Here is a 57,428-nt window from a genome sequence, read left to right as displayed (position 1 = left end):
CTTCTAATAATGGTGAATTTATCTCAAAATATACTCACCACTGATGAACAGTGTTCAATAAGATGCGTTCCCCCTGGCCATCTGTGCCGTTCTTAACCCCATTTTTGATATCTTTCTTTTGACAATCAAACCCGGAGAATCTTTTTCTACTAAAAAACAGGTAATTCCCCTTTTCCCTCGTTCTGGGTTTAGGGTGGCAAAGACTAGAATTAGGTTGGCGATATTGCTCCGCAACGGTGACGCGATATTGCTCCGCAAGGCTGACACGATCGCACCGTTAGTTACAAACATTTTACTACCATTTAAAATATATTTATCTCCCTCCCTTTGGGCAGTAGTTTGCAGGCTGTAAACATCCGAACCCGCTTCTGGTTCTGTTACTGCATGAGCGCCAATTAATTCGCCTTTTACAAGTTTGGGAAGATACTTGAGTTTTTGTTCGGGAGTACCAAATGTCAACAAAGGAATTTCGCAAGCCCATGTATGAGCGGCAATTGAGAAAAGCAAGCCGTTATCTTTACAACCGTATCCTAGACCTTCTAAAGCATAAATAGTTGTGAGGGGATCTAATTCTTTTCCCCCATATTCCTGGGGGATTGGCAATCCCATAATTCCCCATTTTCCACATTTTTTCCAGCCCTCTAGGTTAAATTCTTCCTGCTGGTCTAGTTCGACAAGATTTTCTATCAATAAATTTTTGGCAAACTGAATTACGCTTTCCTTAATTTCAACCTGTTCTTTAGCCCATGAAAAATCCACTGACTACCTTCCTCTGTTAGATGACTTGTTTCTTCCACATTCAGCAGGTTTGCCGATCGAGTCTAACGTATTTTGTCTGACCGATCGCACCGACAAATTAACCAGCGCGATCCTCTGATGGGTTAACGATCGTCGGCAACACCTACGCGATGCTCTTGTCTTTACCCCTGTCCCATAAATTAATATTGAGGCCTCAGACTTAATCGCAGCCTGCCTCCGATTGACCGTCGCCTCCTTCAGATCCTTTTTCACCAGAGCTTGCTTGTACTGGATGACGAGAGCGATCGCACGCTTGTCTGTCCAACTGAAGAAACTAAGAAACTAAAGTTGGTGGGGGTGGCTGTCCCATTACCACTACAAAGAATTATTTTAAGCTCTTCTCAGAAGCTAACCAGGTATTGGTACTCGTGCGATCGCGCATTCATCAAGCGCCCTGATATCTTGGTTGAAGCCTAAGTCAAAAGTAGCATTAGATGGTATGGTCGCATCTATGCGAGCGGCAGCGGCAGGCTGGAGGTTTACAACCTGAACAATAGGTTTTACCAGCAGTGGGTTCCGAACTTGCGCGGCCCTGCATGCGATCGCGCCAATCGGCGTAGAGTTAGGACTATGGCAGGGCAGCTATCAAAACCAAACGATGCTGTGGCTGAGGTGGTGGGACACAGAGGGCAATTTGCTGCTGACAGGTGCACAACGAGCCTCTAAAACCCAACAAGCACTTTTTGATGCAATTCCTCGGCTGTTGGGAATGGGATTGAATGCAGAGGAAGTGGCAGAAGCCGTTGTCAAGCTCGATCAAACAATAACAGTTTAGCCGATTGCAAAGCGCGGGCCCGACAATAATATTTCACTCCACTGTTAAGGCTGACATAACGGCTACTGCTACTGCGCTGCCAATTTCCTCACACTTGTGAAATTTGATTTTTAATTCAACTTACCATACTGTAACTTGACTATTAAGTCAATTCACTTGTTGTTAAAAAGGCTAAAAAATAGCTAATTGTTGTGGAGCGCTAAAGTCAGGCAAGTGCCGTATAAAGTCAGGTATTTGCAGTATAAAATCAGTGAGATTACAGGCATTTGCAGGGGCTGCACTCTACCTGTATTTACCCAAAAATATCCTGCAAATGCCTGAATTTATCGGTCAAATTGCTGCTTTTTTGTGCTGTTCATTCCTTTGCTTGTTGAGGCTGGTTATGGCTGTTTAGTTTTGGTAGCAAGCAATGGTTTTGTCCGTACAAAACCTGACTTTTACGTGCAGATAAAAAATAATGCACCCTTATGAATGGGGCATTCTAGGTGTCAAGGGGCTTAATTTTTACCCGATATTCGACTGTACCGATTACTCACATTGCTCCTGTTGTTGTGACAACTTCGTAGCAGCACTGGCATTAATTGCCCCGTCACACCTGGGTAGCGAGCGATCGGCTTGAGCGACAGCTCGATCGCCCACAACGGAGCTCATAGAATCAAACAGGTGAGCGGCTACCAATCTCGCGCCGTAGCTTAAGCTATTGAGGAGGATTTTGCGGAGGCAATCGACGCGGGCCTTTCTTGCATCGGTCGATATTGTGGCGATAGTTGGCGAGATGCAATTTGAAGAGTTTAAGCAGCTAAAAGGTGATGGGCGCTCTCATAAAAACTCATAAAAACGTATATTGCTGAAAGTTTTCCTAGGTCTGCCGCTCTTTGATTTTCCCTTGCTGACCACGGAAAAACCAGGAGCGATCGGCTTGTTGGGCAGCCCGATCGCTCCTGGTTGATTCCCCGGTAAATCGATAGGGAATAAGAAATTACTATTTCTATAAATGGATAGGCGGGGAAATTTGATTTCCTTGACCGGCGTTGCAACGATCAGGGGTACAGCCGAGATACGCGCAAAATAGGACAAGACGTAAAGTTTTGTAAATATAAGACAAAATGACTTGAAGTAGCAAAGCCTGAAATACTTGGCAGTAAAAGATTTCCGTTTTTGGGGTCTGTACGAAGGCAGAGTATAACTAATACTCTGCCCTCTCAAACTTGGTTGAACAGTCAGCTAATTTAGGATGCTTTTGTACTTGCAAGCTTCCTCGAAAGCTACGTAGGGGCTTATTTGTTACGTTTCTTAATATCATGTCCTATTTTACAGGTATCTCGGCTGTACCCCGATCACAGACGCTCTCACCCTTAAGACACCGTATTAGGGTCTGCTCTTAACCTGCCTTCATAGCAACAGTTTAGCCGATTGCAAAGCGCGGGCTCGACAACAGCAATTTACGCGACTGTCAAGGCTGACATAACGACTACTTTGTTGCCACTTTTCTCACACTTGCTCAACTTGATTCTTAATTCAACTTAAATACTGTAACTTGACTATTAAATCAATTCGGATTTTGTTAAAAAGGCTAAAAAATTAGCTAATTGTTGCGTCAGCTAAAATCAGGGATTTGCAGTATAAAGTCAGGCGTTTGCAGTATAAAGTCAGGCAAGTGCAGGTATTTGCAGGGGCTGCACTTTACCTGCAAATACCTGAAAATATCCTGCAAACGCCTGAATTTTTCGGTCAAATTGCTGCTTTTTTGTGCTGTTCGTGCTTTTGCTTGTTGAGGCTGCTTTTGGCTGTTCTCTCTCAGTAGCAAGCAATGTTTTTGTGATCACAAACCAGACTTTTACGCGCAGAAATAAAAACACTGCACCCTTATGAATGGGGAATCTTAGGTATCAAGGCGCTTGATTTTTACCCGATATTCGACTGTGCCGATTGCTCACATTGCTCCTGTTGTTGTGGCGGTTTTTGTGGAGGCGATCGACGCCGACAACTGTCACAACAGCCGATGTTGTGGCAGTTGTTGGCGAGGCAGAACTTGCCCGGTTCAAGCGGAGTGCCGCTCGTTGCCCCATTTTTTGATTTCTCCGTGCTGACACGGAATGAACCAGGCGATCGGCTGGATGCGGTAACTCGATCGCCCGCCAGCAGACTTATCTGTTCGCGACTCGCACCGTCGATCGAAGCCGCCACCAAAAAAATTAGCTAATTGTTGCGTCAGCTAAAGTCAGGCATTTGCAGTATAAAATCAGGCGTTTGCAGTACAAAATCAGTGAAATACAGGTTTTTGCACGGGCTGCATTTTACCTGCAAATGCCTGTAAATATCCTGCAAATGCCTGACTTTTTCGGTCAAATTACTGCTTTTTTGTGTCGAGCGTACATTTGCCTGTTGAGGCAGGTTATGGCGGTTCTCTCTCGGTAGCAAGCAATGGTTTTGTGATCGCAAACCTGACTTTTACGTACACAAATAAAAACAATGCACCCCCCGTGAATAGAGATTACTGCCTGTACGAATAAGGTAGAGAACTATAACGACCATTGATAACTGAAAGTCGATCGACTGCTGTAAACCAAGCGGTCGTTCCCTCACGACTGTTGTAAATCAAGCCTCCGTTCCCTCACGACTGTTGTAAACCAAGCCCGTCGTTTCCTCACGACTGTTGTAAACCAAGCCCGCCGTTTCCTCACGACTGCTGTAAACCGAGTGCGTAGGAGGTGACGGAGATTCGAGCACAAGATTGAATTAAACCGGAGGAAGCGAATAATTCGCAATCCTCCATCCGACCTTCGTAATTATTCGGTCATTCGGCCTCTCACGACCGAGAATAATTTGCGGTTGAAGAAAAGAAACAACTTTTCTTTATTTCAAACATCGGACGATCGAGGAAATGTTAATGACGAAGGTCGAGCGCTCGAAGGGCGGAGTATGCGTTGACTTTTACAGTTGCCAACACGATAGCCATCGACTGTAAATAGCGATCGCTCGCAACACAGGCAAGTGCAGTATAAAGTCAGGCATTTGCAGTACAAAATCAGTAAGGAGACAGGCATTTGCAGGAACTGCACTCTACCTGTATTTACCCGAAAATATCCGGCAAACACCTGAATTTTTCCATCAACTTGCTGCTTTTTTGTGTCGAGCGTGCAGTGGTTTGTTGAGGCAGGTTAAGGCTGTTCTTTCTCGGTAGCAAGCAATGTTTTTGCGATCGCAAACCCTGACTAATTCGTGCTGACAAAAAATAATGCACCCTTATGAATGGGGAATCCTAGATGTCAAGGCGCTTAATTTTTACCCGCTCTTCGACTGTGCCGATTGCTCACATTGCTCCTGCTGTTGTGGCGGCTTTTGTGGCAGCACCGGCATCAATTGCCACAACTTTCCCATCGCACTTGGGTAGCGATCGCTCACATTGCTCGCTCTCTTGTTAACCAGCCATCGCTCTCTTGTTAACCAGCCATCACCGTCAGACGTTTAATCGTCCTTCCACTGCGATCGCCTCACTCGCTATAATTTATACACAAAAATTAAATAAACTGAGAGTTGGGTAGGCATCAGTCTCTACTTTGATAAACCCTCTAATAGCCCTCTCCAATTGGAGGGGATAAAATCACCTGACTAGCGGTTTTTAATTACAGCGGTTAACTTGTATCTTGGCAAGAGGTTTTTACTGATTAAAAACTATGAAAACTTTACCGTCCGTCAAACCTAGAGAGCTGCTATCCAACCATATTCACATTCGCCTCACTGACTCTGACTACAATCAAATTAAAGCCAGAGCAGAGCAAGTAAATTTGAGCATGAGCGACTTCATGCGTCGTGCAGCTTTGAGGAGAACCATGCCACGCCCTCTAGCTGCATTTGACTTAAAAGCCTATCAAGTTTTATGCAAGATTGATGCCCAATTGAGAATTGCAGGAAACAACCTCAATCAACTTACTAAAACTTGCAATAGTGCTGTGCCATTGGGAGAACCAGTTGTTGTCAATCTAGGACTCTTAAAAAGCGTACAGCAGCTTATTCAACAAAACCAAACTGCAATTAAAACAATAGTTGCAAACCTGACAAAATCTACAGTCCGCTAATTCTTAACAAGCCTGAGCAATCGATGCAATAAACCTACTGCGAAACGGTTATGATTGGCAAACAAATCAAAGGTACAGGCTTTCGAGGCTGTCTGAACTACGTGCTGGGCAAAAAAGACGCTGCTCTAATTGGCGGTACTATGTGCGGACAGACTCCTGAAGAACTGGCTGCGGAATTTGCGATCGCCCGACAACTAAGACCTAACCTGAAAGTAGCTGTTTTTCACGCCACTTTATCTGTCGCAAGCACCGAAAAACTCGAAGATTCTGAAGAAAATGACCAACGCTGGCTGGCGATTGCAGCCAACTACATGAAAGCGATGGAATTTGACAACAACCAGTACGCAGTTGTCAAGCACAGCGATACAGAACACGACCACATCCACATCGTCGCCAGTCGCATTTGCCTAGATGGAGGTGTTGTTGACGATAGCTGGGATTATTACAAAAGCCAAGAAACTATTCGCCAGCTCGAACGGAACTACAACCTGGAAGCTGTTACACCCAGTTGGGAAACAGACAAGCGGGCTCAGACTACAGGAGAACACAGGCAATTAAAAAGCAAGGGAAACAAGAGTGTCAGGGTGCAATTGCAAGACCTAATTGATGAAGTTACCCAAGACAACCCAAGTATGCCAGAATTCGTTGAGCGGTTGCAGCAACAAGGCGTAAAGGTGCAAGTCGGATTGACTCAAACTGGAATCGGCTTCAGTCAAGGCATTTCTTACAATTTAGATGGAGTCGCTTTAAGTGGCACTCAGTTGGGTAAAGCCTACAGTTTTGCTGGATTGCAGAAGTATCGAGGCGTTAGCTATGACAAAGGGCGAGATAACGCCCTAATTGAAGCTTTAATGCAGCCACAAAACTTAGCGAACGGCCCTGGCGAGGCAGAGGAAAATGAGTTAGAATCGTCACAATCCGAGTTAGTAGCAAGCGCACCTGCTACTCCTGCAACAGCAAATGAGTTAGAGTTGCCACAATCCGAGTTAGTAGCAAGCGCGCCTGCAACTCTTGCAAGAGCAAATGAGTTAGAGTTACAGCTGTCAATCCTGCCTGAAAGGAATGAAACTCAGTGGCAAAAAGTGCGCTCGCATCTAGCAGTCGAGTACAGTTTACCTTTAGAATTGCTCGATTTATTGCACTCTCATTCTTGGCTGTATGCCGGCTCAGAAAAGGCTGTCTTTACAGCACGGACGCTTGACGGGGAAGCCCGGTTCGCTTTTGTTATCGATGAAAGAGGCAACTTTACTACAACCCATTCCCTGTCATCTGAAGCTGCTTTTTGGGTAGCCACTACTGGAGAAATTGAGCGAGCTGTGATTGCCTGTAACCCAATCGAAACCCTTTCAATTTTGCTTATTGAACAGGAAAATAACCAGGATAACTCTGCAACACCACCACCCACAATTTACCTAGGAATTGAACGAGCTTCACAACTGCCTATAGAATTCTTACAAGAACTCGATAGCGTTATTATAGCGATTGCAGAAAATTCTCAGCTCGCTCGAAATGCGCGATCGTTGCTACCGGATGCAGAACTTGTCAATCCACCGTCAAGTTGGAATGATATCTGGATACAATTAATTGAGCAAGAACAGCCAACTCCTAAACAAAATAACCAACAGTATAAACGGCACACCCAAGACCTCGAACTGGATTAGTTATGATTCTCGAAAAAAGTGAGTATTGTTTAATAAAAACGCTATTTAAAAAATTTCTAACTTGCGAGCTAAATTACTGATAGTGCTACCACTAAGTATTACAAATTGGTGAATAGATTTATTAACTATTTTTCCTTAATTTGCTAAGGAAATTGAGACGGCGGTTGCTCATTTTTTTTGTGAGCCGACCTTGACAAAAAAAATATTTATACGTTTTTTCCTAAAAGTTAGTACAAAAAAAATGAGCGCTGTCGCGCTAAAAAATAAAGTATCGGAGATAAAAAATGGAACTATCACAGACCAACATCTATTACTTCAATAATTTAACCTGCGTCCACCAAACAGAAAACCAACTCTACATCATGGGTAGGGAAACAACTCTTGTACTGAATTTTCAACAAACAAGCTATCAAACGCTCGACAAAATAATCCACGCTCTGCGACTTTTGAGAGACAAAAAAGTCCAAGACCGAAAGTCAATTATTGAGCAAGAGCTGCTGGCCTTAAACTTCCAATTCCCTCTCGAAAGCAGCAACCGTAGCAACAACGACACCAACAATGGTAGCAGGAATGGTAGCAGCAACGACAGCAACAAAAACTGCGAACTAAAAATCGACTGGTAATTAAATGATGCCGGAGAGATAAGTTTGTTTCTCCGGCAGCCAATAGGCAACATTTTTCGCCACATCCAAAAATGGCTTCCTCTCATAGCACCATAGGTGTATCTCCTGCACTAAGAGCAAGCCGATATGTTCGAGTCGTCGGGCGCAACACTATGTCGGCTGCACAATTATATTTGGACGAAAGGCTTCTTCTGATCTAAAAAAAGCCGAGGGGCAAAGTTTTGTGGCGCTGCCCGAGAACATCGCTTTCAAATGAATAGCGTATATACTTGAAATAAAACTCTCGAAGATATTAGACACAACGAATCAGTACAGCTATGTCTGCTAAAGATGTCTTTCACGAAGTCGTTAAAATCGCTCTCCAGAAAGATGGATGGCAGATTACTCACGATCCATACACTTTACAAGCAGGAAGTTTAGAACTTTACATCGACTTGGGTGCCGAAAGGGTGGTTGCGGCCCAAAAAGACGGACAGAAAATTGCCGTTGAAATCAAAAGTTTTATTGGCCCCTCCAAAATCTCCCAGTTTTACACAGCTTTAGGACAATTCATTAGTTATCGAGCCGCTTTGCAACAACAAGAAACTGACCGCATTTTATACCTAGCAGTACCCAGCCATGTCTACGATAGTTTTTTCACAATGGGGTTTATTCAGTCTTTAATTCAACAAAATCAAATTCATTTAATTGTTTACGATATAGAGCAGGAGGCGATCGCACAATGGCAAATGTAGACCTTTATAGGCAGCACATCCAAAATCTGCTCTCCCAACACGCTAGTCTTGTGTGGGATGAGCGAATTCAGGCTCAAACTATCTTTGATACCGAGCGCGATCATTATCAATTAGTATATGTGGGCTGGCGCAATCAGCGGCGAATTTATGGCCCGGTTTTGCACCTAGATATTATGGACAATAAAATTTGGATTCAGCAGGATGGAACCGAGGTGGGTATTGCTAACGAGCTCGTAGAATTAGGAGTTCCTAAACAAGACATTATACTTGGTTTTGACCCTCCTAATATGCGACAATTAAGTGACTTTGCTATTGGATAAATTACGCTTAATGGTTAAAAAACTTAGCTTTTTTGAAGGCTACTTTTTTATTTCCTTTGTATTAATTATCAACATTTATTGCAGTCAATAAGTCGGATATTGCGTGCGCTCGCATCAAAACTTTGAAACCCGATTGCAAGCAGAACCGACGCCAAACCCAGATAAATAAGTAAGGCGATAGTTACTTTTAGCCATAGCCCTTGCCTCTCTAGTTGTCCAAGGTTTGACGCTTAGCAAATCGGGCTCAGTTTCCAGTTGCTTTAAATAAGAGCGATCGCCCGTTACAAAGGCGATCGCAATCGCCAAGAACTTGCAACAGCTCAAAGGAGCCTGAACCACCTGCTTTTCAGTAAACCTAACCACAATCCAATTCCACTCTAAGAATAATTGATTGCGGCGCATATCGCTGTCAGCATCGCAGCAGTGAGTGGGCTTCTTAGATTTGCCAGCATAAGGTTCATCAATCTCGACATCAATTCCGAGTCCAGATGCAGTGTGAATTACAATAAAATCTGCTGAATAGCTCCTCTGAGATGACGGAATTTTAAACTCTGCTGCTTGGACAACTTCCTCGAAATATTGCTGTAAGTATTGCAAAAAGCGTTGTTCACTCACTCCTTGCCGAGCTTGAGATGTGCCATTAGGACTAACGCGAAGTGACATCAAATCCTTGAGCGCTCGATTTCTGGAATCTAACTCAAATTTTGCGCTTTTTAAACCTGTCTGCAACCCTTCTTTTTCCACCTTAAAACTAGAAAATTTTTGCTGTTTATTCGATGATAAATCTTGATGGGATAATATATTTTGTTGATTGTACTCAAGAATTTGCTGCTTATACCTGGATAGCAGTTTTTGACGGCAACCAAACACATAACTATAAGCAGCCGCAATTAAACATGAATAAGCAGCTACTACCAACAGCATTTCCCACCACAGCCAACCCCAAGAAATAGCTAATAGCGGAAGTGCGATCGCACCATAGAGCCAAAATACCCAAATTAACCACAGCAACTTGACAGGTAACACCACAGGTGGTTGAGGCGGAGTCAGCAAAACAACAGGTTGCTCGAATTGTTGAGTTTCTTGAAGTTGGGATGAGGTGGCACAACTAGAAGTTGCCTCTGGCAAAGGATATTGATGGCAGAACTGCATTACCACTTTGGGGTAAAAAACTATAGGATAATTCATAACTTTAAATACTCCTTTTTTTAAGAGCGCGGTCGCGCTATTTTTAAGAAAGTTTTTTGAATTGTATGCAAAAAATTACCCAGTCAAACTCACAAAATTTAACTCATTCTCAACCAGTTAGCAAAATTCAAAAGGACAAACAAATCTCTCTTAAATCCGACCCGGAAACAATGGCTGCGCTTACTCAACTCGAAGAACGCCGCGATTATTATCACACCTGCATCAACGGAGGATACTAAGCATGAATTTAGCCACAGCGACGCTTGCTCAAAGTTCAATAACTGCGGCTCAAGTTTGGCATCAACTAGAATCTGCAGAAAGCTCAGAAGAAATCGACCAACTGCTGCAATCCCTTTGGCAAACCCAAGAAACCCAGGAACTCGCTGTTGATGCCCATGCCGACTTAGCCGACCAAATTGATGCCGAAATTGCAGGAATTACAGCGCGAATGCAGTATTTGATAGAACTGCATTCAAAAGCTATCAACAAACTCCAGGGGTGGAGAGAGCGCTTAGACAAAACCGTTCTCTACTTCAACGAGTGCGGCGTGTTAACTTCCGAAATAGTTGGCAAACACCGCCGCATTGCTGTCAAGGAAAATCCGCCTACCTGTGAAGTTTTGATTGACCCATCTCACCTGCCAGAACCCTATCGCCGAGTCGAAACCAAAACCGTAATTTCTGCCGACAAAAAGGCGATTTCAGACGCTTGGAAACAAGGAATGCCTGTAGATGGCACTAGGGTTTTCCGCAAGCGCAAAGTGGTTTACAGCTTGCTTCCCGGTAACAATTTACACTCTCTTCAAGCCAACCAGACGCTTGAGAGTCGTTCTTCGGATAAAACGCAGTCCAAAAAACGGCGTTAGCCATCTTTTTAGGTGTCAGGAATACCTTGGTCTGACACCTAAATTATTAGACATATCCGAATTAGACACCTCCGAATTATACCATTTCTGAAAAGTCATGCAACAGTAGCAACAGTAGGTTGATTTCGTGAAATAAACCCAACGATGCAAATTGTAGCAAGACTTTTTAGAAATGGTATTACAATGTGACACGTTTGTTTTGTAAGAGCGAAGACTTAATTTCGGTCGGTATCTCTTATAAATCAATCCAGTATTGAGGGTTCTCCACTTGTTCTTCGGTGACGTTGAATAAGTTTGACACTCTACCTTTAATAACCCCGTTAGCAGCGAGGTTCAAACCTCCCAATTGCTGACTGTTTTCACCTTCTCCAAAAGCAACGCGGGCAAGTGTATCGCTATCGCTATCAGAGAAATAATCTCGCTGGCTTTCCATAGCCGTAGTTGTGCGAACTACTTTCACTTTTTTTCTCCACATTGGGATTGTCATCCTGATTGTAACACGCTACTTCTTTCTGATAAACCCCTCCAATTGGAGGGGGTGAATATCACTCAGTAGCAGGAATTTGTGAAGGAACAACCTTGTCAAAATCTGGACTATTACTGTGCGTAAGTCCTAAAAATGTAAAAACTAGGATTCAGGAGCTAATCAATGAGCAGAAGAAAACTTACCCCTGAATATCGCTCCACAGAATGGGTAGCTGGGGAAGGACTAAAAATCCCAGTCTTTGATATGTCCTTGGCTGACGGTAGAGCAAAAGGGCGGTACCAAGCTGAATCAGAAGTGCTGCGTAACTCCCTGCTTGAACTGCTTTTTGGACCTGAAGAACTAGCATCCCTAAGCATCGTTAAACCCGACCCAAATGATAGCAGCTTCGACCCTCTGAAAAACATCGATTTCGGAGATGATATTACCAGAAGAGTTGCTTTCAGCTCCGGCAAAAATGTATACTTTGCAGACATTGAACTCTCAACCAAACTGTTGAGCGTATTCAAAACCCAACCAGACCACGCCTGTCGCTACGGCTCACTCCTAGTTAGCAGTTGCAACCAAGGAGCCAAATTGTTAGATAGCTCCCTTGACGGCGAAACCTTGCGACTCAAAATTGTTGATTCTCAAAGCGATGACCAAAGTGAAAAAGCGAAAGCTCATAAGTGGCAAACCGGAGACTGTCACGGTAAAATTTCACCGGCACTAGCCCAACAATTAGGAGGGAATTACAACCGACCTTTTCAATTCAGATTTGCCTGGATGCAGGAATGGGGACAAGAAGACTGCCACACTCCAGAAATTAGCTTTCTTGCCAAAGGAACGCTGTTGCCTGATGCTAATTTAACCTCCGACTTGGGTTATGATATCATTATGGATCGCTCCTCTATCAAAGGAGTTGCTAAAGAGCAATTAGCTGAACTTATCCCCTGTGGCGACTACGAATTTCCCAAAGCTATACTGGGAAACCGAGGCAACGCCAAAGTAACTGAATACGAAAATTCCTGGCAATTTTCGATTTGGTATTCCGAAGCAGCTATTGGGGCTGACATAGCCACACCGACCAAAATTGAAGCCCAAAAGCTAGCTGACTTGCAAAATAACCGGCTACAACTTGCCAAATACTTAGTGGAGCAGCACGACAAAAAAGCTGCTTTTCAATCTAGCCTTCACGAAGACAGCAGCGGATTAGAAGACGAAACAGATGAAAAAGCCCAGCGCAACGAATCCCGGCTAATTTCAATTTTGAGGAACGACAAACTCGGTCAACTCCTCGACTTTCCCAAAGTCGTCGATTTCATGCAAGAACAACTGGCTAAAAAGTGGAAAGACTTAGCAATTAAGGGAGCAATTCATCATGGTTCAGCAATGGCTCAACCTTGTGACAACCTCCAACCCGGTACAATTGTTGCCCCCCACTTGCGACACGGCACAGAAGCTATCGTTACCCGCTACCCGATTGTCAGTAAAGATAACATCCGCCGCTACACAGTAGACAACAAAAGCCATCCTGAATTAACGCAGTACAAAGGGTGCGTTTTCATTCGCTCCGACCAAGCCATGCAGCATCATCAATGCGATTTTGACGGCGATCAATTAGTGATTACGCCTGCTTCCCGAATGCCGAATATCGCCTCTGAAACCAGGCACGCTAATCAAGAGAATGAGTACGATGCAGTTGAAAAGCGAGAGAAAGTTGACTACAATAAAGCTACCGATAGTAATGGCGATCGCAAGTATACCAAATTGCGGCAAATTGCCGTAGCCATCGCCCAAAATAAAATCGGCTGGGTGGCTACCTTAATCGGGAGAGTGCAATCGTCAGCAGCAGAACCAGGACAGCCAGAAAGTTTATTCAATCAACAGAAGCGGAAGCTTCTTGGAAAGCTGTTTGATGCCCTGCAAATTGAAGTCGATAGTCCCAAAAGTGCTACTCGTACCGAAGACCACCACCCCACGTTACTGGAAAAGGCTAAGCAGTGGTCAGAACAGCACCCAAGCTACCTATTTGACTACAAAGACGACCCCAGGCTTTACAAAACCGTGCCATTACCTATAGGAGACGGCACCGCTATCAATTGCATCGCTAAGGAGGCTGTTAATCCAGAGTGGGAACCGACTCGTTTAAAAAGCCGCCACCGCGACGAATTTCGCTACCTGTTTGAGTCTCCTTCTGATTTAGATGAACGAGAAAAATGGGAGAAATATTATGTCAGGTGGGCGCAAGATATTAAGGAACGCTATCGAGAAAGGATGGGCGAAATTCACTTGGAGTGCGGCGGCGATTCTAAGGCAATTAAAGAAGCCGTCAGCAAGTTATACGAGAGCTTAAGAGCCGATGTGACCGAAACTTGGACTGACCCTGAAGAACGGTTTTTAGCTGCTAGTGCGATGTGGCACGTCGAAACCGCAAATCCCAACTTAGAAGTTCCTCGCAAAGCTTGTAAGGAACTTTCTCGCCAACTGCTGATTGAATTCAACCTTGAACCTGAGTACGAGCGACTCCACGAAGCAATGCCAAAAGACACTTACGTTCTGAGCGTCCCTTTCGAGGAATTTGAACTCGACGGCAGCAATAAGACTGTCAGGGATAAGAAGCGACAGCCAGTTGGCAAAGACTTAGCTGGACATTGGAAAGAATTGTTAGACAGCAAAGGCATTAAATATGAAGCAACTTTGCATCCGAGCCTGCCAATGGTCAATTTTGCCTTTATTGAACCCAGCGAAAAACTGGTGGGAATTCTTGAAAAGAAGTTTGGCGGGAATGCCAACGACATCGACAGTTTAGACTTAACTTACCGCGATGGTCTTGGTCGCACCAAAGATGTGAGTTCCCGCATTGTAGCTCCTGCTGATTATACTTGGCTTGAGTCCCAAAACCAAACACCTAAAGCAGCATTGGTTCTCAATTTGTTTACAGATGAAATTTGCCAGCAATTGCAAACCTTTCAGTTTGACAGAGCTGAACTGATTGGGCAGAAGTACAATGACTTGAAAGATGTTGACTTTAGCAGTCCCAAATGGAGGCAGAAAACATTGACTTTTGAGGTGGGTTCTGTTAGCGGTACCGATTCAAGGCGCGACGGCAGCCCTATTGTCCTTCTTGACGGACAAGAGCTAGCCATGTTCTCTGCTAATTCACCTAAATTGCCGATCGGCACTACCTTTGAGGCCACTATTGAACCCTCGCCTAAAGGCAGCGCTCTGATCTTAAACATCAACCCTAGCTCTGTGCAACTAATTGAATCAGTTGAGGAACTTTCAGAAGTCGCGTCAACCCCTTGTCAAAACCGATCGCTATCCGTATCGACAACTCCTTGTCAAGAGCGATCGCTTGTATCGCCAACCCCTACCCAAAACAAACCGCCATCTCAACCCGAAGACATTGCTGCCAGCCCCGCCCACCTCTCAGAATTGCTGAAAGATGCGATTTCTGAAGCATATAACCAAACTGGAGAAACTACAATTCCTGTGGGAAACTGGACAGCTTTTATTAGCAAATCTCGCAACAATCTTAGGTGTTTAGTCAGAGATGAAGCTGATAATCCGGTCTTGGCTGCTGACTTGAAAACAGGTCAAGTTATTAAGAAGCTTTCGGAAAATAGCAGCGCTCACTTTCTCAAATATATCTTAAAAATCGATGCTGAATTAGCTTCGGAATCTTCAAAATTTAGAGTTGCCGACGCACAACTTTAACGTAATTTCGGAAGTCATATTATGTCCGCTAACTAGACCGTAATTGCAATTCTATTACTTTGCTGTGGCGAATTTACAAATACCTGCTCATGCAAATCATAGAAAAAGCGCAAACCTTTTCAATGCGTGTTGCCTAAATGTGTCTTGCTTGTCGGAGGTCAAAGTCGAATGAGGCCAGAAAAGACACATTCGACTTTGACCTCCCTTGAGGACATTTGTACAACACACATTGAAGCCTGCGGTTTTATAGGTATTTTGACGGACATGATATGACACTTCTTTTGCTTCCGCTTAATCAATGCCTTCCCCCTCCGATTGGAGGGGGTCACTTTAACTCCCCAAAACCGCACTTTAGAGTGAAGTCACTAGCCATACTGCTCGAATTTCATGGGAAATATCCACTCACCCCGCCACAAAGATTATGCCCACAAAAACAGCATCCCGAAGCCGAAGCCAGGGAAATTACATCACCCCTAACACAGCGGAGGGCAAGAAAATCCTTAACTACCTAAGAAATCGCTGCGAGAAAGCTTTAGATTACTGCCTGGAAAACGGACTCACCAGCGTAGAAGATTTTGCCGATGCAATTGAAGAACTAACGGAAGCAGACGGCAAACCTGGCATTAGCGTGGAGGTCAAGCACAACGGACTCGTCCTCAGTTTGAGCGATCGACCTGAGTACGGCTCTACCACAGGAAAATACATGATGGAACACTTGGGAGAGCCGGACGACAACCGATTTACTAAAACAGGAATTGAAGCATTACTCGATTCGCCTCAAACTAAAATAAGGTCTAAGAAAGACGATTTACTCGATGAATTGGAGGATGAAGAACCCTCCCCCAAGTCTAAATCAAAAGCGACAACCAAGTCTAAAAAAGACGATTTACTAGATGAATTGGAGGATGATGAACCCTCTTCCACGTCTAAATCAAAAGCGACAAACAAGTCTAAAAAAGACGATTTACTAGATGAATTAGAGGATGATGAACCCTCGCGTCGCTCGAAATTTAAAGCCAATACCAAATCACAAAAAAATGAAAGAGAAAGTTGGGAGGATGACGAGCCATCACCCCACTCTCAAACCAAAACTAGACCTCCCAAAGATGACCTAGAGGAGTTGGATTCGGAGGAACCAGTGGTTAAATCTAAACCCTTAACCCGCTCTCCGAGAAATCAACTAAGTGAACTAGATGAGTTTGAACTCAAAGAACCTCAACCTAAAGCTAAGCCTCAAACTAAAAGCCACCTTCAAAACTCTGAGCGAGAAGATTTGGAAGACGAAGAATTATCAACTAAATCCCAAACCAAAAGAAAACTTCAGACAAATGAAGCGGTAGAAGTTGCTGAATCCTTAGCACGCACACCCTCAAAAACCCGAACTAGCCAACAGCGACCTCAAGGCAAAAAATCAAACGACCAGAACATCGATAGTATCCTCGATGCTGCTGTACAAGTTAGTGGTAGAACAGCCATTTCTGGAAGTGAGGTAGAAGGTACAACTGTCAGTGGCCTGAGCACTCAAGTTGCGGTTCTCGCTACTCTGATGGGGAAAAAAGCAGCTTCTCAAATTATAGAAGCTGCTCTTGGGGCTGGAAAAGAGCGCCAAGTCGCCGGTATTGTCAAAAGGCTCCAAGCTCAAAGCCAGCGAGCTGACTCGCTGTCGCAGCGGGTTACCAGCTTGGTTGAAGCGGATTCAGTTGCAGATGCAATGGTCGAATCCGAAGCTTTACCAATAGCTGAACCGGAGCCAGAACCGCAACAAAACATCTTATCTGAACCGGATGCCGAATTTGTCTCAACACCCGGTATGCTCTTAGCTAAAGCTGTTAGCAAAGTCCACGGAAAAGTTGATAAAATTTCCGGTCGTGTGAGAGACAACAATTCTGAAAAAACGGCTGCTATTAAGATTGACACAGAGGCGAGTTTTGAAGAACAACTCGTACAAATAAATGAAGCACTCAACCGACTTGAAAAGCGACTCGATACCCTAGAACAGCGAATAGAAGCTTTAGAGAACAAACTTTCTCTTCAAAAAAGCGAGACAGGCGTTCAAGCTGGCGATGCAAAATTAGAACCGCCCGACAGCTCGACTCCATCCCTCAGCGACCAATTCGTACAAAACGGAACAGAAATAGGTGAAAAAATTTCATTAGAATCAACAATCCCAGCTAGCAGCGCTAACGCTACTGCTAAAAAAATCACTGTGACCGCCCAAAATCTTACTCAGGACGCCCAACTTGCAGCAACACTGGCAAAAATTTACAGCTTAGCTGAAGAAGAAGCAAATGCGGAAGGCATTGCATTAGAAGACGGGGTTGATTTTGGACAAGCCAAACTTTATGTAACAAATTTTGACTTCTCTACCGCTGTCAGCTTAAAAACTAAGGAAGGCGAGGAACTGTTTTCAGCAGTACAGGATAAAACTGGAGAATGGAAAGTGACAAACGACTTCCTGAAACCTGAAGAAAAAGAAGAACTCGACCGCTTAAAGATTTTTCAACAAGCTCTCAACCAAGAGCGACTAGCTGAAATGGTAAAGAGAAGCAATCAAGATGAAGTCAGCTTTACCGATTCCCAAGGCTCGCGCCTCGACTTTGAAGTCGAATTCAGCGATAAATCCAAGTCGAAGGGTACTGTCAAAGGCTTTAACTCTCACAGCGAAATAGTTTTTGAGGCCAGCCTCCAAAAAGGTAATCTTGAGGTACTTCTGTGCGACATTCCACCAGAAGTAGTTGAAAATCTCCTCTCCCAACAGCAACTTGCTCCAAGCCAGAACTCCAACAAGCAGGAAGCGAGAAAAACTGAGACCGAAATGGAAATTTGAAATAACTTTTTTCACTTGCACCCTCCATTTGGAGGGGGTCACTCTCACTGTATAAAATCACCTTTGTTGGCGATTTTGCAGGGATTAGATGCAACTTAAATTGGCATTAAAGCACTAATTTAATCGAGATAGTGACATGGCTACTTACTTAGACCAAACAAGAAATGAACGAAACCGCAACTCATTATCACGCTGGTTAAAACAACAGAAGATAAAACTGGGCGACCTTCCATTCCTCGGCATTTGCCTAGCCTCGCTCATCTACTTCAGCATTCATGACCCGCTCTTAATTGCGACTTTAGGCTGCTCCAGCATTGTGTTTTTGAGTTTATGGCATCTCACTAGAGCTATTCCCATTGTAGAGCGATACATTGGCTGCAAAATTCGCTTTTGGCACATTGCCACTGCCATTATCACCTCTACTGCGCTTTGCTCCGTACTCGATTCCCCAGCCAACGCCCTCTTCCTCTCCGGCTTAGAAGAATTTATGCAAGAACTCGCAGAAGGAGCCTCTTCAGCAGGAGGCGAAGCTATTGATACCGAAGTCATCGAACTGATTTTCAACTTAATTCGCGGAGCATTTCTTTTGTTAGTAGCAGCCGCTTCTCTTTTCGCCTACAACCAAGCACAACAAGGTAATGACTGGAGACCAATTGTTACCCAAGTTGCCTTAGCCTTTGCCATTGTAATTGCCGTTGACGTAATAACTTTTCTGTTCGTTGGCAATGGCGGAGGTGGAGGAGCTTAGGGAAGAATGGGAAGGGGAATGGGAATGGGGGAGTGGGGGAGATTAGAGGTGTGCAGTAAACAGCAAGCTGTTTAAATTTTCAGGTAGATGGCAGTTACACAATCCCTCATTTCTCTTCAAGTGGGTGAGTATATGTTAGATGTTGAAGCCCTCTAGTTTTTATCGGGTTGTTGCAATGCAAGTTTTCAAACTTCTCCCCCTCTCCCACTCTCCCCCTCTCTCCCTCTTCCCCTCTCCCCCATACCTCAACCTCAAATCTAAACTCGTTTAAATTATGATCAAAGACCCAGATAAAGACTTTATTTCCGTCAATAAAATTCTCGGCAAACAAGCCAGCATCGGCATCATTCCAGCGGAACAGCTAATTCCCTGGATGCTAATCACTGTAATTTCCTACATCCTCACCAACGGCCTATTCAGCTTAGGAATGCCTTGGTTTTTCACCACTACTTTCTGGCTAATTATAAGCTGGTGGCTCCTGACAGGTAACAAACCTCACCTTTTTGTAGACAGGTTTAGACCTCCGCCGGGGAATGAGTGGTACAACGGTAATCTTTTATACCTTTCTCCCGTTCCCCAACACCGACCAAACCCCATTCGCCACCGAATCAGCGATTCACAAGTCCGAGTCAAACTTAAACCCAAAGTTGCTCCCACTCAACAAGGAGGTAACAGCCGACTTATGCCCTTCCAAAACTACCAAAACCTCCTGTGTTTAGTCACTATCAAAAAGGATGGTCGAGAAGTTTCTGGTTACTTACTGAATGAAGGCAGTCAATACCAAATTGTATTCGGATTCGAGACGGCTGGCTTTCACAACATTCTCTACCGCCATGAAGTAAACAATGCAGCCACCGCCTTAGAAGAAGGGCTAAAAGATATTCCCCCAGGCGAAAAAATGACCTTTCACACCGGCTGCTACAGCAGCGATTGCGTTCGCCAGCAACAGTTAACTGAATTGGCTGACAACTGTCACCTCAAACCCATTTCTGTACTCGTTCGTAACGAACAGAAACGCATTCAAGAACTCAACTTAGCAGGCACCAGACAACTGTGGAACCAAACTATTTTCTGCACTTGGACATTCAACGCTCAATCTGGCTCCAAATCCAACGACCCTCTGAGTAAATTCATCAATGGAATTATCAACACAGCCAACAGCATTGCTGCACAATTTACAGGCAACCAGCGCATCTACTCTGAACGCTTTTACAAACAACTGCTGCTCGACGCTTTCGAGCAAGGCTATATCCGGTGGGAACTCTTGCTAAACACCAAAATTGGACTGGAAATTCAACCCATGAATGCCCAAGCATTGTGGGGATGGCTGTGGCAAAAATTCAACAGCTCACCCGTACCCCCTATTCCCCAACTTCTCACCTTAAAAGAAACCGCGTCGGACTACAAACTAACCGAAACCATCAACAGTCACAAACACGCCTGCACCATTTTAATTGAAGGTATGAGCGGCCGTTCGAGCTGCCCAGAACACAGAAAAGCTAGCTCACGCATTTTGCTCCCCGGCAGAAACGCAGAATGCGGCGTGCTAACAATGGAAGAGGGCCCCGGCGGCTGGCTCAATACTAGAGAGCAACTGCAATGGCTCTGGAAAATTATGAGCAACAGCTACGTCCGCGATACTGAAGCTGTTGTCGAAATTAGCGCCGCTCCCAACTTTATTATTCAAGACAACTTAGCAAGGCAAGCTAAACAATCTAAAAGTGCCAAAAAACGCGCTTTAGAAAAAGGTCAAGGTCGCGATGTAGGAGCAGAAGTCAAACAGGAAGAATCCTTTGAAGCCCAGAAAAAAATGTACAAAGGTGCAAGAGCAATTCACGCTGCTGTCACCTTCTTAGTCTACCGACCAACCCCGGAGCAACTAACACACGCTTGCCAAATGCTCTCCCACAGCTTCGGCTCTGCCAAGGTATTAAGAGAGCGCAACATTGCTTGGCAACTGTGGCTAGAAACTTTGCCCATTACTGTAAGCTGGCTGTTGCACAGCAGTTCGCTAATTAACGAACGCCGCCTCACCTTAGACACCGAAACTGTCCCCGGTATTTTGCCCTTAACTGCTGTAAGGGACATCGACTCAAAAGGAGTTGAATTCATCACCAAAGGTGGCAAACCCGTGTACGTTGACCTCATGCACAACCAAACCAGCCGCGCTGTCATAACAGGCGAGTCTGGTTCCGGTAAAAGTGTTTTGGGATGGCGATTTGCAGCCGATGCAATAGCCGCTAATATCCCAGTAGTCGGTATGGACATCTCAGCAGGAAGCGGCAGTACCTTTGAGACAGCAGTGAAACTGTTAGGCGACGATGGTGCGTACTACGACATCACCTCTGGCAGCTCGAATCTACTCGAAATACCCGATTTGAGGCGTTTTGACAGAGAAGAGCGATCGCGCCGACTAGACCAATGGAAAGAGTTTATCAGAAAAGCGCTGACTATTATCAGCATGGGTAAAGTCCGCGACCCAAAATTAGCGCAGCGAGTCGATGCCATTTTGCTGCTAACTCTGAAAAAATTTCTGGAAGACCCAGACATTATCGAGCGCTACAATACGGCATTTGAAAAAGGCTGGAAATCGACCGCGTGGCAAGAAATGCCAACCCTCAAAAACCTCCTAAAATTCTGCACGAAAGAGCAACTAAATCTGCCAAACTTTACCGACTTCGACCGCATTGCCATCAACCAAATTACCACTCAATGCAACGCATTACTAGCCTCACCTTTAGGGAAAGCAATTGGCAGACCGAGTACATTTTCACCCGAACCCGCTGTTAAGTTTTTTGCCCTTAGCGGTCTGGGCAACGAACAAGACCAGTATTTAATGGCAATTAACGCCCACGCTGCTTGCATCCGCAACGCACTTTCTCACCCTAAAAGCTTATTTATCGGAGACGAACTTTCGATTTTGTTTAAGAAAGACGGATTTGCTGAAGTAGTAGGCGAACTCTGTGCAGTGGGTAGAAAAAATGGCATTTCAGTGCTCTTGCTAGCTCAAGATATCGACAGTATTTGCGATTGTAGTGCGGGAACTATGATTATGCAAAACATGGTGTATCGAATTACCGGAAGATTGACATCAAACGGAGCCACTTCTTGGATCAAAAATTTGGGATATCCGGCTGAAATTATTAGCCAAAATGCCACAGAAGCTTTCCTTCCCAGAGCTGCCGACCTTTATTCCAATTGGCTAATTGAAAAAGGAGGTCGTTTCTGGCAAAGCCGATACTATCCAGGCGAAATGATATTAGCAAGTGTGGCTAACAATCAAGCTGAATTGATGGCTCGTGCGCGAGTGTTGGCTCAATATCCCAATACGTTAAAAGGGCAATTGCTAGCACTCAAACAATTTGCCTCTGAATACGTACAAGCTGTTAAAGAAGGACGTTCATTAACCAATATTGGCAAGAATGCAGTCACTGATATCAATGGACACAAATCCCCTCAAGACCTTATTGCTAGCTAGACGGAGAAAAAGCGATGAAATTACCGAAATTGCTTGTTAAACTTGGCCTCGGCATTCCTGCAATTTGGCTGAGCTTAATACTAAATTATGTTGAAGCAAAAGCTCAAACCTCTGACAGCAATCCGACTGCAACACAGCTTCCCAGCTTAAACAATCCTAACAGCAGCACTTTCAACCGCTCCAGCTTCACAGTTCCAAATCAACAAATAGAAAGCCAAATCCAACAATCCGCTAATAACTTCTTGAGCAACCCGAAAGAAATAGGAGGTATAGAAAACACAATTAGCAACATAACAGGCGAAATTTCAGATACCATCTCCACCATCTCCGACAGCATCTCAGGCATTTGGGACAATTTGTTAAACAAAGTAGAAAATTTCAGCAGTGAAATAGAGTCAACCCTCTCTTCATTCCTGGGAGAATTGAAAGTTCCAGACCTAAAAGAAGCAGTTAAAAGCATAATGGACGGCAACACCTCCGAAAGCGAAGGGACAAAACTATCCGCTGCTTTAGAGAAGAGACCGCAAGATTCTTACAGCCTCAAAGAGAATACCGCAGAACTCGCAGAAAGAGAAAGTGCTGTCAGTGAAGCCAATAAAGCCACTCTCAGTAAAGAAGCTCAACAAAAGCAAGCTCAGATGAAAGAAATTGTCCAACAAAACGTAGAGCAAACTAATCGCGAGAGCCAAAATTCAATGGAATTGGGTGCTGATTCAGAAGGTCAAGATGTCACACAGAACATTATGAGAAACATATCTCAACAAAGTGCGATCGCAGCTAAGCAAGCAGCCTTATCAGCAGAAAATCAAAGTGCCTTAGTCATGCAGGGCCAGCAAGCTCAAATCGATCGCAGTTTTGCCAACATTCTCAATGCTCAACAAGCTGAAGAACTCAACGAAATTAACACAGCCCAGAGACGGCAGGATGCTGCGGCGGCTACCGCTTCTTCTACTCAAGCCGGACTGTTTCAAATGCCGGGAGGCATCACTTTGGGTGAATAAGGGGAGTGGGGAGTAGGGAGTGGGGAGTGGGAGAGGGGGGGAGGGGGGGAATGGGGTGAGAGGGTGAGGGGATAAGGGTTTCCTGTTTCCGCTTGTCCCGCTTGTTCTCTCCCCCTCTCCCACTCTCCCACTCTCCCCCTCTCCCTCTTTCTCCCCCTCTCCCACTCTCCCACTCTCCCACTCTCCCCCTCTCCCTCTTTCTCCCCCTCTCCCACTCTCCCCCTCTCCCTCTTTCTCCCCCTCTCCCTCTTTCTCCCCCTCTCCCTCTTTCTCCCCCTCTCCCTCTTTCTCCCCCTCTCCCACTCTCCCCCTCTCCTTCCCCTTCCCCTTCCCCCTCCCCTTCCAAAGATGCTGACACAACTAATCGCCCAAACTAGCACAGCAGGACAAGCCCTGGACACTCTCTCTGATGCCATAGAAGTCTCTCAAAAAACCGTAGAATCCTGGAATTTAGTTTGGTCTAACACCTTCAACACTCAAGAATCCTCTCTCTGGATTGCCTTAGTCAAACTCGGACTAATTCTGGCGGGAATATCTGTTACTTACCTCGCTGTCACCAGTGGCAAAGAAATCATTGAAAAACAGTCTTGGTCAGAGCTAGTAGCCATGTTTATCTGGCCACTCGTAATTGTAGTATTTCTCAGCAACAACGGTAAAGTCTTAGCTGAAAGTGTCAAATTCATCAAAGCTGTAGGCAGCACTCAAGTGCAAGAAATTATGAAAATTCAAGTCGGAGAAATGACCTTCAGAACTGCCCTGAGCGACGTTAACCTTACCAGTGCTGGCAAAGAAGAAATTGAAAAACTCTACAGCGAATGTCAGGGCAAAGTTGGCTCAGCTTTAGTGGAATGCTGGAACAGCAAAAAACAGCCAGCTCAACAAATCCTTCAGGCAGCCGAACAGCAAAATGGAGGACCTCTCAAAAGCTTGCAGCGATTTGTCGAAAATTTAGGCAATGTTGCCAATCTTCAGGATATAGGAAATGGCGATTTTGCAGGACAAGTTTTTAGGTCTACTGTCTTGCCCATCATTCGCTTAATTCTTAGATCAGTACAGTGGGCATTTGTCAACATTTTAGAAGCAGCCTTGTTGCTAACAGCTTTATTCGGGCCTCTGGCAATGGGCTTGTCGCTGCTGCCGCTGCAAGGAAAACCAATCTGGGCTTGGCTAATAGGATTTATGTCGTTATTTGGAGTGCAATTGGGGTACAACATCGTCGTTGGATTAGTCGCTGTAGTGATTGTCAAGTCCGATGCAGAGTTAGTTACAGATATCGCCTTTTTATTCTTTTTAGCTGTGTTTTCTCCCGTTCTAGCCGTGTTAATAGCCAAGGGTGGAGGAACTGCTTTGTACAGTGCGATCGCCAATAGCACCAAACAGCTTACAGATATTGCCAGTAACGCGATCGGCGTTATTGCTGGAAAACTGATCTAGGGGAAGGAAATTCCGATAGCTTTTTCTTCACCGAACCGAGTTGTTACTCACTACTCAAACCCAGTTTCCCAATCCATTTCCTCCCTATCTCCCTATTCTCTATCCCCATCTCGCCATCCCCTTCGATAATATGAAATTTCCACAATCACAACCCTTACTGCCTGAATCTAAAAACACCTTAGCCTTGTGCTTTGTCCTGCTAACAAGCTTTGTTTGCCTCCTGACAATTGCTGTTTTAGTTAACACAGTCAGTTTGAGAGCCTTATCTCAAAGAAAAGTTACCTTTGTCCAGTTAAAAGACGGAACCGCAGCACGAATTGCAGAACAAGATGAACTGTACAGAGAGCCGAAAATTATCCAAAATTTTGTATCCAGTTGGGTGAATTTAACCTGGGCTTGGTCAGGCAAAATTCCCGGCACAAATGACCCCGACCCCGGCATTAAAGTTAAAGGCAGTACCCAAGTTCCTACAACTGCTTGGATGGGCTCCTTGATGATGGAATCAGAGTTTGGTAAAGCTTCTCTTGTTGAACTTGCCAAACTCGTTCCCAACACCATCTATTCAGGAAAAACCCGCTCTGGAGTCTATATCTCTCACATCTCAGAACCCAGAGAAATAAAAAGAGGTGTTTGGGAAATAGATGTAATTGCTACTCGCGTAGTGCTAGAGCAAGGCATTGGAGAAAGCCGAGAACAGTTTAATCGAACCTTCACCGTCAAAGCCGTAGAAATTCCCAAATCCCCTCTCAAAGAAAACGCTAATGAATTAGAGAAGACTATTCACTCTTTGAGAGCAGCCGGATTAGAAATTTCCCGAATTGTCGAATTCAAACCCTAGAAGAGGAAAGAGACATGGAAAGGGGACGAACCGGCAAGTGGGTAAATTTAAAAACCTACCGTAACAACTAAAAAATTTAAACATTTAGTATGTTTCATCCCTTTGCTTGAAGTCTTCTCTCTTTGCTTTTTTATGTACAGTTAAACACAACACATTCAACTCTAAAGCCATGACTAACAAAAGAAATGGATTAACCGAAAACCCAATTAATACCACTCCTGATAATAGTACCACTAGAGCCAATATGAATCATACAACTGCATCAAGTGAATATACCCCCAATAATAATGATGACGATAACATCAATTCCCCTATTTCCCCTTCTCCAAACCCTTCCCCTTCTGACGATGATATTGATGAAAACTTCATTGCTAATTTCGACCCCAATGCACCCCTAACACTTGAAACTCAATATCAACTCGCTCAAGATGAGGAAAGCCCACTGCCCCCGCCTGTTTCAGAAAGAGGCGTTCCTAGAGCAGTGACAATACTGCTATTGACTGGTGGAATACTATTGCTAGGACTGCTGATTTGGCAATTTATCAAGCCTAAATCACCTCGCGAACCTATCGCACAATCAACACCAAAAGAAAGCTCTTCTGGCACCATTAAAGATGAAAAACCGGAGTTGCTGGCTAAATTAGCTTACCAAGACCAACAAAAACTGTTAGCCGAAAAACCGCAAAAAACCGCAAAACCCAAAACAGAACCGTCGCCCAAACCGTCAAGAACCCCACGAACCCCACGAACTCCGCGTCTAGTCGCTACCCGGAGCGCTGCACCGCCACCTACTCCTCTACGCGAACCCCTACCCGTACCCCGAACAGTAGTGCGGACGGTAACAGTACCCGCACCCATACCGCAAAGAACACCCGCGCCCCCACCAGCCCCCATACCCAAACCGTTAATACCCCCACCTTTAATTCCAACTCCAACAGAAGAAAAAATCGACCCGTTTGAGCGGTGGAACCAACTCGCTCAACTAGGACAAATTAGGGGAAATTTTGACCCTAACCGAATAGCGAATGCCGTGAGTGCAACACCAAGCACTCCAGCGACAACAAGTGCTACCGCCGCCGCTCTGACAAAGCCAGCTCCAACAACTGAATTCCTAACAGTCAATATCGGCAACCAAAAGTCGCAACCCTCATACGTTTCTTTCGAGCAAATCCCAGAAAAACTATATAGCCACCCAAATAACGCCAGCGGGGAAAGGCTACACCCGGAGCTTCCTTATGGAGAGGACAGCCTCGAAACCACCGACAACTCCCAAAACCCCACTAACCAATTAACTCCGGCTCCCTTTTCCCCCCAAACAAGTTCCGATTCTACTGATAACTCAATCAAGACTGCGACTCGACTCAGTGCTAGCCGAACGTCCTTGCCCGATACAGAATTTCAAACCCTTTCCCCAGAAGCTGCTCCAGAGGCGGATGCCTTAACAAATTCCCCAACCCTAGAACAAGTAAACTCCCCAGGGGCAAAAGGCATTCTCAACCGCACGCCCCAAAGTTCCTCAACCTCCCAAACAGCTCAGGTTCCCCTTGGAACCACAGCCAACGGCATAGTTTCGGTTCCCCTGTTGTGGGATGAAGGCTCAGGCAAACAGCTTTACGACAAATTTGCCGTCACCCTCACAGCCGACGTAACGGCAACTGACGGCTCTATTGCTTTTCCTGCCGGCACAGTTGTCATTGCCAAAGCCAGCACCGTCAGCAAAACCAATCGCATGGTACAAGCTACTGCTGTGGCGCTCGTCTACTCTGATAGAAACGGTCAGATTAAACAACAGCCCATTCCAGAAGGCGCAATTTTGATTGCAGGAGAGGGCGGAGGGCCGCTGATTGCTTCAGGCTACTTCGACCCAGGGAACGATATTGCCGGACAGGATATCCTCACCGCAGTGCTGTCGGGAGTTGGACGAGTCGGTCAAGTGTTCGCAGAGCCTAAAGTCAGGAGCTCTAGCAGTATTAGCGGTAGGTTTGGGGGCAGTACAACCACCGTTGAAAGTCGAGACCCCCAAATTTGGTCAGCCGTCCTCGATGGCTTTTTCAGCCCCCTGGCAAAACGGATGGAAAGCCGCTCAGATAGAGCAACTGAAGAACTTTTAAATCGCCCCAATGTAGCTGTGGTTAATAAAGGAACCCCGGTTTCTATTACTGTTAACAGCTTTCTCAACATTTACCGTTGACCGAGGCGTTGGTAAACGGTTAAGTCGCCCCAACGCGACTGCGGCGATTAGTAAATAAAATCCCCGTTTCTAGTGTCAACAATTTTCTCAACATCAACCGATAACTGCCATGACGAATCGCATCCAATCTCCAAGAATGCTTTCCCTCGGAGGGCTTTTGTTCACAGCAGTGTTCGCTGCTGCGAGCTACCCAGACTGTGCTTTTGCTCAATCAAGAGTAACAGGCTATCAAACTGTGGGTCGAGATATTGCCGTCAATAGTGCGATCGATATTTTAGTCTATCCCGGCCGCGCAAGTGCGATCGACTTCAGCTCAACCGATGAAGCTCTCGCCTACGTTTTAATTGCCGACCCCTCAAAAATAGTTTTCAGCACCGATGCACAGTTGGCAAGCGGCCAAGCCAAAACTGTTTTCTTGCGTCCCATTCAAGCGCTCAATTTTCCGGGAGCTACCACAGCTACCATCACTAACCTTTCAATCAAAACTGTAGATTCAAAAGGGAAACAGCGACTTTACAACTTCAACATCGTTCCTACCAACAAAGAACCAGAACACTTAGGAATTCGCATCGCTCCCCTAAACCCAAGAATGTCGCCGACTGTGAACGTTGATAGAGGTCGTGCACCCACAGCATCAGATGTCGAAAAAGGATTGCTAATTGCCATTCAAAAAGGCTACACAGCAGCCAACGACCCCGTAGTCTACAGCGTGCGACAATTTTTAGCGCTAGTAAGAAATCACAATCTATCGGCGGCCGATGCTGCTGCACGAGCCGGAGTAGACTTGTCTGTGATTGTCGAGCTGAGCCGCATTGCACGAGAAGAATTCAACTACCCTGGAACAAGATTTCAACAGCGACAACCGCCAACAGCCCGAACTACTCGGCTTTTTAAAAGTCGCTCTGCTTTTTGATTGGAGCCGGAGCTGCGGGAATAGGTAACGGGAATGGGGAATGGGGAGTAGGGAATGGGGAGTGGGAGAGAATTGACTGACTGTCTCCTAACTTCCTATTACCCATCCGATTATCGAAAAGTTGAGATGCGAATCCTCTCCTCAATACTGCCCGCGCTGAGTCAGGCTGGAGCCTGTGTCACTAACCGCTCGCTCTGAGAACTTATGGCTTTTGACTGATTCAGATTGGTTTGAGGCTGCACTATTAATAGGAATTAGTCAAACAGCATAACGAGACCGAGCGGGGATGGTGAGTGAGAAGAGGAGAACTCTTCTACGGATGGTGTTACTCCCCTCTGAAGAAGAACATTTTTTTCCTCATTCTCCACTCCTTTGTTCAACCAATGTTCCGCCCAAAAAGCTCTGTTCAAAAAAAGTCTGCCCTCCCGCTGCGCGTTGTGCTTACAGTCCCCAACGCTCTTTTGATTTCAATCTTACTAGCTCTAACGGGGTGGCTTTCTTTTCAAACAGGGCGACAGACAATGAATGACGTAGTTGCACACCTATTGGGAGAAGCAACGAGCCGTATCTCTGACCGCCTTGACAACTACTTAACAGAAGGGGTTGGGAAAGGAGAAAGGACTTACAATCAAATTCCAACTGGTTCGGTAAACCAACTTTCCCCAAGTCAAACAGCCGGAGTCACAATCAAACCAAATGGGGAAAGAAATGGGTCAGACTCTCCAAAAACAATATTCCGTCAACAAAAAACAAATCCTGCTTTTCCCACCCCAACCTCAACATTCAACTTGCACGATTTCCACATCAGCCCTAACTGTCAAGCCTTTATCTTAGACCGAGAGGGACATTTAGTTGCTCGGAACGAGGTAACTGAACCAAAACCGTCTATTTCTGCTGACGGACTGCAGCGAAGAAGCGCCCGAGCTCTGCAACAACAAGTAATCCAGCTTTCAACAGAGTATTTGCTTAAACATTATGGCAGCCTCGCTGCTATTAACAGCAGCCAAAATCTTAACTTTACCGCCAGCAACTCTAGATACTTACTGCAAGTCAGACCTTTTGAAAACTCGAAAGGCTTAAACTGGCTAATTGTAGCAGTTGTCCCTGAAACCGATTTTACGGACAAAGTTCAGGCTAACACCCGCAACACTATTTTGCTCGTGCTGCTGGCTTTGGTTCTTTCTATCTGCCTTTTGCTGTCCATTTCCCTAAGAATAGAACAGCGGCTGCAGCGGTTAATTTCGGCAACAGAGGCGATAGCTGGCGGCGACTTCGACTCAACAGTTTCAGGTAGCGGCGTTGCCGAACTCGAAGCCTTAGCTTGTGCTTTCGAGCGCATGAATTCCCAGTTAAAAGCATCTCGCCAGCGGTTAGAAGAATATTCTGGCGATTTAAAACGGCAAGTTGCACAGAAAACAAAGGAACTAAAACAAGCTAAAATTGCCGCCGAAAGTGCCAATCGCGCTAAAAGTACCTTTCTGGCTAATATGAGCCACGAACTGAGAACGCCTCTGAATGCGATTATCGGCTTTGCCCACCTCCTTGTAAACTCTAAAAAAACTGCACCGGAACAGCAGTTGAGTTTAGATATTATCAATCGCAGTGGCGAGCATTTGTTGAAACTAATCAACGATATTTTGTCGCTGTCTAAGATTGAAGCTGGTCAAATTACCCTCGAATCAAATGCTTTTGACCTGTACAGTTTGCTCTCGGACATAGAAGGGATGTTCCAACTCAAAACTCAATCGTCGGGGTTGCAACTTGTTTTTGAACGCAGTTCAGATGTACCGCAATACGTCCGAACTGATGAAAGCAAGCTGCGTCAAGTTTTGATTAATCTGTTGGGTAATGCTGTTAAATTTACTGAGGCGGGTAGGGTGAAGCTGACTGTAAAATGCCTTCAGTCTATGGCTAAAAAACCTTTACCCAAATTCTTTCTCCAATTCTCTGTGAAGGATACAGGCCCAGGCATTGCGCCTGATGAGGTTAGCCGTTTGTTTAAGCCGTTCGTGCAAGCGGATGCTGGCAGAAAATCGCAAACGGGAACGGGTTTGGGATTGCCAATCAGTAACTCTTTTGTGAAGCTGATGGGTGGCGAGATTAAGGTCAAAAGTTCTGTGGGGAAAGGAACGGTTTTTAGTTTTTACATTAAAGTCAGTCATGCAACTGAGAGCGAAATTTATGACAGACAGCCGCAAAAACAAGTGAATGGACTGGCACCCAACCAACAAAATTATCGCATTCTGGTAGCGGACGATGAGTCGGCAAATCGGTTGCTACTAACTCAGATATTGAAGTCAGCCGGCTTTCTTTTGTGGTTTGCGGATAACGGAACTGAGGCTGTTAAATTGTGGCAAAAGTACAAACCGGATTTAATTTGGATGGATTTGAAAATGCCGCTTTTAGACGGCTTTCAAGCTGCTCGAAAAATTCGTTCTCTGCCTGACGGCTCCAATACAAAGATTATTGCTTTGAGCGCTAATGCGTTTGTTGAAACCAAGAAACTCGCTTTGTCGAATGGCTTCGATGACTTTGTTGCCAAACCGTTTCGAGAGGCAGTAATTTTTGAGAAGATGGCGCTTCATTTGGGTGTTCGCTATATCTATGAAGAGGAGTCGCCGAGGAAGTCCGAACAGGATGAGCCTGTTATGCAACTGACTTCTGAGTCGCTGTCTGTGTTGCCGAGGGAGTCGATTGAGAAGCTTTATAAAGCAGCCGCTTGTGGAGACGAGCAAGCCGTAAGGCTATTGATTGAGCGAATTCCGCTGTCGCAGAAGCCTCTTGCTGCGGCTCTGACTAAATTAGTTGACAATATGAGCTTAGATATTATCAGCGATTTGACTCAACACTACCTTTGAACGAACCCCACCCAAATCCAAGATTATGAGTATGGACTGCGCTGAACATCTCTGTTCAATGCTAACTGCTATCGCAGTTATCAGAGGCGGTTCTCAAAGTTATTTCAAAGATTAGCCTAGAATAAGCCGCAGTCCACTAATATTGTTGTTGAATCAACACGTTTATTGCGTGCTTAAAAATAGATGAGCAAAATTATTGCGCTGTTCAACCAGTCAGGCGGTGTCTCCAAAACCAGTTTGACAATGAATTTAGGCTACCATTTGGCGAAGCGGAAGCAAAAAGTCTTGTTAGTAGATATGGATCCCCAAGCCTCGCTTACCGCCTTCATGGGCTTGGAGCCATCTGAGTTACAGGAGACTGTCTACGAGTCTATTATGAACGGTTCTGACGCGGCGCTCCGCAAAAACCTTCACAACATGGACTTGCTCCCTTCTAATATTAATTTGAGCGGAGCAGAGCTGGAACTGGTGGTGGCTGACATGAGAGATAGTCGGCTAAAAGAAGTCATTGACCCCCTTAGCTCGAACTATGACTTCATATTGATAGACTGCCCTCCTTCGCTAGGCATCCTATCCTATATCAGCCTAGTTGCCTCCACTCACGTCTTAATTCCGATTCAGACTGAATATAAAGCTCTCAAAGGAACCGAATTGCTGTTGCAAACCATTGCTCGCGTCAGGAAACGCGCTAATCGGAAATTGCAGATTGCCGGAGTGATTCCGACGCTGTACGATCCCCGTACTGTACAAGCTTTTCAAAGTTTGCAATCAATTACTACTTCTCTGGAGAAGATTGCTGCGATTTACCCCGCCGTCCCTCGGACTGTCGCTTTCGCCGATGCGTCACAGCAACACGTACCTCTGGCCGCGTACAATCCAAAACATCCAGCCGTCGCTGTACTCGATACTATTGCACAAGGACTCTTAGCTCTGCGATGAATCAAAAGCGCGACAGTCAGCCTTATCAAATCAAAGGGGTTGAGGCTCTATTAGGAACCAGCGACAGCGAAGATGCCGCATCCTCCCTAGTCTCCATAGACAAAATTGTCTTGCCCCAGCAGCAGCCACGCCGCTATTTCGATCCGATAGCCATGCAAGAACTGGTGGAGTCAGTCAAGCAGCTAGGAATTCTGCAACCGCTCCTGGTACGCCCAATAGATGGCAACAAGTACGAATTGGTGGCTGGAGAACGGCGCTATCGAGCCGCTTCGTCGTTAGGTTTGACTGAGATTCCTGTTGTGATTCGGGAACTGACAGACACAGAGGCTCTCTCTATTGCACTGCTGGAGAACTTGCAGCGGGAAGATTTGAATGCGATTGAGGAAACTGAGGGAATTCTGCAATTGCTGGCAATGAAATTGAACTCTACCTCCTCGTCAGTTATTGCTTTGCTCGGAGCGGCCGCGCACCCGGAACGCGCTGGTGTGGATAACGTTATCCACAGCTCGGAGTGGGAAATAGTAAGCGATATATTTGCACTCGTCGGGAAGTACACTCCAGAAAGTTTCCGAACCAATCGCCTCCCGTTGCTGAACCTGCCAGATGATGTGATTGGAGCGCTGCGGAAAGGACAGATTGAGTATACTAAAGCCAGAGCGATCGCCCGAGTTAAGGATAGCTCAGAGCGCTCCCAATTGTTATTCGAGGCGATCGCTCTCGACCTCTCCCTGACGCAAATCAAACAGCGCATTGCCGATTTAAAAGCGAAAAGTATAGGTCCGGCGACTGCACCGGACCGATCGCTTAAAAGTCGCGTAGATGCAGCTTTGCAGCGAGTGAAAAAGTCTAAGGTTTGGGATGACCCCAAAAAGCAGAAGAAACTAGAGAAGCTGTTAGCTGAACTGGAAGCTTTGGTGGGTGAGGGATTGGAAAATTGAGGCGGATTTTAAAGTAAAGCCACCTAAATTCACCAAATTATAGCAACCGCTTTCGTCGGCGGCGGACGCAAGACGCAAGACATCCTCAATCGCCAGAATGCAAACAATTAAATCGATCGAGTTGTTTGCGGGTGCGACTTTTTAGCCAAGACCAGCACTATTCAATTTTGTTGAGATCGAGAGAGCGATTTGGATCGCTCGTCTATTGCAGGCAGTAAATTAGCCGACTGAGGGTCGAAATTTTTTTGGGGCTGCCGCGGTCGATCGCGGCAGCTTTAATCTGCGAGCGCCCGCGCGCAACCGCAAGCAAACCACGCCGCAACCGTGGTTTTATTTGGCGGTCAATATTCTCTAAAAAATATTAACAATTCAGAACTTAAAGCCCAAAAAGTCGAGAGATAGTCATTAGCGATCGGCGAGAGCGCTCGCTCTTTGTTTGCAGTTGTCTAATTCTGCCTCGCACAATTGCAGTAGTTGTTTTAATTGTGAATAAGAAAAAAGCTCTAAAGTAGCCTTTGTTCTTCGATTAAAGTCAACTTTTAAAAGTTCGCAGACCATTCGTGCAGCTTGATTGGTGTCGAAACCTTCGGAACTGCTGATAACGCCGATTGCTGTTTCTTCGTACCAGCGTGCGGCTTCGCCGTTTCCTTCAATTTCGATCGCGGTTGCAAAAGGTCGATCGTCTACAGTGAATGGGTCAGATCGTTCCATCCGAATTCGATCGCTGTTGCCAAAGTCGGGCAATACTGTTTTACCGTTGCTTAGTCCGATACTTGCTGCCATTGCATTTTGCTCTTGCGTGACGCTAGCGATTGTAGCAGGTGCAGTAGGTGCAACAACTTTATGGATCGGGAGCGGAACCCGCGTCAGAGAGATTAAATATTTCAGAGGGAACCGAACCTCCGTCAAGGCGAACTATAACAGATCGCCCACCGTTGGCAAAACCTCTGACAGTGCCCGTATTTCCGCCATAGAGGGCGTTGCTGTTGCCAATTTGAACTAAATCCCCTTGGGCCAGTTGTACTGTTTCAACGGGCGGCGATCCGATCGCTAAATCCAAAATAGGTTGCTCTGGCGCGCTCGACGTTCGACCGCTGTCTGGGTTGCTGGCTGCTGCTGCCGACTTCAAAGGTTTCTTTAAAGATTTTTTTTCATCTCGAACAGCAGCGAGCGCCCAATTGATGCTGAGTGTTTCGCAATCTTTCAAAAACGCGGAGCTCCGCGCTTTTGCTTCGATAAGGTTCCAATATTTTGAAATCGCCATGTAGTCCTGTGCGGTTCGCGGGCGAATTCCCGCCGACTCCAAGCAGCTCAGGAATTCTCCATAATTGCACCGTCGCTTAAATTCTTGCAGCAGCAAACCCGCATTGCGAGCGCAGTTCAACTTTGCAAAAGCTAGCTCTAGTTCCTTTCGCTCGATGCGCTCTATTAGTCTGTGCTCCGACGCAATTCGGCTTAGCAATTCTTGTTTGTCAAAGCTTTCTAGATCGAACTCCGGTAAGGCTTGCGAGATATTAAACCCTGCTGGGACTGACGGCAGCAACTCAGCAATTGAGTCAGTTGTCAAAGGTGCCGCACAGTCGATCGCTTGTTGAGCGTCGCTTTCATGTTGAGGGCAATCGACCGGTTGTTCTGCCGGAGGCTGTGGTTGAAACTTGGCTTTCGATCTGGTTTTAGCTTTATTAATTGCTTTCATTTATTAAACTCCTGCATCAAGAGCTGCAAGTCTTCAGGTTTTTCCCCGCTCCGGTCGATCGCCAGCTTTTTTCTTCAGACATAATGTTTGTGCTATATTGAGCTTGTCTGAGTAGGCAACAATAATTAAGTAATTACTTAATTATATGATATAGTTTCAGTTATGGCTGAATAAAAATGAAGTTTTATGAAGCTCTCGACAAAACCCTTGAATACTACGGGATCACTGCTAAATGGTTGTCGGAGCAGTCAGGCGTAAGCCAGCAAATGATTTCGCAGTTTAGAAAAGGGAAGCAGCGGGTTTATAGCGACAGTCTTGAGGCAATGATTAGTTCGCTTCCTCTGGAGCCGCAGCGATATTTGTTCAGTTTGTTTCTTGGCGATCGAGTTCCGGTTTTTTTGGGAATGGATGAGACGGAGCTTGCAGAGATTATGGATGATATTGCAGAGATTATCCGTAAAAAAACTGTTCTTCGATCGCAATCTCAGGTGAGCGGCCCGCAATTGGCTGCGGGTAATTGGTTCGATCGTTCATGCTTGGGCCGATCGTCCATTGGTTGAGATTCACGTTCCATTTTTGAAAGCACAATCTCCATCAAGAACATTTATCCCTTTTTTACTGGGGACAAAAACGCGGAGCGGAGCGTTTTTAGTTTTCTGGCGCAACCCCCCGTGATGTACAGTGAGGGACTGAGGTCTAGGGTCTAGGGTTTAGGCCTGAAGGCAATAAAATCAAGGGTTTCAGGAATTCAGAACGTCCTCACCTCCTTGGCGATTGTTGTCTCTTTCATGCGAGAGCCTCACCGGACAAAAACGCGGAGCGGAGCGTTTTTAGCCTTTTGTAGTGGGAAGTTCCCTGAACTGTATGGCTTTGAGGCAATGTAAATTAAATGTTACGAATCCCGATGAAGTTAGACTTTCATCGGGACGGAAGCGGGACTTTTGGTAGGCGGAAGCGGGACTTTCGTTAGACTCTATAGACTCCGCGTAAAATAAATTTGCAGCGTCTCGTTTTGTCTGTATTTCGTCCGACATTCGTCGCGTTTGGGTATCGATCTAACCCTGCAAAATCCAACTTTTTTGTTGCTAAAAATCGGTATAATTTAGCACCCGTTACTGAGAATGTTGTACTAATATCCAACAGGTAAACCGCGATTTGTGCGATCGCTTGTTGTTGCAAAACTTCATGTATTGTCTTGTGCAAGATCGTATCCCGACTTTACCCCGTATTGACAGTCCAGGATTGAGTGGCGGTGCGATCGCATATTTCGATCCGATCGCGTATTTCGATATTATTGTAATTTGTTATTGCAAGTGGGTGCCGATCGAATCGGTTTTAGAACCGTTGGCTAAAGGTCAAGTTACTGTCGATTCTTTTGGGTAATGAAGCCGAGTATCGGGAGTATTTAGAGCGAAATGCTTCTCAAGTTGAGGTAGGATAAGTATTGGTAAAAGTTGGCGAGTTACGCTCGGGATAGCTGCGCTTCACGCGCTTGAATCAAACAACAGCTAGATGAGAATGCAAATTGCGAGCGCGACTTTTTCTACAAGCAATTGAATTTGTGCGATCTCGCACAATGGTTCGTTGTTTTCGTCGCGCGAGCGCTCAAAATACACTTGGTACTTTACCGATCGTACCTCATGCGTTTGAAAACTGTTGCAGGCTGTGCTAGCGTAGCGACTTTTGTCCGATCGAGCGTTCCTGTTACAACTTATTAATTATGACAAATCGCGATCGCTTTTTCCCAAACATTCAGGTATGCTGAGCAAACCAACAGTCATTAAAAACTGACAGTAAAATTGTGTTAAGGTGTAAAGGTGTGAGGGCATGATTCCTAAATTTGATGAGAACGGCAACTTGCCACCGGGAGTGCATTGGTGCGAATGGGAGGAGTTTAAAAATAGATTTGGTACTAATTCTACGAGGCAGCGAATGATAGATGGTTTGGAGTTGGCACTCGCCCAATTAAAAGCAGCAGGCTGTAGAACTATTTATATTAACGGTAGTTTTGTTAGTAGCAAGCCAAAACCAGGTGATTTTGATGCGTGTTGGGAACCGGAAGATGTGGATTACGATTATCTGAGAAAAAATGCCCCGAGATTGCTAAATAATTTAGACCGCAGCGCGCAGAAATCCAAATATAAAGGTGAAATCTTTCGTTCGGACCAACCTGTAGGAGATAGCGGATTAACTTCTTTAGAATTCTTTCTGCGCGACAGAGAGTTAAACCCTAAAGGGATTATAGCCATAGATATATTAAGGTGGGAACCATGATTAAAAACGAAAAAGAGTATGAATCCAGCCAAGAATGCGCCCGCAGATTTGAAGATTCTCTTAAGGCGTTAGAACGAGATGAAGAACTGAAGAAAAAAGACCCTGATGGTTGGCAACTTTCTCGCGATGTCAAACAATCTCATTTGACGGCTTTACAAGCAGAGATTGCTGAATACGAAACACTAATTAAGTGCGAGAGAAATCAGCCGATTTTCATTAAAATTGACAGCATAAATAAGCTGCCAGATGCTTTAATTAAAGCGAGAATAGCAGCCCAAATCAGCCAACAAGAACTGGCTCAAATACTAGGAATTGAAGAACAGCGAGTTAGGCAGTATGAAGATACAGATTATCAATGCGCCAGTTTTGTAGAAATCCTCGAAGTTAGTACGGTTTTAGGCATAGAATTTGAAATCGCCGCGATTCGAGTAGATTTTGAGGAAATAGAAGCTGTCAAACAAAGCGCCCGGAAGTGGCGAAAGGAAAAAATTAACCTGACAGCTAAAGCATCATAAATGTTAGGCCCGATTGGCTATTCCTGATATTAAGCTTCTCAAACAGCCTCAGACAATATAAACTTATTTCCTCTCGTTCTTTACGCGGCAGCCGGCAACTCTTCGGTTTCTTGTCCCAAAAACCGCTTGATGACAATTTCCCGGTAAGCCTCTAAATCGGGCTGCCAGTTTTCCAGAAGCTCGTACAAATGATGCAGCTTTTCCCCTTCTAATTCCCCCGCAATTTCATACTGGAAATTGCCCGAGAACAATACAGCCGGAGTCGGTTCGGCCAGAGTGCAGTTGCAATAAAGCTTCGGCAACGCTCGCCAGTGGCGAGCGTGCCAAAACTGGGTCGATCGGGATGGGGATTGCCTAAAATTTACTGAGTTCGCAGTGGGTTGAGCGCAAAACGCCAGCAGCATTCAACACGTGGAGGCTCGATCGATTTTGGGGCGATCGCCTTTCATCAGAAACTTGGATAGAAACCCCGTCCTTTTTCTTGATGGGATTGCCTGAAATAGAAACAGTTCCCTATTTAACAATCCGAACATACAAATCTAAACTCAATGCACCAAATCAGCCAGCAGCCCCGACGCTTCTCGCTGCAAGCTCTGCCGATTGTCATCGTAACAATTAAGGACGTTCGAGCTGGTATGGCGGCTCAACTTCTGCGCCATTCGCGTATTGCCATTGCTTGCATCTAACAGCGTCGTAATTGCAGCGTGGCGTATTCTGTGCGGGCTGATTCTTTTAGGAATTCCCGCAGCGGAGCAAGTTGAGAAAACAAGCTTGTAAATAGCGTACCCGCTCAACCTCAACCCGTATTCCCGCTTTGTCAAAGCAATAAATAAAGGATCTTGGGGCATTGCAGCTCCCCGCACGCTCAGCCAATCAGAAATCGCATCTGCCGTCGCGTTGTGCAAGTCAATTAGCTGCGCTTGAGTTCCCCTACCTTTGCCGTAAATGTTCAGAGTTCGGGCTAGCGGGTCAAAGTCGCCTATATTGGCGCCGCCGATTTCTCCCCGGCGCAATGCATTGTCCCACAGCAGCCGGAGAACTGCATAGTCGCGCTTTCCCTGGGGCGTACTCCGGTCAGGAATGGACAACACCGACTGCATCGCCACCACATTCTCAGAAGCAACTCGGCCAAACCCTGTAGTATCCCGGTAAGGAACCACCTTCTCTCCTTCAACATCTACCAAACTCCACTCGCACTCGCCCACCTTCCGAGCAAAATTCACCAAACTTTTGATCGCCGCCAGTCGCCGATTAATCGTCGCTTCCTTGAGTCCCTTGTCGATTAGTTTGGCTTTATATTTGAGAACCACCGCGACAGCGGCGAAGCGATTCAGCCGTAGGAACTCGCGAACTAATGCCGGATGCGGTTCCTGCCCCGTCATTGTCATAAAAAAATCGTACAAATCTTTCTCATAAGCCCCCCTTGTGTTGACAGAGCGCTTGGCAGCTAACAGCTCTGCCACTAGGTCGCGCGTCGAAGCTATCTCTCCAAAGGAATTAGCAGCGTGTTCTAAGTCCATAGCCGGCCTCATAATGTGCCTTTCCAGACCAGATTACCTGAATCTGGGGTGCAAATAGCACAAGATTCAACCTTGAAAGACAACTTGAATACGTGCAGAAAATTTGCTGGGCTGTAAAAATACTCAGTTTCAATTTTGAGTCTCAACACTACTTATAACTAAAATTTATTGACGATTTGACGATTCTCCTGAACTTCCCTGTTTGTAAAGGTTTCAACTTCTAAGCTTCATTGACGATTTTTGACATTGTTTTTGACGATTCTCCCCAAATGCTTTCCACCTATAAGTTTGGGGAATAGCCCCTCTATTTTTGACGATTCTGACGATTGGTTGAGCGACCTGTCGCGATCGTCATTGACGACTTGCGCCTGACATGATCCGGTCGCCACTGCTATCTGATTGACAATCGTCAATGACGATTCTGAATTGTCAAAGCTGTTATTGACGATTGAAGTGCTTATGGAGTAAAAGTTTTAGGGAATCGTCAAATCGTCAACGCTAATTTTAAGCTTTTGCAAAAAAGGGATCGGCAGGCATTCGCGATCACACTCGGGAGCAACTAACTTCCCTGTAGCGTTTTGAACCAGCATCCGACATAACCTTGGCTTTTGAGGACTTGATGCCTCACAAGTGTCCTAACTCAAGGTCACGACAAATTTTGTTTGACGATTTGACGATTCTTCTAAACTATCGTATTTATAAGGCTTTCAGCTTCTAACTTTCATTGACGATTATTGACATTGTTTTTGACGATTCTCCCCAAACGCTTTTTCAGCATGGATTTTGGGGATATACTGCAAATTTTTGACGATTTTGACGATTGCTTGACGCCCATCGCCCTATCAAGCTGGCAGGGAAGCCGATTGTCCTTGTTATCGCGGGAGCGGGCGATCGTGAATTTATTGGGATGTGACTGGGGAATCGTCAATGACGATTTTCAATCGTCAAAGCTGCTATTGACGGGGGAACTGCTTGATGTGTAAGAGTTTCAAACTATCGTCAAATCGTCTATGCAATTTTTAAATTAGCAGTAAATTAGATGCTGGATAGTCCGTCGCGATCGTCCACAACCAACTTGCACCCCAGCATTTTCCGCTTTTCTCCTAACACAGCTTCTACAAAGGTCGGGATTCAGTTTGACACTCCCACCCCTGAAGGGGATGGGATTCTTTAGGAATTTCGCCCTAAATATCCCAGAGAGACAATTGCTTGTGCTCTGGGTTCTCGCCCACACGCCGTTTGCCTTTTTGGGGCAGCGTATTATCTGACGAGCGTTCGTACATTCCGATATTAAAAAGAGTCGTTTGTACTGGTTTCGACGAGTCCCGCCGTACCTTTTTCTTGACAACATTTAACCCGTAGGTTTCTATTGCCTTAGCTTTTACATTCCTGGCCGCTTGTAAATTAGCATCATCAATATGCCCGCAATTGGTGCAAATAAACTTTTCACCATTGCGACTCTTTTTATCAATGTGCCTACATTTACTACAAGTTTGACTGGTGTATTTGGGATTAACTCTATAAAGTTTCTTGCCTGACTTCGCAGCCAAATATTCAAGTTTTTGAGTTAAGCCATACCAACTTGCATCAGCAATAGAACGATTCAACCCCCGTTTAGCTGATTGACCATTAGATAAAAATCTACCAGTATCAGACTTGACGGGTTTGCACCGTTTCATCATGTTTTTAACTTGTAAATCTTCAACGGTAACAGCATCAGCTCTTTTGACAATTCGATTAGCCACATCCCATTGATAAGATTCTCGTCGCTGTTGAATCCTGTTATGTAATTTACTCGCCCTAAGTTGAGCTTTACTACGATTTTTACTTCCCTTTTGCTTCCGACTAACCCGCCTTTGTCTAATTTTCATTAAACGCTTAGTTTTTTTGTTGGTGGCAAAACGCGGGTTGTCAATACTACTTCCATCTGACAAGTAAACCAACTTCCCTAATCCCATGTCACAGCCAGTAATGGTTTTAATTTCACTGTCTGGGATTACTGGGTAATCTGGGACTGTCTTGTTTTCAATCCGAATCGAAACGTACCAGCCATCAGCTTTCTGTCTAACTGTGACTGTTTTGATTTCAAATCCATCTGGAATAGGGCGTGAGTTATAAAAACGCATCCATCCGATTTTAGGTAAATAAATTTTACTGCCCTTAATTTTTATCCTCCCTGGCTTGTAGCTAAAGGATTTAAAATCGTGATGGCGTTTAAACTTGGGGAACCCAGCACCCTTAAAGAATTTATTAAAAGATTCGTTAACTCGGGCTACGATTAACTGTAAAACCCCAACATCAATCTCTTGATACCAAGGTCTAGCATCTTTTAATTCTTGCAGATTTGCATCTTGCATTAAAACTACCGTGCGTTTAGGATATCGATCTTTTTCCCCTTCTTTCTTGGCTTTACCACCACCGTCTTTCCAGGGGTTAGCTAATTGCGTTCCCTTAACTAAGCTGCAAGTCAAAGGTGTGATTTCAACTTGTGTTCTCAAGTCAGAATAGCTACCGCAAATAAATTGCTGATGCCAGCCATCAACACGGTCACGCAAACACCAGTTGTAATTAGCTCGTAACATATCGAGCCAGCCCGATAGTTTTTTAAACTGTTGATTATTGGGGCGCAACTTGTACTTGTAACTCAAAATCAATTTGCTCACCTCCAGAACTTATCTTATCGGATCATTGTAGATATTGGTGACTTAACAACAATTATATGCCAGACAAATACAGACGCAAAATTACATCAGTAACGCTTATTCGATATCATTTTGTTTGGATTCCGGCTAGGCGCAAAAAGGTGTTGGTTGGTGGAGTGTCCGAACGGTTAAAGCAGCTACTGAAGATAAGTGTAATTAGCTCGTTGTTCTATTGTGGCAATGGAAACCATGCCAGATCATGTACACTTACTTGTTGATGCCCCACCTAATTTGGCTCCAGACCAGATTATGTTTAGGCTCAAAGGGTTTACTTCGTTTCAGCTTAGGAAGGAATATCCGCATCTCAAAAAAATTCCTTCTCTTTGGACTAGAAGCTATTTTTGTGGTACGGTCGGCAATGCTTCTGAGGAAACTGTTAAAAAATATATTGAAAACCAAAATACTTGAAGGCGGCTGCACCCGCAGCGCCTATCCCGACCCCTGAAGGGGTGGGCACGGGCGAGCGCGGTCAATCTCTGTCAAGCTGTGAACCAGAGCGCGACTAAAAAAGAAATTTTCTTTGACGATTTGACGATTCTCCTAAACTCTTGTATTTATAAAGCTTTCAGCTTCTAGCTTTTATTGACGATTATTGACATTATTTTTGACAATTCTCGATAAACGCTTTCTCTGCAAGGGCTGTGGGAATGTACTGCGAGTTTTTGACGATTCTGACGATTGTTTGACAACCTCTGGTGGACAAGCGAACTGCCACTATCACATGAACTCGATGTAAGCGAATGAGCAGGACTTACGCAGTTACTCTATATATAGTTATTTAATGTAGACTTTAATTTACTAAAACACTATATATACCGTTTTTTGTAAGTCCCGCGAGTAATGTCAACAATGAATCGTCAATGTCAACAATGAATCGTCAAAACTGTTACTGACGATTGAAGTGCTTACGGGGTAAGAGTTATAGGGAATCGTCAAATCGTCAACACAAAAATAGGACACTATAGGCGCTTGATGTGATTACCGTGAGTAACGTCAGCAGTGAATCGTCAATGACGATTCAGAATCGTCAAAGCTATTACTGACGATTGAAGTGCTTACGAGGTAAGAGTTATAGGGAATCGTCAAATCGTCAACACAAATTTTGGTGTTCTGCGAGTTTTCTACGATTCTGACGATTGCTTGACAAGTCCGGCTTGGCGAACTAGCAGTTTGTAGGTTGCCACTGTTACCAGTACGCTCACCTGCGGGCGATCGTAAATCTCTTGGGATGTGCTGAGGAATCGTCAATGACGATTGAAAATCGTCGAAGCTGCTATTGACGAGGGAACAGCTTGCTGTGTAAGAGTTTCAAACTATCGTCAAATCGTCAACACAGTTTTTAAGCTAGCCGTAATTAGGTATCCGGTGACAATTGCGATCACCACAACCGACTGGACTTTTGTACAGTGACTTTTTATTTGACGTGGAGACATATTAGTGCCGTTAAACAGGCAAAGCTAAATCTGGCTTGCTTTTTTGGCTCAATCTAGCGAAAGCAATGCTGATAGTCAAATGCTAGAACGCGCTCGCAAACTTTCTCTGTAATCCTGTAAGAGGGAAGGTTTTGCGAGCGCGACACAAAATTGTCTCGATGTCATTTAATTAGGCACTGTACATAATCCCCAAAACGTGGCAGACCAACAATTATCTTAAAATGCGCCACTTGAAAGACTTGCCGACCTTTTTCGTTTCACCGAGGTTCATCGAAACCATTTGGTTGAAGACCGCAGCCGTAAAGTCCGTGTTCGACATCTGGCGCAGTTTAGCTCCTGCAACGAGTTCGCGACAGTTGCGGTATGCTTCACGGGTGCTGATCCAACCTTCAGCAACCGTGTCCCGCAACTCTTCTGATTTCTGAATCAGTTTCTGAATGACCGGGACTGTATCGTCCTCATCTTGCTGCTGCCCTTTGTAAAGCACTTCAGCCTGGTTGATGTAGAAGTAGCTGGTGGCGATCGCCTTTTGAATGATGTCGGCCCCAATCGAGGTAGGAATTTCAATCTCAAAAGGCTTGTCGGAACGTTCCCCGCCTGAGAGCTTCCACTCTTCTTTCAACTGCAAGTAAGTTTTGAGAGTGCCGTCCGGGTTTTTTAACTTGCAGATTTCGTGCAAGCAATGCAGGATGAGGGCAATCCGCAGGCAGTACCCGCTCCACTTGGACATGGCTAGCTGGAAGCCTTCATTCAGTTCAGCTTCTTCGCGCTCGACCATCGGGTTGAAGAAGTGCTGTTCGTAGTAGTCGGCTGCCGAGTCGCTGAGGTGGTAAGTAATCGGAAAACCCTGGTAAACAGTGCGGTTCGTTTCATCTTTGAGCACTTCGCCTGTCTCCTCATTTTGAACGGGACGATAGTGCATTTTGAGGACGGAAAGTTTGTGGTAGATGTCTTTGAGAAAGGCGTCAATGTCGGGGTAGGGCAGTCGCGTCCGCCGCCGTTTGGGCATCTGGGCCAAGCAGATTACCCACCGGGCCATCCAGCCGCTGGAAATTTTGCGGGGCGTCATCTCTTCGTCAAGCGTCTTGCGCTGGATGGTGCCGGTGATGGGGACGCACGACCTCTCCACCTCGACTCGACGATCGCGGTCAATGAGGATGACTTTGGGACCGCCGCCGTTGTTGAGGGTGAGGTAAAAGGCTTCGTCGTCCCCCTTGCCAGCCCGATATTTGTTGAGGGCTTTGAAGAAGCCGTCGATTTCATCGCGATGGACGAGGAAGCCACGCGGATTTTCGTTGATGGTGCGGATCAGGGCTTCTACGGTGATGTGTTCGACCCAATACTCGCGGGGAACGGGTGGGGGTGGGAGTTCTTCTGGCGGGTTGTCAGGGGCTCGATTTTGCTGGGTGGCTTTTTGTGCTTCTTTGTAGCTTTTGAGGGCAATGCAGTATTCGCTGTTGGCGTCCTGCTGCAAGAGCCGGATGGGATTGACCATAACTTCTTGAGTTTGACTTTTGAGCTTCCCGGACCGGGCGGTGCTGATCGTCCACAGCACGCAGGACTTTTGTTTAAATCCAGGCCAAGCAACAACTTCAGCGGCCGTGCCGATCGCGCAGCCGAAGGTTGACCAACCTACTGTCATCAGATGTTCGGCGCTGGTGGGCATTGCAGCAGCGATTTGTGCCAGGATGCAGGCAATTTCAGGCGGTAAAATTTGGTGCAAGTCGAGACTCTGCTTGCGCTTGCTAACTAAATCTTCAATAAGGGTTTTTTCGCTTTCGACTTCTGCGAACTGCCATTCTTGCAGTCGGGTTAAAACGATTTGTTCGACGTATTTGGGGTCGAGTTCCAAAGCTTGAGCGATTTGGGCGCACTCGGATCTTCGTTCTGACAGGGGAATGTTGCCCCGTTCGAGGAGCCGATCGATATATTTCAGGAGCAGGTTTTCTTTCTGTTTACTGTCAGAATCCGGCGGGTAAAAATTATCTGTAACCTGACCGTTGTTTGGCGGGATGCTCTCTGACGCTACATCATCTGCTTGTAACTTTTGAGAGTTGAGCTGCTGCTGGCTCGCTGTCAGTGATGCCCTGGGGCGCTTGTCGATACCCCATTCTCCTAAAATCCTGTCTTTAATGTGAGGGGGGCATGAAGCCTGGAAGGTTTCTCGATCCAGCCGGTAAATCTTTTTCCAGCAATTTTCAGAGTCTCCGCTGTGATATTCGGCGGCGGTTTGGCAAGCGGAGGGGCTAATGGTTTTGAGGATGCGCTGCCATTTGTAGGGATCTCGGCTGCTGTCTTCCATTTGCCCCCAGGCGTACTCGGCTAAGATTTCAGTGGTGCCGGAGTAGGAGATACTGTAGCGGTGGCAGAACTCTTCCCAGCCGTAACATTCGGAGGCGAGAGCGGTCAGGGCGTCGGAGCGATCGCCTGTTTTGGCACCACCTGTCAGAATTTCAAGGGTGCGGGGGGAGATGAGGTCTTCTAGGCGAATTGCGCCGGGGACGTAACTTCCTACAGAACGGGGCGAGGTGTTGGCAGGAACAGACGGGTGCTGTTGCCGTGTTGGGTAAATACCAACATCTTCCGGTTTGGCAACTGTAGGCGGATATGCAACAAAATACTCCCAGCGGTATGGGATGCCGTTCGCGCCGACAGTAGGGGGCAGCAGGGTGTGACCGCCGTTTCGGGCAAGCAGTTCGCCCATTCGGGACCTGTCTCGATCTAGGCTGAAGGCTGTCCAATCTGGTTCTTCTGTGAAGGCGAGGATGACTCGGTATCCGCCCGAAGGGGTGCGAAATCGAGGGGCGACATTAAGGAGGGGGTAGTCGTTGAACCACTGTTCAAGGCGCGCCTCAAAAGCTTGTGACGAGGAGAAGACTTTTTCTTTACGATCTAGATCGACAAAGGCGATGTAGTGGCCCTGTGTATTAGGTCCGCCGCCGAGAGTGCCGATGCCAGTGGTGTGGGCGAACCACTTCGCTAAGTTTGCCTGAGTTGGCAATTGCTTTTGATAGGGTTTCCAACTGACTTTGACTGCTTTTCCTTTCTGGTTTATCCAAGCAGGCGCTTTGCCTCCGGGAACGTTGCAGTCCCTTTCGCATTCCTTGGGACATTCCGGCAGCGCAGGTCTGCCCAAGCAATTGTGGAGCCAGTCGATTGTCTGGGCGATCGTCTGGGGAGCCTGATTAATGTCGCTCATCGGCGTACCTCCAAGCGATATGAGAGGAATTGGGCGATGCCTTTTTTGACATCTTCCAAGTGCCTGCTCCGGGTTACCGAGAAGTTTTTGCTAAAAATTTGGCAATTTGTGTTGGCAAATCTCCTAATTTTGCTAAAGTTAAATAGCATCCAATTTTGCTTCCCCAGCCAAAAAGCTTTATGTGGCTGTGGATGCAGGTCAGTCTCCATCGAAAACCTCCATTTTGACCCCAATCATTTACCAATAGTAAATCTAGATTCACCCACAGTGAATTAAGGTGACAAATCTTAATGCTGATTTATGAAGCCTTCCACAATACGTTGAAACGTTATGATATCAGTGGCAAAGCCCTAGCTCGAGTTGCTGGGGTCAGCGAGAGTCTTGTGTCGCAGTTTAGACACGGCAAGAAGGGTGTAACTGACGAGATGCTCGACAACCTGTTGCAGGCGATGCAGAAGATTGCTCCAGGAGCACGCAAACATTTTTGTTCGCTGGTAGCTGGGGAGCTGGTGGAAGGAGCGGGTGTGGAGAATGCAATTAAGGAGATTTCTGCTGAGGATATTCCTGAATTGTTGATGGCGATCGCGCGTTGCTGGAAATCAGTTGACCATCCATCAATTTATGCAACAAGTGCGTTGATGGAGTTCCATCGCTAAAATGGTAGCACTCTAAGATAATAGATGTAGCGCCAAATTTTTAATAATTTTATACCTGCAAAATTCATATTTAATGAAAATTAATATTTAGTGTGATATGGAATTAATTTAACTACTTAATTTACCCAAATATAGCAACAAAAAGTAGTTATTTATCAACTACAACTACCATTTCTTCACTAGATTTGTTCCTAATTGATACTTATTTGTTATTGAGGTCTCTGGTGGTAGGCCTAATTGTTTGCGAAAATCTGAGTCCTACTTAGCGAGTTACCAATTTTTAGCAGTCGCATCCGCTAGCCTTGCACCTCACATTCCCGATCCATAGCCAATGCACGCTCTGTCAGAACCGGAATTGTTGCATGAATTGCATCGTCTCAACGGTATCCCTAAAGAAGTTATATAAAATTACGAAATGATGCAACTACTGATTCCTATTGTGCGGGCAGATTTAGCAATTGATGAAGTCTATGTTTATACTAACGAAGCGCCATTAGAATGTCCGATTACTGTAATTGGTGGTTTGCAATACCCCGAAACGAGTCCCGATATTATTGAAGGTTGGAACAAACATACAATCGCTTTTTGTTCGCTGCAAATGTTTCCATACCATCACTTTTTTTTAAAGAGATATCAGTTGCTTTTGCTTCAAGCTACTTGTCAAAAATTGCAGCAAAATCAATAATTTTTCACGGCTTACGACTAATAATGAATACTAATATAATTGAGTGGAAAATACCCCCAAAAGACCTAATACTTAATAGCGATGAGGTTCATGTTTGGCGCGTTGATCTGGAGATGAGAGCATCTTGCCTACAAAGCTTGCAGGAGAGTCTCTCTACTGACGAACTTAAAAGAGCAGAGCGTTTTTACTTTCAGAAAGACAGAGCGCATTTTATCGCAGCTCGCGGTATTCTCAGAAAAATTTTGGGCTGCTATCTAAATAAAAATCCTAACGAACTGCGCTTTAGCTATAACCCCTACGGAAAACCATCTTTAGTTACCGCAGTATCCGAATATAAACTTTGCTTCAATTTGTCTCACTCTCACGGAATTGCTCTCATTGCTGTGGAGCAAAATCGAGAAGTTGGCATTGATATTGAACGCATTCGTAAAGATTTTCCCTACCAGCAGATAGCCGAAAGTTTTTTTTCGCCTTTTGAAAACGCCGTATTGCGCTCGCTCCCCGAACATCAACAACTGAGAGCTTTTTTTACCTGCTGGACTCGCAAAGAAGCCTACATCAAAGCGGTAGGTAAAGGTCTTTCAATTCCTTTGGATGGATTTGATGTTGCGATTGCGCCGGGAGAACCAGCAGCACTGTTAAACTTTCTGGAAAATCCAAAAGAAGTTTCCGATGGTCTTTGATTGAGTTAGTCCCCGGTTTAGATATGGTAGCAACTCTTGCCGTTGAGGGCGATCGCTGCCAACTTCTCTGCTGGCAGTGGCAATACTCCTGCTAATAAATCCTAGAAGGGATTCTGGTTGATCAAACGCAGCCGATTTAAGCAAAGTTTTAGTACCTTCTCTCGGACAAACAGCAGTCTAGAAATTAATTGCAGCGGGCAAAAAAGGAGTCAACGCGATTGGGCGGGATTTCAAAAAATTGATAACCTAGCCAGAGTTTAAATTGGGAAATAGTCGGTCAAATATAGATTCCAATTGATTGATTCAAGGAGATGTCGCGCTGCAATTTCTTTATCAAGAAATTGGTCGGAAAATCTATCAAAACAAATCTGTTGCAATAGATGCACAGTTGAGAACTCATGTCAATCTCAAAAGGAAAGCGAGATTTGATTTCGGGCCTGCCACTAAAACATTTGAAGGATATGCCGCCTGCAATTGAATTGCCTGCCAACTTTGCCAAAATTCATCCCCCGCGCTTTAACTGTGGCGAAATGGTGCGCTGGACGGGTGTTAGCGAAGAAGCTGACAGAGGAATGGTTATCGGCAAATTTTACAACTACGAACAATGTCAATGCTGTTGGATGTGGTGTTACATCATTTGCCTTACTCCTGATTCCAAAAGTGCAACGTGGTGTCAGTTTGATACTGCCTGGGAGGAAGATTTGGAGAAGTTTGAGGATGATAAAAAAGCAGCAGAATCTGACCGATAGAGAACGCAATTTGATTGCAGTTTACAGTCAATGCCAATTGCGAATGACACCGAGGCAGTTTTATGAAAAGTGGGGAGTGAGTTATGAGGAAATCGCTTTTATTTGTTCTCGTTCTGATTCTACAGTGCGGCGTTGGTTTAAAACGGGTAAAAATCGCAGATTTCCTACTGCTGTCGATTTGCGTCATTTGGCTTTAATGGATTTTTTGCTGGAGCATTTTGAGGAAATTCCAGAGACATTGGTGGCTTTCCTGTGTCCGCCTTGCGAAGAGAATAGCCTGGATTAATAGTGGCGCGTATAACGGAAAGACTGTTTAGGGCAACGACTGTATACGTTGTCGCAATCATATACTGCTGACTTGTTCTAACAGTTTTGTTGGCTGCTATACATCAAGCTTTTTCAGCATCAAAAAATAATGGGAGCTTGTCTTAGCACAAACCTTGTCAAATATCAATGTCACCGTGACCTGTCTTTGACAAAATTATTCAATTACTGTCTTGGCAAGCAATGAAACAAGAGCACAATCTGTTACTTTTAATGCTGAGGTACTAAAATGACCTACTCTGAAAAATTGCACCCGTGGTGTATCATTAGCCTGCTTCCTAATTGTCAGCGTGTTATTGTGGCACGATTTCGTAAGAGAAACGATGCAGACGATCATCTACGGGTTTTGCAGCGGTTAGTTAAAACGCGCACATTTGTGATTATTTTTGACATCCAACCAAAGCCTACTGTGCCTAAAGAATAACGGCGAATGCAGCGAAGGTTTGAAATCGAATTAATCGAGATACCTGCGTTAGTTGAATAACCGACTTTCCAGCGATTTCTCCCAGCGACAGAACCTACTGATAGCTGGGAGAACTTTTTATGAATTGAATGATGTTAACTAAATAAATTGTTAGCATTCGACTTTTTAAATTGTACTAACTACAACTTTTTATCATAGTCTTGATTGACTATATAGAGCTATCGTATTTGTACGGGTAATTACAATTATATGAGTGAATATACTATGATTAATAGCTGTGCAATCGTACATATGGCTAATAGTAGTATAGCTTGCCATCACAACAGATCCTCCCTCTAACAACAGCTAATTTATTTCCTGCAATTGGTGGCTCAAGAATCCTTTGTTAAGGACACCTGCAAATTTAAAGCTACCCCCTAGCGGGAGAAGTTAAGAGATAACCACTTCTTACCGTTATGAACGCTATCAACCCCCACAAAACCTTTCCTGAATCAGCCAGCCAGCACTCCCCTCAAATCCAAGAAGTGATTGCAGTAATTTTTCCTTTTCTCGCGGATGCACCTGCTGAAGAACATCCCTTCAAATTAAACGATATCGTAAAAACAGGCAACCAATACGGTATTGTTACTTCTCTCAACAAAACTGAAAAACCTGTGACAATTACTTGGGACGCAAGTCCCGGCGAAGATTCATTTTCTTGGACTTATAACCTCGACGAAATCCGCGCCCTTAAAATCTCCATCGTGCCTCAGTTTATCCCTAAAAAGACTGCTGGAGAACTTCCAACTTGCACAACCATCGTACTCGCTAATTCCGAACAGGTACAATTCAGAAATGCAACTCCTTTCAAAGTAGAATCGCTGAGCGAACACCACATTCTCATCTGGGCTCTCGGCCAATTGTATCACTTTCCCATCAACTTGTTTCCCGGCTACCCGACAATTTGTACCATAGATATCCCGACACCCCAACAATTAAAAGCCGCCAGCTATTTATCTGTTACCGATATCATAATCAGAGCTAAAACGCATTTAGCTCTCGAAGTACCCGACAACTTTTTAGAATTCGCTATGCCAATCCACAAACAGCAGTTGAAAGAAAAAATAGCTCAACAATTGAGCGAAGAAAATTACCAACTTCTCGACTTTGACATAGCTTGGGAAGAAGCCTGGAAGCAGCAGTTAGAAAACCTAACAAAGAAACAAGGCTTCTACGGATTTAGAGAGGAAGATTGCATTTTACAGCACCGAGAAGGATTTCAACGAATGGGGAGAGTCCAACACTTGAACGTTGAAGAGCCACGTCCATTTCACATCCAGTGGAACAGCGGAGAACTCCTAAGTTACAGCTTGAGAGAACTCAAAGGTTTGGGTATTGCCCGCATCGAACCTATTGTTAAATTATCGCCCAATGTGGCTTATCAAATTAGCGAAGACGGCTCCTACTTTACAGCTTGGATTGGGTTTCGTACTAAAGCACTAGCTAAAGCGTGGCTAATACCTGTCAAAAAGCTAGTCGGCAACTTGAGCAATTTAATTGAGTGCCAAATTTATGAACTGCAACATACAGGTTCTAAATATGAGTATGCTGTAGAATGTCCCCGACATAAAACATTAAACAAGCGTCTTGAAGCTCTGGAAAAAGTTGTTAAACTTGATTTAGAAAGGATGCCATTTACGAGATGAGTGGGAAGTAGCAAGCACTTCGTAGGGTGTGGAGGGTGCTTTTTTGGTGGAACAAAAAACAGAAAAATTTCCTATTTGTCTTAAAAATTTTATTAACAAGACTTAGGAATCTTCCTTGCCCGGAATCTAAAAAACCTACTTTTGAAAGACTCCCCCGTCAAGCTAACGCTTAATCAGAGGTTGATAAAATTAGTAATGGACGCTAACTAATGATTCAAACCTTACTCGAACAACCCCAAAAACTTACACAATTTCCCTTCACGCTCAAACCGCAACAGCAGCAAGCCCTTGACAAATTGAGAACCTTTCTAACCACTACCGAGTCATTCTTCTTGCTGTGTGGCTACGCAGGAACTGGAAAATCCACAATAGTCTTTCAAATTATCCAAGAACTCTTGAGTCAAAGCAAACGCATTGCCCTCACAGCACCTACTAACAAAGCAGTCGGCATCCTCAGAAAAATGGCAGCGTCTCAAGGCATTTTCGGAGTAGATTTTATGACAATACACCAACTTTTAGGATTAGGCATGGTCAGAAAAGAACAAGAAAAAGCTTTGGAACAGACAAGTTCCAGCAGCCTTCACCTCTACGATATCATCTTCCTCGACGAATGTTCGATGGTTGGAAGCGAATTGTGGAAATGGATAGAACGCAATTTTGAACGCACGTTCTTCAATCACCGCAAGCTAATTTTAATGGGCGACCCCGCTCAGCTCAATCCTGTAGGAGAAAAAAAGTCGCCTGCTTTCAGCATTACCAATAAAGCTGTACTGACCAAAGTTGTCAGGCAAGCAGGGGAAAGCCCTGTGCTCGATTTCATAACAGAATGCCGCTCTTTTGTCAATAGCAAAGCAGACATATTTTTGCCACACTCTAAATACAAAAAAGGAGACAAGTCAAACGGTGCATTCAAAATTAAATCAGAAACGCTGCTACAATATGCTGTCAAAACGATCGATCTGGAATTTGGTCAAAATCCCGATCGTTTCAGAATTCTGTGCTGGACTAACAAACGAGTCAGATACTACAATCAGCTTATCAGAGAACAAGTCTACGGTCAAGCTGCACCCCAATTTGTACCGGGAGAAAGGCTAATTACCAAAAAACCCGTCATGGCACCTGACGGCAAAACCGTAATTTTGCCGACTTCAACGGAATTTACCGTCAAGGAAGTTGAGATTAACCAGCACGGAGGCTATCGAGTTTGGCTGCTAAAAATTGTGACTGATGACGGTTTATTTCGGCAAATCTTTGTCCTGCACGAGTCCGAAAATAAGCGCTACCAGGCTGAACTTAAAGAAAAGCTCAAGAGTGCTAAACGCAATGGATTTCTTTGGAGGAAATATTACTGGTTCAAAGATGACTTGTTTGCTGAAATTAACAATTGCTTTGCTCTGACTATTCACAATTCGCAAGGCAGCACTTTTGATGAAGTTGGTGTTGACGGAAGCGACCTTTTCAGCAGATTGTTAATCGGTCAAGATTTGAGCAGGCAACAGAAACTTAAAGAGTACCATCGACTTTATTATGTCGGTGCAAGCCGCTGCCGATATCGAATATTATTTGTTGCCCCCAATGACTTGTACTCAAACAATAAACTTCTCAACCAAGAGGTAAACTTTTCAACCAAGAGGTAAAGTCCTCAACTATAGCAGAAGGAAGAAGGAAGAAGGAAGAAGCAGTAAGAGCAATGGTTTCAGCGATTAAGAAGGTGCTAACCGTCTTGGCTGTTGCTATAACAGGTAAAGTCCTCAACTAACAGGTAAAGTCCTCAACTAACAGGTCCATACCTTTCTAAAAAACAGTCACTAACGCTCAACTTTCAGAAAGCTTCTCCATCGGGACTTACGCTGCATAAGTCAATTTTCACACTATCTGTAGTAGTAACGTGTGCCCTCAGCACCCTACAAGTAGAGTCTGTGCGTAAGTCCTATAGCAATCCGATCTGAGTCTCACAACACAACGCCCTCTTGTCTTCTTAGACTTGTTGTATAGCAAGACTTTCAGATTTTACATATCTAGAAAATCACTTAGGATTGCTATATTTATAAAATAAGAAGAAAGGGAAACGGAAAGGCAAGGCGAAGCAGAAGGTAAAAATGGAGAAAAAAACTTTAGTTTTGGGTTGATAGCAACGCTAAAAAAATTAATAATTGTATCGATACCCACCGAGTTAGATACAAAATGTCTACCCTTCAATCCTATGCTTTTAAGCGTGGGTTCCTTCCCCTTCTCCTTCCCCTTCTCCTTCTCTTTCTCCTTCTCCTTCCCCTTCCCCTTCCCACTCCTCTTTCTCAACAACCTGAATAAGTGCTGCTACCGCAGCGGCCAATCGCACCCCTGACACCAGGCTAATTATGGCAAAATCTCGACTAACAGGAACACCGCCTCAAGAGGAAAATTTGGAGATAACAGTTAAGAAAAAACGCTCGACTGCCACAGCACGTAATTCTGCCAAAACTGTGAAGAAATCAGTCAAACCAACAACTGAAACTGACTCGGTTTGCGAACCCTTAACAATCTCTCCACAAAAAGTAGAAGCCTTGCAAACTTGCACGAGTTTTGCAGAACTTCCAGCAGTCGATTCTTCTTCTCTAGAAACATTCTCAAATGAGGCAATATTGCCTTCCCCTTCTCCTCTCCCATCAGCTATTGAAGTTGCCTGCAATTCAAGAGAATTCAACGATTATATACAAGCCCTGAAAGGCATCATTCCCAGCAATAGCAGCCATCCCATTTTGTCCAATATTTTGATTGAAGCTGATGCAGAAACTCAACATTTGCATCTGACTGCTTACAACTTAGAATTTGGAATGCAAGTGAGCTTTGGTGCGAATGTCAATCAATCTGGAAAGCTTACCCTCCCCGCACCCATACTTGCTGACATTCTGGGAAAATTTCCTAACGGCAGCCTCACCTTAAAGAGTTCTTCTGAAATTATTAAAGGAAGCCACGTTCCATCAGTCAGTGCCACTCTGAGTGCGTCAAGAAGCAAGCACGCCATTCGCGGGCTAGCTGCGGACGAATTTCCGGCTATCCCCAGCGTTCAACAGAAACTTGTAACGCTTCCTGCTAGCGTATTAATTTCTGTCCTAAAAGCTAGCTTATTTGCTGTAAGTTCTGAGGAAAACAAACGCATTTTAACAGGAGGCAATTTTCAACTCAGTCACGACGCAGACAGAGGACTCGATCAACTGAGAGTTTGGACGACAGATGGGCATCGGGTAGCAATGGTTTTAGGATTGAACGAAAGCAGCAATTCCCATCTTTTGAGCAGTCAAGTAGTTAATTTTACTGTCCCTGCTAAGGTACTCCGGTTATTGGAGCGTTCTTTGAATTCTGCTGACAAAGTTACGATTTACTATGAAGGTTTGCCAGAGCAACCTAGTAATTTTGTCGCATTCGAGTGGAATAATTGGCGGTTGACCACGAAGTTGCTAGAAGGGCAATATCCGGTTTGTGACCAAATTATCGCTCCCTATCGACCTGAATTTAGCCATCAAGTGGTGGTTGAGAGGCTGAGCTTTTTAAAAGCCTTAGAGAGGTTAGCTTCTCACAGCGACAAGTCTCACCTAACAGCTATTTTAGAATTCGATTTAGATGCCCAACAATTGCGAGCATCACTCAACAATACTCTCAGTTCAGGAACTGAAACAGTTGATGCTAAACTCTGGGGCTGTGAGTTTTGTCTCAAGTGCGACATCCGCTATTTGATTGATACAGCCAAAGCGATTTCCAGCTCTGATTTGCGGGTGTTAATGGCAACTCCTACTACTCCCCTACTGATTGCACCGTTTGGAACGCCTGCGTCGGGTACAGAGGCTAAGGAGTGCGAATATATTGTCGCTCCGCAAGAATAGTCGTGCATGTGGGAGTGGCATCTAAATTTGATGCCCTCTCCTGCAAAAAATATGAGTTTAATTTCAGGCACGGCTCACGCCTCCCCTATCGGGGAATAGTTACCAGAAGTATTCTAACGACTCAAAATGTACCAACCACTGCACCTCAAATACCGACCCAAAAGCCTCCAAGAATTAGTGGGTCAAGACACCATCAAAACAACCTTGACCAATGCCATCACCTCCGACAAAATTGCTCAAGCTTACCTGTTTACTGGCCCCAGAGGAACAGGCAAAACCTCAACCGCTCGCATTCTTGCTAAATCCCTCAATTGTTTGAATAGCAAAAAGCCAACCGCCACTCCTTGCGGAGAATGTTCAAGCTGCAAAACCATTGACTCCTGTTCAAGCTTAGACGTAACTGAAATCGATGCTGCCTCTCACAATGGCGTGGATGATGCCAGAGAATTAATACAACACAGCAACTTTGCGCCAGCGATGAGCCCTTACCGCATCTGGATTTTAGACGAGTGCCACCAACTCAGTACCAGCGCTCAAAATGCTCTCCTCAAATGCCTTGAAGAACCTCCGGCTCATGTGGTATTTATTCTCTGTACGACTGAAGCACATAAAGTCCTGCCGACAATTATCTCCCGCTGCCAAACTTTTAACTTCCGAGCCTTGTCAGTTGATGCTATTGTCGGACAATTGCACAAAATTAGCTCTGCTGAATCTATTGAGATCGCAAGTGATGCCATGCGGGATCTCGCTCGCACCTGCGACGGAGGGTTAAGAGATGCCTTGCAATTACTCTCTCAGCTTTCACTGCTAAACTCAGAGATTACCCTAACTCAAGTTGCAGAAGTATCTGGCAGTATCAGCGAGCAAGAGTCGATCGCCCTTCTCAAAGCCATTCATTCTGGCGATACCTTAAGCGTACTGCAATCTTCGAGAACGCTCATTGACAGCGGCAAAACCCCTAAACTTATTCTCAGCAGCTTGCTAGCAGCAATGAGAGATTTGCTCATTGTCAAATCAACGCGCCACTGCCAGAATTTAATTGCAGGGCCAGTAGGCTACTCACAACTGCGCTCGCTCGCTCTTCATCTGGATTTTGAAACAATTGATGCGGCTTGTGCACAATTGCAGAAATCAGAATTTCAATTGAGAACTAGCACCAATGCAGCTACGTGGTTAGAAGTTTGCCTGCTGAACTTGATGCTGTCAAGCAAACCTGTAGCCAAGGAAATGCGATTGCCGGCAACTTTCCCATCTAATCAGCCCGACAAATTTGATAAAAGTCCTCAAAAAATAGAGGCAGATTCTCCTGACTTTGAGACAACTTGGGCGCAAGTAGTAGCAGCAGCGAAACCAGGCAATCGTAGCCTGTTAAACCGCGCTCAAATTGCCGAACTTTCTGCTGATTCATGTGTGTTAGTAGTAGAAAGAAAATACGCGAACAAGTTTCAGAGTCACCTTGAATCCGTGCAGCGGATTGTTACTAAAGCTTTAGGCCGCTCTGTTACTGTCACTGTCAAACAACAGGAGAAGTTAGCAGCATGATTAGCATCCTAATCAGGGTAAACGCATCTAAATTAAGTTGACAGAAAATCATATTTGTGCATGATTTGTTTTTTATAAAACAATTCTTAA

The 57,428-nt window shown here is 45.0% G+C and carries 52 protein-coding genes and 1 pseudogene; 39 read left to right on the top strand and 14 right to left on the bottom strand.

Annotation, left to right across the window (positions count from 1 at the left end):
* Positions 1-54: 54 nt before the first annotated feature.
* On the bottom strand, positions 55-759 hold the full coding sequence (locus QUA88_RS21040) for an acyl-CoA dehydrogenase family protein (RefSeq protein ID WP_333273658.1): 705 nt from the start codon (positions 757-759) through the stop codon (positions 55-57).
* A gap of 637 nt (positions 760-1,396) precedes the next feature.
* Between QUA88_RS21040 and QUA88_RS21035 the strand changes: the two genes are divergently transcribed.
* A complete protein-coding gene (locus tag QUA88_RS21035; RefSeq protein WP_333273656.1) occupies positions 1,397-1,573 on the top strand; it encodes a hypothetical protein in 177 nt (58 codons plus the stop codon).
* A gap of 528 nt (positions 1,574-2,101) precedes the next feature.
* Here QUA88_RS21035 and QUA88_RS21030 read toward each other — a convergent pair.
* The gene (locus QUA88_RS21030) at positions 2,102-2,224 is read right to left on the bottom strand and encodes a hypothetical protein (RefSeq protein ID WP_333273653.1); all 123 of its coding nucleotides are present in this window, start codon (positions 2,222-2,224) and stop codon (positions 2,102-2,104) included.
* Between the two features lie 964 nt (positions 2,225-3,188).
* On the opposite strand from QUA88_RS21030, the gene QUA88_RS21025 reads away from it, so the two are divergent.
* On the top strand, positions 3,189-3,377 hold the full coding sequence (locus QUA88_RS21025; RefSeq protein ID WP_333273650.1) for a hypothetical protein: 189 nt from the start codon (positions 3,189-3,191) through the stop codon (positions 3,375-3,377).
* Positions 3,378-3,462: 85 nt separating this feature from the next.
* Here the strand turns inward: QUA88_RS21025 and QUA88_RS21020 are convergent, their stop codons facing one another.
* Together QUA88_RS21020 and QUA88_RS21015 are read right to left on the bottom strand one after the other, a co-directional pair.
* Entirely contained in the window at positions 3,463-3,642 is a 180-nt protein-coding gene (locus tag QUA88_RS21020) for a hypothetical protein (protein ID WP_333273647.1), read from the bottom strand.
* A 529-nt stretch (positions 3,643-4,171) separates the two neighbouring features.
* Positions 4,172-4,303 carry a hypothetical protein gene (locus QUA88_RS21015; RefSeq protein WP_333273645.1) on the bottom strand — a complete coding sequence of 44 codons (132 nt, stop codon included), beginning with the start codon at positions 4,301-4,303 and terminating at the stop codon, positions 4,172-4,174.
* Positions 4,304-4,839: 536 nt separating this feature from the next.
* Here QUA88_RS21015 and QUA88_RS21010 point away from each other — a divergent pair.
* The 6 genes from QUA88_RS21010 (at position 4,840) to QUA88_RS20985 (ending at position 8,990) form a co-directional block, all read left to right on the top strand.
* On the top strand, positions 4,840-4,998 hold the full coding sequence (locus QUA88_RS21010) for a hypothetical protein (RefSeq protein WP_333273643.1): 159 nt from the start codon (positions 4,840-4,842) through the stop codon (positions 4,996-4,998).
* A gap of 252 nt (positions 4,999-5,250) precedes the next feature.
* Entirely contained in the window at positions 5,251-5,652 is a 402-nt protein-coding gene (locus tag QUA88_RS21005) for a plasmid mobilization protein (protein ID WP_333273640.1), read from the top strand.
* Positions 5,653-5,702: 50 nt separating this feature from the next.
* On the top strand, positions 5,703-7,313 hold the full coding sequence (locus tag QUA88_RS21000) for a relaxase/mobilization nuclease domain-containing protein (protein ID WP_333273638.1): 1,611 nt from the start codon (positions 5,703-5,705) through the stop codon (positions 7,311-7,313).
* Positions 7,314-7,597: 284 nt separating this feature from the next.
* On the top strand, positions 7,598-7,936 hold the full coding sequence (locus tag QUA88_RS20995) for a hypothetical protein (protein ID WP_333273636.1): 339 nt from the start codon (positions 7,598-7,600) through the stop codon (positions 7,934-7,936).
* 317 nt (positions 7,937-8,253) lie between these two features.
* Positions 8,254-8,670 carry an element excision factor XisH family protein gene (locus QUA88_RS20990; protein ID WP_333108717.1) on the top strand — a complete coding sequence of 139 codons (417 nt, stop codon included), beginning with the start codon at positions 8,254-8,256 and terminating at the stop codon, positions 8,668-8,670.
* Complete coding sequence (locus QUA88_RS20985) at positions 8,658-8,990, top strand: XisI protein (protein WP_015179801.1); 333 nt, start codon at positions 8,658-8,660, stop codon at positions 8,988-8,990. The genes QUA88_RS20990 and QUA88_RS20985 overlap by 13 nt, the downstream gene beginning before the upstream one ends.
* A 114-nt stretch (positions 8,991-9,104) precedes the next feature.
* Here the strand turns inward: QUA88_RS20985 and QUA88_RS20980 are convergent, their stop codons facing one another.
* Positions 9,105-10,178: a hypothetical protein gene (locus QUA88_RS20980; protein WP_333273634.1), complete on the bottom strand. Its 1,074-nt coding sequence runs from the start codon at positions 10,176-10,178 to the stop codon at positions 9,105-9,107.
* Between the two features lie 65 nt (positions 10,179-10,243).
* On the opposite strand from QUA88_RS20980, the gene QUA88_RS20975 reads away from it, so the two are divergent.
* Together QUA88_RS20975 and QUA88_RS20970 are read left to right on the top strand one after the other, a co-directional pair.
* Positions 10,244-10,417, top strand: coding sequence for a hypothetical protein (locus tag QUA88_RS20975; RefSeq protein WP_015179625.1), 174 nt, complete (start codon positions 10,244-10,246; stop codon positions 10,415-10,417).
* A gap of 2 nt (positions 10,418-10,419) precedes the next feature.
* Positions 10,420-11,043 (top strand): siphovirus Gp157 family protein, encoded by a 624-nt coding sequence (locus QUA88_RS20970; RefSeq protein ID WP_333273630.1) that lies wholly within the window; start codon positions 10,420-10,422, stop codon positions 11,041-11,043.
* Between the two features lie 235 nt (positions 11,044-11,278).
* Here QUA88_RS20970 and QUA88_RS20965 read toward each other — a convergent pair whose 3' ends face one another.
* Complete coding sequence (locus QUA88_RS20965) at positions 11,279-11,503, bottom strand: hypothetical protein (protein WP_333273628.1); 225 nt, start codon at positions 11,501-11,503, stop codon at positions 11,279-11,281.
* A gap of 189 nt (positions 11,504-11,692) precedes the next feature.
* On the opposite strand from QUA88_RS20965, the gene QUA88_RS20960 reads away from it, so the two are divergent.
* The 12 genes from QUA88_RS20960 (at position 11,693) to QUA88_RS20905 (ending at position 33,391) form a co-directional block, all read left to right on the top strand.
* Positions 11,693-15,226 carry a hypothetical protein gene (locus QUA88_RS20960; protein WP_333273625.1) on the top strand — a complete coding sequence of 1,178 codons (3,534 nt, stop codon included), beginning with the start codon at positions 11,693-11,695 and terminating at the stop codon, positions 15,224-15,226.
* 421 nt (positions 15,227-15,647) lie between these two features.
* Positions 15,648-18,053: a hypothetical protein gene (locus tag QUA88_RS20955; protein WP_333273622.1), complete on the top strand. Its 2,406-nt coding sequence runs from the start codon at positions 15,648-15,650 to the stop codon at positions 18,051-18,053.
* Between the two features lie 136 nt (positions 18,054-18,189).
* The gene (locus QUA88_RS20950) at positions 18,190-18,801 is read left to right on the top strand and encodes a hypothetical protein (RefSeq protein ID WP_333109686.1); all 612 of its coding nucleotides are present in this window, start codon (positions 18,190-18,192) and stop codon (positions 18,799-18,801) included.
* A gap of 274 nt (positions 18,802-19,075) precedes the next feature.
* Complete coding sequence (locus QUA88_RS20945) at positions 19,076-22,279, top strand: hypothetical protein (RefSeq protein ID WP_333273620.1); 3,204 nt, start codon at positions 19,076-19,078, stop codon at positions 22,277-22,279.
* Between the two features lie 14 nt (positions 22,280-22,293).
* A complete protein-coding gene (locus QUA88_RS20940) occupies positions 22,294-23,280 on the top strand; it encodes a hypothetical protein (protein ID WP_333273617.1) in 987 nt (328 codons plus the stop codon).
* 348 nt (positions 23,281-23,628) lie between these two features.
* Positions 23,629-24,714: a hypothetical protein gene (locus tag QUA88_RS20935; protein WP_333273614.1), complete on the top strand. Its 1,086-nt coding sequence runs from the start codon at positions 23,629-23,631 to the stop codon at positions 24,712-24,714.
* Positions 24,715-24,844: 130 nt separating this feature from the next.
* Positions 24,845-25,552 carry a hypothetical protein gene (locus QUA88_RS20930; RefSeq protein ID WP_172193201.1) on the top strand — a complete coding sequence of 236 codons (708 nt, stop codon included), beginning with the start codon at positions 24,845-24,847 and terminating at the stop codon, positions 25,550-25,552.
* 169 nt (positions 25,553-25,721) lie between these two features.
* A complete protein-coding gene (locus tag QUA88_RS20925; RefSeq protein ID WP_333273610.1) occupies positions 25,722-27,743 on the top strand; it encodes a hypothetical protein in 2,022 nt (673 codons plus the stop codon).
* Positions 27,744-27,852: 109 nt separating this feature from the next.
* The gene (locus tag QUA88_RS20920) at positions 27,853-28,656 is read left to right on the top strand and encodes a hypothetical protein (RefSeq protein WP_333273607.1); all 804 of its coding nucleotides are present in this window, start codon (positions 27,853-27,855) and stop codon (positions 28,654-28,656) included.
* A gap of 521 nt (positions 28,657-29,177) precedes the next feature.
* Positions 29,178-31,514, top strand: coding sequence for an ATP-binding protein (locus QUA88_RS20915; RefSeq protein WP_333273604.1), 2,337 nt, complete (start codon positions 29,178-29,180; stop codon positions 31,512-31,514).
* 183 nt (positions 31,515-31,697) lie between these two features.
* On the top strand, positions 31,698-32,453 hold the full coding sequence (locus QUA88_RS20910) for a ParA family protein (RefSeq protein WP_333048754.1): 756 nt from the start codon (positions 31,698-31,700) through the stop codon (positions 32,451-32,453).
* On the top strand, positions 32,450-33,391 hold the full coding sequence (locus QUA88_RS20905; protein WP_333273601.1) for a ParB/RepB/Spo0J family partition protein: 942 nt from the start codon (positions 32,450-32,452) through the stop codon (positions 33,389-33,391). Before QUA88_RS20910 ends, QUA88_RS20905 begins: the two co-directional genes overlap by 4 nt.
* A 405-nt stretch (positions 33,392-33,796) precedes the next feature.
* Here QUA88_RS20905 and QUA88_RS20900 read toward each other — a convergent pair whose 3' ends face one another.
* Positions 33,797-34,174 (bottom strand): hypothetical protein, encoded by a 378-nt coding sequence (locus QUA88_RS20900; RefSeq protein ID WP_333136107.1) that lies wholly within the window; start codon positions 34,172-34,174, stop codon positions 33,797-33,799.
* A 58-nt stretch (positions 34,175-34,232) separates the two neighbouring features.
* The gene (locus tag QUA88_RS20895; protein ID WP_333273598.1) at positions 34,233-35,087 is read right to left on the bottom strand and encodes a hypothetical protein; all 855 of its coding nucleotides are present in this window, start codon (positions 35,085-35,087) and stop codon (positions 34,233-34,235) included.
* A gap of 176 nt (positions 35,088-35,263) precedes the next feature.
* Here QUA88_RS20895 and QUA88_RS20890 point away from each other — a divergent pair, with 176 nt between their 5' ends.
* The 4 genes from QUA88_RS20890 to QUA88_RS20875 all read left to right on the top strand — a co-directional run bounded on the left by QUA88_RS20890 (position 35,264) and on the right by QUA88_RS20875 (position 37,876).
* The gene (locus QUA88_RS20890; RefSeq protein WP_333195921.1) at positions 35,264-35,647 is read left to right on the top strand and encodes a hypothetical protein; all 384 of its coding nucleotides are present in this window, start codon (positions 35,264-35,266) and stop codon (positions 35,645-35,647) included.
* A gap of 637 nt (positions 35,648-36,284) precedes the next feature.
* On the top strand, positions 36,285-36,470 hold the full coding sequence (locus QUA88_RS20885; protein ID WP_333273595.1) for a hypothetical protein: 186 nt from the start codon (positions 36,285-36,287) through the stop codon (positions 36,468-36,470).
* Between the two features lie 444 nt (positions 36,471-36,914).
* Entirely contained in the window at positions 36,915-37,361 is a 447-nt protein-coding gene (locus QUA88_RS20880; RefSeq protein ID WP_015211867.1) for a DUF6932 family protein, read from the top strand.
* Positions 37,358-37,876 (top strand): DNA-binding protein, encoded by a 519-nt coding sequence (locus QUA88_RS20875; protein ID WP_333195928.1) that lies wholly within the window; start codon positions 37,358-37,360, stop codon positions 37,874-37,876. The genes QUA88_RS20880 and QUA88_RS20875 overlap by 4 nt, the downstream gene beginning before the upstream one ends.
* An 80-nt stretch (positions 37,877-37,956) precedes the next feature.
* On the opposite strand, the gene QUA88_RS20870 is transcribed toward QUA88_RS20875, so the two are convergent.
* On the bottom strand, positions 37,957-38,280 hold the full coding sequence (locus tag QUA88_RS20870) for a hypothetical protein (RefSeq protein WP_333195930.1): 324 nt from the start codon (positions 38,278-38,280) through the stop codon (positions 37,957-37,959).
* A 141-nt stretch (positions 38,281-38,421) separates the two neighbouring features.
* Positions 38,422-39,396, bottom strand: a complete 975-nt coding sequence (locus tag QUA88_RS20865; protein WP_333273591.1) for a tyrosine-type recombinase/integrase — start codon at positions 39,394-39,396, stop codon at positions 38,422-38,424.
* Between the two features lie 734 nt (positions 39,397-40,130).
* Between QUA88_RS20865 and QUA88_RS20860 the strand changes: the two genes are divergently transcribed.
* Positions 40,131-40,379, top strand: a complete 249-nt coding sequence (locus QUA88_RS20860) for a hypothetical protein (protein ID WP_333273588.1) — start codon at positions 40,131-40,133, stop codon at positions 40,377-40,379.
* A gap of 201 nt (positions 40,380-40,580) precedes the next feature.
* On the opposite strand, the gene QUA88_RS20855 is transcribed toward QUA88_RS20860, so the two are convergent.
* Complete coding sequence (locus tag QUA88_RS20855) at positions 40,581-42,059, bottom strand: transposase (RefSeq protein WP_333273585.1); 1,479 nt, start codon at positions 42,057-42,059, stop codon at positions 40,581-40,583.
* 56 nt (positions 42,060-42,115) lie between these two features.
* Between QUA88_RS20855 and tnpA the strand changes: the two are divergent.
* Positions 42,116-42,506: pseudogene (tnpA, locus tag QUA88_RS20850) on the top strand (IS200/IS605 family transposase).
* A gap of 585 nt (positions 42,507-43,091) precedes the next feature.
* Here tnpA and QUA88_RS20845 read toward each other — a convergent pair.
* The gene (locus tag QUA88_RS20845) at positions 43,092-43,346 is read right to left on the bottom strand and encodes a hypothetical protein (protein WP_333273582.1); all 255 of its coding nucleotides are present in this window, start codon (positions 43,344-43,346) and stop codon (positions 43,092-43,094) included.
* A gap of 6 nt (positions 43,347-43,352) precedes the next feature.
* Here QUA88_RS20845 and QUA88_RS20840 point away from each other — a divergent pair, with 6 nt between their 5' ends.
* Positions 43,353-43,508: a hypothetical protein gene (locus tag QUA88_RS20840; RefSeq protein WP_333273579.1), complete on the top strand. Its 156-nt coding sequence runs from the start codon at positions 43,353-43,355 to the stop codon at positions 43,506-43,508.
* Positions 43,509-43,742: 234 nt separating this feature from the next.
* On the opposite strand, the gene QUA88_RS20835 is transcribed toward QUA88_RS20840, so the two are convergent.
* Positions 43,743-46,730, bottom strand: a complete 2,988-nt coding sequence (locus QUA88_RS20835) for a DUF3987 domain-containing protein (RefSeq protein WP_333273576.1) — start codon at positions 46,728-46,730, stop codon at positions 43,743-43,745.
* Between the two features lie 290 nt (positions 46,731-47,020).
* On the opposite strand from QUA88_RS20835, the gene QUA88_RS20830 reads away from it, so the two are divergent.
* The 8 genes from QUA88_RS20830 (at position 47,021) to QUA88_RS20795 (ending at position 53,573) form a co-directional block, all read left to right on the top strand.
* Positions 47,021-47,386 carry a hypothetical protein gene (locus QUA88_RS20830; protein ID WP_333136337.1) on the top strand — a complete coding sequence of 122 codons (366 nt, stop codon included), beginning with the start codon at positions 47,021-47,023 and terminating at the stop codon, positions 47,384-47,386.
* A 415-nt stretch (positions 47,387-47,801) separates the two neighbouring features.
* A complete protein-coding gene (locus QUA88_RS20825; RefSeq protein ID WP_333273574.1) occupies positions 47,802-48,071 on the top strand; it encodes a thioesterase II family protein in 270 nt (89 codons plus the stop codon).
* Positions 48,072-48,094: 23 nt separating this feature from the next.
* Positions 48,095-48,754 carry a 4'-phosphopantetheinyl transferase superfamily protein gene (locus QUA88_RS20820; RefSeq protein WP_333273573.1) on the top strand — a complete coding sequence of 220 codons (660 nt, stop codon included), beginning with the start codon at positions 48,095-48,097 and terminating at the stop codon, positions 48,752-48,754.
* 398 nt (positions 48,755-49,152) lie between these two features.
* Positions 49,153-49,503 carry a hypothetical protein gene (locus QUA88_RS20815; protein WP_333273570.1) on the top strand — a complete coding sequence of 117 codons (351 nt, stop codon included), beginning with the start codon at positions 49,153-49,155 and terminating at the stop codon, positions 49,501-49,503.
* Entirely contained in the window at positions 49,472-49,789 is a 318-nt protein-coding gene (locus QUA88_RS20810; protein ID WP_333273567.1) for a helix-turn-helix domain-containing protein, read from the top strand. The genes QUA88_RS20815 and QUA88_RS20810 overlap by 32 nt, the downstream gene beginning before the upstream one ends.
* A gap of 267 nt (positions 49,790-50,056) precedes the next feature.
* Positions 50,057-50,251: a hypothetical protein gene (locus QUA88_RS20805; RefSeq protein WP_246276690.1), complete on the top strand. Its 195-nt coding sequence runs from the start codon at positions 50,057-50,059 to the stop codon at positions 50,249-50,251.
* Positions 50,252-50,706: 455 nt separating this feature from the next.
* The gene (locus QUA88_RS20800) at positions 50,707-51,936 is read left to right on the top strand and encodes a hypothetical protein (protein WP_333273564.1); all 1,230 of its coding nucleotides are present in this window, start codon (positions 50,707-50,709) and stop codon (positions 51,934-51,936) included.
* 209 nt (positions 51,937-52,145) lie between these two features.
* Positions 52,146-53,573, top strand: coding sequence for an AAA family ATPase (locus tag QUA88_RS20795; RefSeq protein WP_333273562.1), 1,428 nt, complete (start codon positions 52,146-52,148; stop codon positions 53,571-53,573).
* Between the two features lie 572 nt (positions 53,574-54,145).
* On the opposite strand, the gene QUA88_RS20790 is transcribed toward QUA88_RS20795, so the two are convergent.
* Positions 54,146-54,274 carry a hypothetical protein gene (locus QUA88_RS20790; protein WP_333211870.1) on the bottom strand — a complete coding sequence of 43 codons (129 nt, stop codon included), beginning with the start codon at positions 54,272-54,274 and terminating at the stop codon, positions 54,146-54,148.
* Positions 54,275-54,293: 19 nt separating this feature from the next.
* Between QUA88_RS20790 and dnaN the strand changes: the two genes are divergently transcribed.
* Both dnaN and dnaX read left to right on the top strand, forming a co-directional pair.
* Complete coding sequence (gene dnaN, locus QUA88_RS20785; RefSeq protein ID WP_333211872.1) at positions 54,294-55,796, top strand: DNA polymerase III subunit beta; 1,503 nt, start codon at positions 54,294-54,296, stop codon at positions 55,794-55,796.
* A gap of 126 nt (positions 55,797-55,922) precedes the next feature.
* On the top strand, positions 55,923-57,338 hold the full coding sequence (gene dnaX, locus QUA88_RS20780) for a DNA polymerase III subunit gamma/tau (protein WP_333273558.1): 1,416 nt from the start codon (positions 55,923-55,925) through the stop codon (positions 57,336-57,338).
* The last annotated feature ends 90 nt before the right edge of the window (positions 57,339-57,428 follow it).

The organism is Microcoleus sp. D3_18_C2 (genome assembly GCF_036702395.1).
In the GTDB taxonomy this organism is placed as follows: domain Bacteria; phylum Cyanobacteriota; class Cyanobacteriia; order Cyanobacteriales; family Microcoleaceae; genus Microcoleus.
This window is presented reverse-complemented; position numbering and strand designations above follow the sequence as displayed.

Excerpts from the sequence above, each read along its gene's own strand:
- QUA88_RS21035 (WP_333273656.1), top strand. The coding sequence starts at position 1,397 with ATGCTGTGGCTGAGGTGGTGGGACACAGAGGGCAATTTGCTGCTGACA.
- QUA88_RS21030 (WP_333273653.1), bottom strand. The coding sequence starts at position 2,224 with ATGAGCTCCGTTGTGGGCGATCGAGCTGTCGCTCAAGCCGATCGCTCG.
- QUA88_RS21020 (WP_333273647.1), bottom strand. The coding sequence starts at position 3,642 with ATGGGGCAACGAGCGGCACTCCGCTTGAACCGGGCAAGTTCTGCCTCG.
- QUA88_RS21010 (WP_333273643.1), top strand. The coding sequence starts at position 4,840 with ATGTCAAGGCGCTTAATTTTTACCCGCTCTTCGACTGTGCCGATTGCT.
- QUA88_RS21005 (WP_333273640.1), top strand. The coding sequence starts at position 5,251 with ATGAAAACTTTACCGTCCGTCAAACCTAGAGAGCTGCTATCCAACCAT.
- QUA88_RS21000 (WP_333273638.1), top strand. The coding sequence starts at position 5,703 with ATGATTGGCAAACAAATCAAAGGTACAGGCTTTCGAGGCTGTCTGAAC.
- QUA88_RS20995 (WP_333273636.1), top strand. The coding sequence starts at position 7,598 with ATGGAACTATCACAGACCAACATCTATTACTTCAATAATTTAACCTGC.
- QUA88_RS20990 (WP_333108717.1), top strand. The coding sequence starts at position 8,254 with ATGTCTGCTAAAGATGTCTTTCACGAAGTCGTTAAAATCGCTCTCCAG.
- QUA88_RS20985 (WP_015179801.1), top strand. The coding sequence starts at position 8,658 with ATGGCAAATGTAGACCTTTATAGGCAGCACATCCAAAATCTGCTCTCC.
- QUA88_RS20980 (WP_333273634.1), bottom strand. The coding sequence starts at position 10,178 with ATGAATTATCCTATAGTTTTTTACCCCAAAGTGGTAATGCAGTTCTGC.
- QUA88_RS20975 (WP_015179625.1), top strand. The coding sequence starts at position 10,244 with ATGCAAAAAATTACCCAGTCAAACTCACAAAATTTAACTCATTCTCAA.
- QUA88_RS20970 (WP_333273630.1), top strand. The coding sequence starts at position 10,420 with ATGAATTTAGCCACAGCGACGCTTGCTCAAAGTTCAATAACTGCGGCT.
- QUA88_RS20960 (WP_333273625.1), top strand. The coding sequence starts at position 11,693 with ATGAGCAGAAGAAAACTTACCCCTGAATATCGCTCCACAGAATGGGTA.
- QUA88_RS20955 (WP_333273622.1), top strand. The coding sequence starts at position 15,648 with ATGCCCACAAAAACAGCATCCCGAAGCCGAAGCCAGGGAAATTACATC.
- QUA88_RS20950 (WP_333109686.1), top strand. The coding sequence starts at position 18,190 with ATGGCTACTTACTTAGACCAAACAAGAAATGAACGAAACCGCAACTCA.
- QUA88_RS20945 (WP_333273620.1), top strand. The coding sequence starts at position 19,076 with ATGATCAAAGACCCAGATAAAGACTTTATTTCCGTCAATAAAATTCTC.
- QUA88_RS20940 (WP_333273617.1), top strand. The coding sequence starts at position 22,294 with ATGAAATTACCGAAATTGCTTGTTAAACTTGGCCTCGGCATTCCTGCA.
- QUA88_RS20935 (WP_333273614.1), top strand. The coding sequence starts at position 23,629 with ATGCTGACACAACTAATCGCCCAAACTAGCACAGCAGGACAAGCCCTG.
- QUA88_RS20930 (WP_172193201.1), top strand. The coding sequence starts at position 24,845 with ATGAAATTTCCACAATCACAACCCTTACTGCCTGAATCTAAAAACACC.
- QUA88_RS20925 (WP_333273610.1), top strand. The coding sequence starts at position 25,722 with ATGACTAACAAAAGAAATGGATTAACCGAAAACCCAATTAATACCACT.
- QUA88_RS20920 (WP_333273607.1), top strand. The coding sequence starts at position 27,853 with ATGACGAATCGCATCCAATCTCCAAGAATGCTTTCCCTCGGAGGGCTT.
- QUA88_RS20915 (WP_333273604.1), top strand. The coding sequence starts at position 29,178 with ATGAATGACGTAGTTGCACACCTATTGGGAGAAGCAACGAGCCGTATC.
- QUA88_RS20910 (WP_333048754.1), top strand. The coding sequence starts at position 31,698 with ATGAGCAAAATTATTGCGCTGTTCAACCAGTCAGGCGGTGTCTCCAAA.
- QUA88_RS20905 (WP_333273601.1), top strand. The coding sequence starts at position 32,450 with ATGAATCAAAAGCGCGACAGTCAGCCTTATCAAATCAAAGGGGTTGAG.
- QUA88_RS20900 (WP_333136107.1), bottom strand. The coding sequence starts at position 34,174 with ATGGCAGCAAGTATCGGACTAAGCAACGGTAAAACAGTATTGCCCGAC.
- QUA88_RS20895 (WP_333273598.1), bottom strand. The coding sequence starts at position 35,087 with ATGAAAGCAATTAATAAAGCTAAAACCAGATCGAAAGCCAAGTTTCAA.
- QUA88_RS20890 (WP_333195921.1), top strand. The coding sequence starts at position 35,264 with ATGAAGTTTTATGAAGCTCTCGACAAAACCCTTGAATACTACGGGATC.
- QUA88_RS20880 (WP_015211867.1), top strand. The coding sequence starts at position 36,915 with ATGATTCCTAAATTTGATGAGAACGGCAACTTGCCACCGGGAGTGCAT.
- QUA88_RS20875 (WP_333195928.1), top strand. The coding sequence starts at position 37,358 with ATGATTAAAAACGAAAAAGAGTATGAATCCAGCCAAGAATGCGCCCGC.
- QUA88_RS20870 (WP_333195930.1), bottom strand. The coding sequence starts at position 38,280 with ATGCTGCTGGCGTTTTGCGCTCAACCCACTGCGAACTCAGTAAATTTT.
- QUA88_RS20865 (WP_333273591.1), bottom strand. The coding sequence starts at position 39,396 with ATGGACTTAGAACACGCTGCTAATTCCTTTGGAGAGATAGCTTCGACG.
- QUA88_RS20835 (WP_333273576.1), bottom strand. The coding sequence starts at position 46,730 with ATGAGCGACATTAATCAGGCTCCCCAGACGATCGCCCAGACAATCGAC.
- QUA88_RS20830 (WP_333136337.1), top strand. The coding sequence starts at position 47,021 with ATGCTGATTTATGAAGCCTTCCACAATACGTTGAAACGTTATGATATC.
- QUA88_RS20825 (WP_333273574.1), top strand. The coding sequence starts at position 47,802 with ATGATGCAACTACTGATTCCTATTGTGCGGGCAGATTTAGCAATTGAT.
- QUA88_RS20820 (WP_333273573.1), top strand. The coding sequence starts at position 48,095 with ATGAATACTAATATAATTGAGTGGAAAATACCCCCAAAAGACCTAATA.
- QUA88_RS20815 (WP_333273570.1), top strand. The coding sequence starts at position 49,153 with ATGTCAATCTCAAAAGGAAAGCGAGATTTGATTTCGGGCCTGCCACTA.
- QUA88_RS20810 (WP_333273567.1), top strand. The coding sequence starts at position 49,472 with ATGATAAAAAAGCAGCAGAATCTGACCGATAGAGAACGCAATTTGATT.
- QUA88_RS20805 (WP_246276690.1), top strand. The coding sequence starts at position 50,057 with ATGACCTACTCTGAAAAATTGCACCCGTGGTGTATCATTAGCCTGCTT.
- QUA88_RS20800 (WP_333273564.1), top strand. The coding sequence starts at position 50,707 with ATGAACGCTATCAACCCCCACAAAACCTTTCCTGAATCAGCCAGCCAG.
- QUA88_RS20795 (WP_333273562.1), top strand. The coding sequence starts at position 52,146 with ATGATTCAAACCTTACTCGAACAACCCCAAAAACTTACACAATTTCCC.
- dnaN (WP_333211872.1), top strand. The coding sequence starts at position 54,294 with ATGGCAAAATCTCGACTAACAGGAACACCGCCTCAAGAGGAAAATTTG.
- dnaX (WP_333273558.1), top strand. The coding sequence starts at position 55,923 with ATGTACCAACCACTGCACCTCAAATACCGACCCAAAAGCCTCCAAGAA.